Genomic DNA, 55,806 nt, shown 5'->3' with positions numbered 1-55,806 from the left:
ATGCAGACGGACGCCGACGAACTCCGGCAGGCGATCTGCAAGAACGCCGACGGCAAGTTCATCCTGCTGACCTTCGCCACCGACCGCGGCCAGCGCGAGTGGATCAACGGGGCCAAGGACTACGGCGGTCACTACCTGGTCGGCCGCAAGTGGGTGGCCGTGGGCGAGGAGACCAGCACCGTCACGGCGCTGCGGGACACGCTCGGCGGCGACATCGAGGAGGGCACGGACCACTCCGCGCACGAGCCCTCGGAGGGCGCGACGCACTCGGGGCACTGAGTTCCCGGGAGTTCCCGGTCACGGGACGCGGGGCGCGGACAGCGCGAGAGGCCGGCGGTGAGGAATCCTCACCGCCGGCCTCTCTGTGTGCGGTCAGGCCGCCGGCCTCTCAGAAGCCGGCCGGACCGTCGCTCACTTGCACCTCTTGCCGGTGTTGATGCAGTTGACCATCTTGTTCATCGTGTTCTGGGAGAAGAAGTTGATGAAGTCGTTGTGGTCGGTGATCGGCTTGTGCAGGTTCTCCGGGAAGCTGTCCACCGCGTAGGGGTTCACGACCTGCCCGTTCTGGATCTTGGGCGCCGGGACGTTGTAGACCAGCCGGACCTGGAGCTGCGGGATCGCCTTGAAACCGTTCGCGCAGGTGCCGTTGGCCTGCACGAACGCCACGTGCGTGCGGTGGTTGGCGCTGTCGATGTTCTGACCGTCCCAGCAGCTCTGGAAGTTGGTCGTGCGGACGACCTGGCTGCCCTGCGGGCAGATCGGGTACTTGTCCTCCAGCTGCACCTTGTTCTCGAAGCCGGTGCAGCTCCAGTTGACGTTGGCGTTGCCGTTGCCGTTGACGAAGGCCTTGGCGTCACCGGTGATGATGCGCAGCGCCGTCGGCATCGCGACGACCTTGCCCCGCTTGTTGCCGACGAACTTCAGCTGGGCCTGGGCCGGCTGGAGGATCTTGCCGACGTTGCCCTCCTTGCCGCCGCCGTCGTTGTTCTGGTCGAAGTCCTGCGAACCGTCCTGCACGCGCAGCACCGGCCAGAAGTACGACGACTTGTCGCCCTGGTTCTGGCAGCTGGTCTCTGCCGCGGCCAGCTCCTGGTCGCTGGCGAACGCGTCGTTGTTCTGGTTGCCGACGTAGTCGTGCAGGTGGTGCGCGCCGTTGGTGACACCGGGGGCGACGATCACGTTGTCCGTGTTGTGGTTGTCGTTGCCGTTGGTGCCGCAGGAGGTGGTGAAGGTGCCGCGCGATCCGCCGTTGCCGTTCGCGGCCAGACCGTTGGCCCCCACGCCGAGCTGGGCGTTCCGCGGGGCCTTGGTGATGTCGACGAAGTCCGCCGCCGTCGGGCCGTTGCCGCCCTGGCCGCCGTTGCCCTGCTGACCGTTGTTCTGGCCGCCGTTGTTCTGGCCGCCGTTCTGCTGCCCGCCGCCGTTCTGCTGCTGGCCGCCGTTCTGGCCGCCGCCGGCATTGGTCTGCGCGCCCTGCGTGGTGCAGGCGGCGAGCTGGCTCAGGTCCTGGACCTGGCCGCCCGCGCGCTGGATGTTGATGCGGATCCGGTCGATCGTGGCGGCCCGCTTCTCCTTCAGGGGGCCGACGATCGCGTTCTGCACGAAGCTCGCGTCATTGGCCTGCGCCTGGCGCGTGGAGGCGAGCCGGGCGTAGGCCTCGGTGATCTGCTTGTCGAGGTTCGCCAGCTCCCTGTCGACCCCCGAACGCGCCCCGCCGGGCACGTTCGTCAGCTTCTGCCCCACATCGGGGCAGGAGACGGTGGCCACCTGCGCGGCGGCGGCCTTGGTCTGGTTCTGCGACGAGTTCTTCGACTCGTGCGCCGAAGCGTAGAAGTTCGCCCAGATCAGCCCGCCCCCACCGAGCGCTAGGGCCGCCGATGCTGCCACGGCCTTCGTGGCCATCGACGAACGGCGTTTACGTGTGTTGCGTCCCATGGAACTCCTCTGACTTCCTTGCGGGGCAGCATCGAGGCGCCCGACAGGAGTGAAGCGGCGCCTCTCCATACGCACGCCGCCCCGCAGGTGTTCAGCGGTCTCGGAAATCGATGAGAGATCCGCGGGACAATTCCACTTCAACTGTCTTACGAGCAAAGGTGGTTGTGGCATTCACCGATTCCGGTCCGGAGGGGCCGGCACGGCGGGGACCCGGCTGTCGCGGGCAGCGGTGACGCTACCGCGCGCCCGTCGCCAGCACCTTCGCCTCCACCTCCGGGTCCAGACCCTTCCGCGTCCGGTCCGGACGCTGCGGCGCCTCGCCGCCGATCTCCCGCAGCCACCGCCAGGTGTCGGCGACGGTCTCCCCGACCGGCCGGCAGCTCAGGCCGGCGGCGACCGCCCGTGAGACGTCCGCCGCGTGCAGGGCGTCGTGCATGTCGCTGTCCGGCGGCACCCACACGGGCAGTTGGGTCCACGGCTCGATGCCCGCGGCGAGGACGGTCTCCGGCGCGGTCCAGCACAGCTCGGCCGGACCGCCGGTGGTCCGCACGCACTCCTCCAGCAACTCACCCATGGTCGCGTGTCCCTGAGGGCTCATCAGGTTGAACGGCCCGCTCAGTTCCCCCTCCACCGCACCGAGGATCCACTCGGCGAGGTCACGGACGTCGACGTACTGCAGGGGCAGTTCGCGCGGCCCCGGCGCCAGGACCGGGCCGCCGCGGGCGATCCGGGTCAGCCACCAGGGCAGCCGGCCGACGTTCTCGTACGGCCCGAGGATCAGCCCGGCCCGCACCAGCACGGAGTCCGCCGCCCCGAACGCGTCCACGGCCGCCAGCTCGCCGCCCCGCTTGTCGCGGGCGTAGTCGGTCTGCTCGGCGTCGGGCTCGGCACCCTCGACCAGCGGCGCGTCCTCGGCGTACCCGGCGGGCGGGGCCCAGGCGTACACCGAGCAGCTCGACACGTACGCGTACCGGCCGGCGCGGCCCCGCAGCAGCCGCGCCGCCTCGTGCACCGCGCGGGGCGCCGCCGACCAGGTGTCGACGACGGCGTCCCACTCGCCGTCCTCCAGCGCCGCGAGACCGTCGGGCGCGGTCCGGTCACCCACCAGGGTCCGCGCGCCGGGGACGGACGCGTGCCGCCCCCGGTTGAAGGCCGTCACCTCCCAGCCGCGCCCGAGGGCCGCCTCGACGACGGCCCGTCCCGCGAACTCCGTACCACCCAGCACCAGAAGTCTCATGCCGGTGACTGTGCCCGGTCCGCCGCCGGGAGGGAACCGCGCTCTGCCGTCAGCAGAGGATCACGAACCGGTCGGCGGCGTGTACTTGTAGCCCACCCGGCGCACCGTCTGGATCGCCCGGCGGTGCTCCGCGCCCAGTTTGCGGCGCAGCCGGGCGATGTGGACGTCGACGGTACGGCCGTCGCCCACATGCCCGTAGCCCCACACGGTGGTGACGAGCCGGTCGCGGGTGTGCACCCGGTTCGGGTGCGCGACGAGATGCGCGAGCAGCTCGAACTCCAGGTAGGTCAGGTCGAGTTCCCGTCCGCTCACCCACGCGGTGCGCTGCACGGGGTCGATTCGCACGCCCGCCTCACCGGCGGCCGTGGCCCCGTCGGGCACCGGCCGGCCGGGCGCCGCCGCGAGCGGGAACGGCGGCTGCTGGTCGGCCGGGACGAGCACCAGATAGCCGATCATCGGCGGCTGCCCCGGCAGCGTGGGCAGGGTGTGCTCGGGAACGGGCAGCCAGGTGGCACCCGGCGGCAGGAAGTCCGGGACGTCCACGACCTCGTCGCGGTCCACCGCACGGAGGCGGTGCCGGGCGGGGAGGGCCGGGGCGGGGAGGGTGGAGGCGTTGTAGAGGGAACGAGTGGTCGCCATGAGAGGTCAGCTCTTTCGCGCGAGAGGTTCGTCGGAAGGCGACGGCCGCGATGTGTGGTCGGGCCCGTCGGGGGACGTACGTCGTTCGCGCCGGCCGAAGACCGGGGTGTACGGCTTTAGAGGGCCGGCGCGTTCGTCGCGCGGCGACAGACCCGGTCGAAGTCGTGGTGCTGACGGGAAGGCCAGAACGGCTCGAGGTCATGACGACCCGTCGCGGTGTGCTGCTGGAAGCCGGCCATGGGCTCATTGAAGCAGACACCGGCCCCGGACAGGAGACCGCTCTCACTGCTTGGACGCATCCCCGGCCGGAAACCGGACGAGGGGCGCCCGCCGAGTCGGCGGGCGCCCCTTCCGGGTGGACTGCGGAGTCAGATCCGGAGCAGATCCGGGATCCGGTTCCGGCGGGAGTGCGGGATCAGACCTGGCCGGCCTTCTCCAGCGCGGAGCAGCAGGTGTCCACGATCAGGCGGGTGACCAGGTACGGGTCCACGTTGGCGTTCGGGCGGCGGTCCTCGATGTAGCCCTTGCCGTCCTTCTCGACCTGCCACGGGATGCGGACCGAGGCGCCGCGGTTGGAGACGCCGTAGGAGTACTCGTTCCACGGGGCGGTCTCGTGCAGGCCGGTCAGGCGGTCGTCGATGCCGGCGCCGTAGTTCTTGACGTGGTCGAGGGGCTTGGAGCCCTCACCGAGCGACTCGCACGCGGTGATGATCGCCTCGTACGTCTCGCGCATCGCCTTGGTGGAGAAGTTGGTGTGCGCACCGGCGCCGTTCCAGTCGCCCTTGACCGGCTTGGGGTCGAGGGTGGCGGCGATGTCGAAGTCCTCGGCGGTGCGGTAGAGCAGCCAGCGGGCCACCCACAGCTGGTCGGAGACCTCCAGCGGGGAGAGCGGGCCGACCTGGAACTCCCACTGGCCGGGCATGACCTCGGCGTTGATGCCGGAGATGCCCAGGCCCGCCTTCAGGCAGTTGTCCAGGTGCGCCTCGACGACGTCACGGCCGAAGATCTCGTCGGCGCCGACACCGCAGTAGTAGCCGCCCTGCGGGGCCGGGAAGCCGCCCTTGGGGAAGCCGAGCGGGTAGCCGTCCTTGAAGAAGGTGTACTCCTGCTCGATGCCGAAGATCGGCTCCTGCGCGGCGAACTTCTCGGCGACCTCGGCCAGCGCGGCGCGGGTGTTGGACTCGTGCGGCGTCATGTCGATGTTGAGGACCTCGCACAGCACGAGGATGTCGTCACCACCGCGGACCGGGTCGGGGCAGGTGAAGACCGGCTTGAGGACACGGTCCGAGGCGTGGCCCTCGGCCTGGTTCGTGGACGACCCGTCGAAGCCCCAGATCGGCAGCGCGTCCAGACCCGCGGGCTCACCCGTGATGATCTTGGTCTTGGAACGGAGCTTGGCGGTCGGCTGGGTGCCGTCGATCCAGATGTACTCAGCCTTGAAGGTCACGGGCCACTTCCTTCGGGGGTGGGTCAGACGCACTTGCGGGTGCTGCGGCGCTGCGGCACTGGGGCGCCGCTCTCGATGCCGGGCAGCCTGTCAACAGGCGATTTCCCGGTCATTGCTCGCATGTGAACCCCGTGTTACCTGGTGGTTCTGTGGTCCGGCTCACGGTGTGAGGGCGACGGCCCGGCCCGGAGCCGCCGTTCGCGGGTGCGGCCGCGGGTGCGCCGCCGCCCCGGCCGCGGGGCCCGGACGCGCCGGTCCCGCCGTCCGTGGCCGCGGACGGCGGGACCTGTGACACGTACGTTTCTTCCGGACGTCACCCCACCTTCTCGATCAGGGCCCGGCGGATGAGGAACTTGCCGGGCTCGCGGACCTGCTCGAAAGCCGCGTTGTTCAACAGCGCGCAACTGCCGGAGACCGAGGTCACCTCGACGGTCGTGGACTTGTTGTTGTCCAGGTTGGTGACCTTGAGCTTCGTCCCCGGCGGGAACTGGTTGCTGGACGCGGCCGGGGCGCCCGCCTCACCGGAGAGGGTGACGGTCGAGCCGTTGCAGACCTGCCGGCCGGAGGCGGCCCCGGCGTTTCCTGTGTTCCCCGCGTTTCCGGCCGGGGCGCTCTGCGGCGGTTGGGCGGGCCGGGTGGCCTGCCCGTTCTGCCCGCCGCCCTGCGCCGGCTGCGTCGCCTGAGAGTCCTGAGCCGACTCCCCGACGACGCAACCCGACGCCTTCTGCTGCACCTTGATCTGCTCGACGACCGCTTCCCGGTTGGCGATCCGGGCCGCGGACTGCGCGTCCGGGTTCGCCCGCTGGTCGGCGATGAACCGCTGGTTGTTGCCGAGGGCGGTGGCGAGCCCCTGGCAGACGGTCGACTCGGCGGCCGCCTGCGGGCTCTGCGCGGCGTTGGAGGTGGCCGCCATGACGAAGGCGCCACCTCCCGCCACCGTCGCGGCGCCCACCAGCAGCGCGAGCTTCTTCTTCGTGCCGAGAGTTCTCCTGCGCGACATCCGCGCCTCCTGAGAGGTAGGGGAGCGTACGCCGCTATGTACGAGATACCGAACGAGGCTGCTCAGTGGTCACCGGCGTCAGTTGACGTGACGTGCGTCACGCGGGTGTCCCCGCTCGGTGATCCGCTCAGCGGTTCTCCCCGTCCTCGTGATCCACCACCGTCTCGTTGACGTGCCGCAGCAACGCCTCGGTCTGAGCGGTGAGTTCGGCCTCGCCGGTCTCCGAACCGTCGCCCCACTGGCCGTTGGCGAACACCACCGAACGGACCGTCATCACCCGCCGGAACACCCCGGCCGAACCCGGCGGCACCGTCGGCATGCCGGCCTCGGGCGGCGGGTCCAGCGAGACCACCTGGTAGGTGACCGGGTCCATCGACGCCATCATGAACACCCGGGTGGCGTCCTCGACACGGGCGAAGCTCAGCACGCTCACCGTGATCTGCGAGCGCCGGTCCGCGTCCGTGAAGAGCGCCGCCGTCAACCGGGAGCACGGCTCGCCCTGTTCGATCAGCTCGGCCAGCTCCGCCGACATGCCGCGAGCGCAGTCGGTGGTGGTGGCGAGATCGACCCGGGTGTACCGGGAGCCGTCCCCGACGCGGACGTTCTTCGCCGGGAACGCCTGCTCCGGCCGGATGACCGGCCGGGCGAGCAGCGAGGGCAGGGCGCTCGGGGCGTCGGAGGGCAGGGAGGCGTCGACGGACGGGACGGCCGGGCCCGAACCGGTCGCGGTGGCCGTCGGGGGAGCGGCGGCCGGGCCGCCCCCACCGGTCCCACCGTCCCGGTCCGCCGCCATCACGGCACCGGCCGCGACGGCGGCGGCCAGGACGGCACCGGTCCCGGCGGCCGCGAGACGCCGGTTGCGCCGGCGCCGGCGTATCCGGTCCTGCTCGATCCGGTCCTGCTCGATCCGGTCCTGCTCGGCCGCGAACGGGGCGTACGGGTCGGGTGGTCCGTACGGGAATCCTTGATCACCGAAGGTCATGGCGGCGGAGGGTAACAGCGTGGCCGCCCCGACTCCCGCCGCCCGACCAATCGTTCACAGAGGGACTAACGGGACAGAGCGTCCCGTACGGCCTCGTCCGTACGGGCCACCACCGCCGTGCCGTCCTCGGCGGTGATGATCGGGCGCTGGATGAGCCGGGGATGCCCGGCGAGCGCCGCGATCCAGCGCCCGCGCGCGGCGGCGTCCCGCGGCCACTCCCTCAGCCCCAGCTCCCCGGCCTCGGCCTCCCGGGTGCGGGTGATGTCCCACGGCTCCAGCCCGAGACGGTCGAGTACGGCGCTGATCTCGTCCTCGCTCGGTACGTCCTCCAGGTAGCGGCGGACGGTGTAGTCGGCGCCCTCGGCGTCGAGGAGGGTGAGGGCGCTGCGACACTTGGAACAGGCGGGATTGATCCAGATCTCCATGCCGGTCACGGTAGCCGGAAACAGGACCGAAAGCCCTTCTGGCCAGGGGCGTTTGTCAGTGGTGGACAGTAGAATAGAAGCAGTGTTCGAGGGTTTCGCCGGAGGTGCCGGCCGGGGCCCTGACCGCGACAGGAGGATGCCTGTGCCCGCTGCCGCACTCAAGACGAAGCGACCTGTCCCACTCGACCTGCCCTACGTGCCCGTGGAGAAGCGGCCGCTGCCGCCCGGACGGCCCCGCGACTGGTACGTCACGCACAACCGGCGCCTCAAGGCCATGCGCCTCGCGATAGCCCTCCTCGACCTGGGCGTCTACCTGCCCAGCCAGGCCCGCAACGAGAAGATCCGCAGCACGGCCCGGCTCATCGGCGTGCACCCGCCGTCGGACACGACGTGCCACATGGTGCGGGCACTGATGCGCTGCAGCAGGTGAGGGCGGCGCCGGGTGCCGCCCCGCACGGCACCCGGCGCGCCACGCCCCGCTCCGGGGGCTCCGCCCCCAGCGGCAACGGTCCCCGCGTCACCCGTTCGCCGTACCCGGCGTGCGGAGGCCCCATGCCGGGCCTTCACTGCGATCAAGCCCGTACACACGCAGTCGTAGGCACCCGTGCACAGCCGTACGCACGCGTGGGCGGGCACGCGAGCAGGGAGGCCAGTCGTGATGCAGAGGCAGCCCGCATGACCACCCCCGCCGACCGCGCCCGCCGCGGCCGGGACGCCCGCAAGCGCGCCTCCCGCTCCGCGCACGCCTACTGGCTTCCGTCCGTCGACCGCCCCGACCCCGTCGCCGTACTGGAGCGTCAGAACCGCGACCGGCTGACCGAACTGCTGCCGATCCGGTACGGGCGGATGGCCGCCTCGCCGTTCGCCTTCCTGCGCGGCTCGGCCGCCGTGATGGCCGCCGACCTGGCCGCCGGACAGCACACGGGGCTGACCGTGCAACTGTGCGGCGACGCGCATCTGCTCAACTTCGTCCTGTACGCCTCGCCGGAGCGCGCCCTCCTCTTCGACCTCGACGACTTCGACGAGACGTTCCCCGGCCCCTTCGAGTGGGACGTCAAACGCCTCGCCGCCTCCGTCGCCGTCGCCGCGCGGGAGAACGGCCACAGCGAGGCCAAGGCCCGCCGGGCCGCCCTGGAGACCGCCGCCGCCTACCGCACCGCCGTCCGACGGCTGTCCGGCCTCGGTGAACTCGCCGTCTGGTACGAGCGCATCGAGGCCGACCGCCTGCTGCCGCTGATCCGCTCCGCCCGCCGCCGCCGGCGCGCCGGGGCCAGCCTCACCCGCGCCCGCCGCCGCACCGGTCTGCAGGCCCTCGACCGGCTGACCGAGGTGGTCGACGGACGCCGCCGCATCGTGCACGACCCGCCGCTGCTCGAACCGGCCGGCGCCTCCGACTCCGCCGCCCTGCGCAAGATCTTCAGCGACTACCGCTCCACCCTCTCCGAGGAACGCCGCCTGCTCCTCGACCGCTTCCGCTACGTCGACGCCGCCCGCAAGGTGGCCGGCGTCGGCAGCGTCGGCACCCGCTGCTTCGTCGTCCTGCTCACCGGCCGCGACACCGACGACCCGCTGTTCCTCCAGATCAAGGAGGCCCGCCCGTCCGTGCTGGAGGAGCACCTGCCGAGCGGGGCGTACGTCCATCCCGGCCACCGGGTCGTCGCCGGTCAGCGGCTCCTGCAGGCGGCGAGCGACATCTTCCTGGGCTGGACGACCGGGCCGCAGGGGCGCGCCTTCTACTGGCGGCAGCTGCGCGACACGAAGGGCTCCGCCGACGTCGCCGGCATGACCCCGGCCGACCTCGCCACGTACGCCCGGCTGTGCGGCACGGCCCTGGCCCGCGCGCACGCCCGCTCCGGCGACCGCATCGCCATCGCCGGGTACCTCGGGGGTGCCGACACCTTCGAACGCGCCGTGGCCGACTTCGCCCTCGCCTACGCCGACCAGACCGCCGCCGACCACGCGGCCCTGGGCGCGGCGATCGCGGCGGGGGTCGTGCCCGCCGCGCCCGGAGCGTGAACGCCCCTCACGCACAGGCCTCCAGCAGCCCCGCCACGTACGCCTCCAGCCGCCCGCCGAGCACCTCCGCCGTCAGGTCGGTCCGGCCCAGCTCGCGCCACGGCCCCGCCAGCTTCGCCGCGTCGGGGCAGTAGGCCAGGGCGTCGAGCAGCCGCCAGTACAGGTGGTCGGCGCCGTCGGCCAGGCCGTGTCCGCCGTGCGCCTCGTAGCGCTCCCGGAAGCCGAGGCCGTGGGCGGGGCCGTGCAGCAGGGCCAGCGCCGTGGAACAGTGGGCCACGTCCAGGTCGGCGGGGCCCCACGAGGTCTCCACCCAGTCGACGACCCCGCTGACGTGCAGCCCGTCGCCCGCTCCGTCGAACAGCACGTTGCCGGGATGGAAGTCCCGGTGCAGGAAACGCCCCTCGTGGGCCGGGGGCTCGCGGCGGATCACGTCGACCGCCCGCTCCCACATTGCCCCGGCAGGCGTGCGGACCCGCTCCGGGGACGTCCAGGCCTGGTAGGACCGCGGGCGCTCGCCGGGGGTGACGGCGTGGACCCGGACGAGCTGGGCCGCGAGCAGGTCCAGCCGGCGCTCCAGGTCCTCCTCGTCGACCCGCACCCGGCCGGGCAGCGACGACATCAGCAGGCTGGGGTGGTCGCACAGTTCGCCCGTCGCGTCGACGGCGAGCAGTCGCGCCGCCGGGACGCCCTCCTGCCCCGCGAGCAGCGTCAGCACGTCCGCCTCGCGCGCCAGCAGCCCCGGCGCGTGACGGCGGAAGAAGGGCTTCACGAACGTCCGCAGCACCAGGGACGTGCCGTCGTCCAGGGTGAGCCGGCGCATCTGGGAACTCCAACCGCCCTGCAGCGTACGGGAGTCGACGACCGTCCGGCCGTCCGGCAGCCGCCCGGCCAGCCAGGCGCGGGTCGCCGTCCAGCCGTCCTCGCCGAGGCCGGTGAGGACGGCACCGACGAACTCCCGCCGGTCATCGGGGTGATCGCGCAGCCACGCACCCACCTGGTGGTCGGCGCCCGCCAGCTCGAACCGGGTGTACTGGGAACGGGCGGCCAGCGCGTCCTGCACCGCCTCCGTGACCTCCGCCGGGATCACCGTGTCGGTCCCCGGCACGGCGAGCACCGCCCGGCCCTCGTAGGCCCGCAGGACGTCGAACGCCGGCGCCGCCCGCCAACTCCCCGGCGTCCGGATGATCGCGCTGAACCGCCCCGCCCCGCTCCCGGCCGCGTCCGCCCGGGAGGGGCCCCCACCGTCCCCGAACGGCACGTCCCACGCCTCGGCCGCGTACACCGCGGGCGCGCACAGGCCGAGGGCCGCGACCCGGTCCCCGTAGTGGGCGGCGAGGTCGGCCACCGTCTGGCCGCTCATGCTGAACCCCACGAGCACCAGCGGTCCGCCCCGTGGCACGTACGCGTCGATCACCGCCACGGCCTGCTCGAAGCGCCGCAGCAGACTCGACTCCCGCAGCGTGCCGGTGCTTTCGCCGTGGCCGGAGAAGTCGAGGGCGAGGGCGTGGCAGCCCCGCGCCGTGAACTCGCCGAGCAGCGGCAGCAGTCGTTCCTTGCTGCTGCGGCCGGCCCCGTGCAGCACGACGGCGGTGGCCGCCGCCGGGCCTTCGCCGCCGTCGCCGTACACACCGCTGAGCCGTTCACCGTCGTGCTCGTGCCGGAAGGGTCGATGAAGGACGCCGGAGGACTCGCTCATCGACCCATTCACTCACGTCCACCGACGGGCGGTCACGCCGTCGGGGACCCGGCCTCCGCCCGGGGCGCCCGGGCCGCCCTGATCGCCTCCCGCAGATGCTCCTCCTCCGCCTTGCTCAGCGAGGTCTGCACCGACTGCCCGCCGAACGGGGCGATCTGCGGGATCACCTTGTCCTCGGCCGCGTGCTCGGCCAGGACGAAGAGGGCCGCGGCACCGGGCCGCGGGTTCCGGCTGAGGTCCCTCATGAAGTCGTCGTTGCTACCGGTGTCGGTGAAGGAGCCTCCGGCCGCTCCGGCCGCCGCGCCCACCGCCGCCCCGAGCAGCGGGGCCAGGAACAGCAGTCCGATCACCCCGCCCACACGGCGCCCCCGCCGCGCCGACCGCCGTGTGGTTCACCGCCTGGTGCAGGGTGATCCTGCCGTCGTCGCGCCGCTCGACGACCACCGCGTCCTCCAGCTCGGCCAGATGCTGCTCGGACAGCTCGAACAGCTTGTCGCGCACCTGGCCGGCGGTGGCGAGGTCGTCGTGGGCGACGACGAAGAGATTGCTCGTCAGGGCACTCCTTTCGATCTCGCACGCGCTGTTCTGGCCGACTCCAGGCGCCGGGAAAAGGGGATGCACGTCGAGTGACCGCCTCCCTACTCTGAGGAGGCCACCCCACCCCTCACCCCCACCATCCGGCACACCCGTCCCCGCCCGGGAAGGAGGCACACCATGGGCACCGTCGTCCTCTCCGGGACCGTCGTCCTGGTGGTCCTGGGATTCGGCAACCACCTGTACTGGCTCGCCGCGGTCGCCGCCCTCTACCTGTACGCACGCCGGGGCCGCGGCTCGTCGGCGTCGTCGGCGTCCGGCCCGGTCGCCGGCTCCGCGCAGGGCTCCGCTCCCGCGTCCGCGCCGACGTCGTACAAGGCCTACCGGGCACGCCGCGACCAGCAGGCCGAGTGGGAGCGCCGCTACGCCCGCGAGCGCGGCGGCAGGTAGCAAGCGGAGGGCCGCCTCGCGCAGGGGCGCTCCGCACCGGCCGGCGCCACCCCTCACAGGCCGGGCGCGCCCCACAGCGGGTACCAGCGGCCGAGGTCCGGCTCGGTCCGCAGGTCGCTCGCGAGGGCCGCCCTCACCTGGAGCTCCAGCGAGCTGTCGCGCCGCTGCCCCCCGCCGGGCAGCGGCGCGAACGGGTAGAAGGACCCGCGCTTGTACAGGTACACCAACGCCAGCCGTCGCCCGTCCCGGTCCTCGAACCCCGCGAGCGAGCACAGCAACTGGGGGCCGAAGCCGTTGGCCTCCATCGCGCTGTTCACCGCGTGCAGATCGTTGACCAGCTGCGGGAGTTCGCCGGGGGAGCGGAGGGAGACCAGCCAGGAGTAGCCGTAGTCGTCCCGCAGCAGTCGCACCGGGGGCCCGGTGCGCTCGGTGTCCGCGTCCAGCAGGGCCTGGACCTCGCGGTGCGTCTGCTCGAACGCCGACCCCTCGACCGTCGCGAAGCACACCGCGCCCTGCCCGGTCGGCGTGAACCCGGCCGCCGCCTCCAGCGTCACCGCCGCCGACGGCAGCGCGAACAACTGGTCCAGGTCGGGCGCGACCGGCTTCGACCGGCCGAGCAGGATGTCCAGCAGCCCCATGATCAGTCCGCCTTCCCCGGAGTGGCCGCCTCGCCCAGTTCGGCCGAGATCCGCCCCAGCTGTTCCAGCCGCTGCTCCAGGCTGGGGTGGGTGGAGAACAGCCGCGCGACACCCGGCTCGGAGCCCAGCGCCGGGGTGAAGTAGAACGCGTTGAACGCCTGGACCGTCCGCAGGTCCTTCGACGGGATCCGCGCGATGTCCCCGGTGACCTTCGTCAGTGCGGAGGCCAGCGCGGAGGGCCGTCCGGTCAGCAGCGCCGCCGCCCGGTCCGCCGCCAGCTCCCGGTACCGGGACAGGGCCCGGATCAGCAGGAAGCTGAGCGCGTACACGGCCGCGGAGACACCCATGACGGCCGCGAAGACGACCGCGGTGTTCTGGTCCCTGCGCCCGCCGCCGAAGAGCTGGCTGTAGAAGGCGAACCGCACGACCAGCCCCGCGACCACGCCGAGGAACGAGGCGATCGTGATCACGGCGACGTCCTTGTGGGCCACGTGCGACAGCTCGTGCGCGAGGACACCCTCCAGTTCGGCCGGCTCCAGCCGCCGCAGCAGCCCGGTGGTCACGCACACCACCGCGTGATCGGCATCGCGCCCGGTGGCGAACGCGTTCGGCATGTCGATCTCCGACACGGCGACCACCGGCCTGGGCATGTCGGCCAGCGCGCTCAACCGGTCGACCACGGCGTGCAGTTCGGGATACTCCTCCCGCTCCACCACCCGGCCCCGCATCGCGAACAGCGCGATCCGGTCGGAGAACCAGTACTGCGCGCCGAGCATCCCCGCCGCGACCACGACGACCAGCACCCACGACTTCAGCAGCACGATCAGCGCGGCGACGAACGCCACGTACAACAGTCCGAGCAGGAACAGCGTGACCGTCATCCGCACGGTCAGCCCGCGGTCGCTGCGAAACCGACTCCGCATCTGCACCACCACCCACAGTCAGGCACTCGCCCCACTGCCCAGTGTGCATCGGCCCTCCCCCATGAGAAGGCCCCCGACGTCCCCGGTCCGGGCAAAAGGTCCCAGGAACCCCGCCGGCGCCGCCCCGGCCTGGTGGTCAGTAGGGCGCCTGGAACCGCGCGTACCCCAGCAGCAGGATCACCGCGGCGACGCAGCCCAGGACGATCGCCGTCGACGTCCAGGACGACCGGCGGGGGGTTCGCGGGCCGGGAGCGGCCCGGAAGGGCTGGGGCTCGGGCGGGTTCTCCTTCCAGCGGGCGGCCAGCATGCGGGCGCGCGCCGAGGGCTCCTTGTGTTCCGCGCTGTCGGCCCACTTGAGGTCGAACTCCCGCTCGGCGTCGTCCTGTTGGGACATCCCCGTCTCTCCCCGTCACCCTTGTCGAACAGCTGTGCCAGAAACCATACGACGGCGCCCCCGCCCTGAGAAACCGGGAACGGGAGGCGTGGCCCGGCGGGTCGATCGCACGTCCGAGAAGTGCCGGGCCGGGTCCCTGTCGGCCTCGGCGAGCCGGGCGCCGGAGGAGGGGGATCCCGTTACGACCGGCATGACCGAACGGCATCCCCCGGCCCCATGAACGGGATCTCCCGGCCCCCTGCGCACCGACGGTTCCGTGCCGTGTACGGGCTGGGCGGTGATCGCTCGGGTCGGATGCGGTTCAGCCGCCCACGCGGCGCTCTGCGCCGTGGGCGTTGTCGTCATTGAGCCAGAACAGCCGACACGACGGTGATCCTGTGAGTACGCTTGAGGATTTTCGCCATGTTTTCGCACTCCTTTGTGGGATTGCGGGCTTTGTCCATACCGGGAAGGTGTACTGGCGCGAGAAGACCGTGACGTGCCCGGCCTCGTCGAGGTGCGACATGCGAGCAGGGCCCGACTCCGGAACCGGGGTGCCTCTGCTGTCGGGCGAAGGGCGTGCGGCCTGGCCGATCGCTCCGCAGCCGTTCACGGCGCGGGGCCCGAAAAGGCCGTCGGCCGTGCCCTTCCGGCGGAGGAAGAGCACGGCCGACGGCCCACAGCCGGCCCAGGGGAGCGGAAGCCCGCTCCGACCTGGGGCGATATCACACGTCGAAGTACAGCTCGAACTCGTGCGGGTGCGGACGCAGCTGGAGCGGCGCGATCTCGTGCGTGCGCTTGTAGTCGATCCACGTCTCGATCAGGTCGGGCGTGAAGACGTCACCGGCGAGCAGGAACTCGTGGTCGGACTCGAGACGGTCCAGGACGGCCGACAGCGAGGTCGGGACCTGCGCGACGTTCGCGTGCTCCTCGGGAGCCAGCTCGTAGAGGTCCTTGTCGATCGGCTCGGCCGGCTCGATCTTGTTCTTGACGCCGTCCAGACCCGCCATGAGGAGGGCGGAGAACGCCAGGTACGGGTTGCCGGAGGCGTCGGGCGCGCGGAACTCGACGCGCTTGGCCTTCGGGTTCGAGCCCGTGATCGGGATACGCATCGCGGCGGAGCGGTTGCGCTGCGAGTACACCAGGTTGACCGGGGCCTCGAAGCCGGGGACCAGGCGGTGGTACGAGTTCACCGTCGGGTTGGTGAAGGCCAGCAGCGACGGGGCGTGCTTGAGGATGCCGCCGATGTAGTAGCGCGCCATGTCCGACAGGCCCGCGTAACCGGCCTCGTCGTAGAACAGCGGGGAGCCGCCGCTCCACAGCGACTGGTGCACGTGCATGCCCGAGCCGTTGTCGCCGAAGATCGGCTTCGGCATGAAGGTCGCGGTCTTGCCGTTGCGCCAGGCGACGTTCTTCACGATGTACTTGAACAGCTGAAGGTCGTCGGCCGCGGCGAGCAGCGTGTTGAACTTGTAGTTGATCTCGGCCTGGCCGGCGGTGCCCACCTCGTGGTGCTGGCGCTCGACCTGGAGGCCGGACGCGGCCAGCTCCAGGGAGATCTCCGCACGCAGGTCGGCGAAGTGGTCGACCGGCGGGGTCGGGAAGTAGCCGCCCTTGTAGCGGACCTTGTAGCCGCGGTTGTCCTCCAGCGCACCGGTGTTCCAGGCGCCCGCCTCGGAGTCGATGTGGTAGAAGGACTCGTTCTCCGACGTCTTGAAGCGCACGGAGTCGAAGACGTAGAACTCGGCCTCGGGGCCGAAGTAGGCCGTGTCGGCGATACCGGTCGACGCCAGGTACGCCTCGGCCTTCTTCGCGACGTTCCGCGGGTCACGGGAGTACTGCTCGCCAGTGATCGGGTCGTGGATGAAGAAGTTGATGTTCAGCGTCTTGTCGCGGCGGAACGGGTCGAGACGCGCCGTCGACAGGTCGGCGCGCAGCGCCATGTCGGACTCGTGGATGGCCTGGAAGCCGCGGATCGACGAACCGTCGAACGCCAGCTCCTCGTCCGGGTCGAACGCCTCGACGGGCAGCGAGAAGTGCTGCATGACGCCCGGCAGGTCGCAGAACCGGACGTCGATGAACTTGACGTCCTTGTCCGCGATGAACTTCTTGACCTCGTCGGCGTTCTGGAACATCCAGCTCCTCCTACTCCCGGCCGTCGAGCCGGGGTGGTAGTTCGTTCGTGCGGCCAGTGCGGTGGCACACGCTGTCGTCGACCCTAGGGACGGGTGGTTTCTCTGGCGTGACCCGTTTGTTTCGCAGAAGTTAACGGGCCCGGTTCCACCGTAACGCCGCCGCACCCCACCGTCCCGCCCGCGAAAGGGGGCGCAGTACCGTGGACGGGTGGACAACAGGCAAGCAATCGGATCGTGGCTGTCCGGGCCCCGCGCGGCCATGGAGGACGCCGGTGCCGACTTCGGGTACCGGGGCGAACAGCTGGGTCTGCCGGAGGAGGGGCCGGGGTCGATCGCCCGCCCCGGCCGGCGGCTGGGCGCACTGGCCGTGGACTGGGGTCTGTGCGTCCTGATCGCATACAGCCTGATCACGCACGGCTACGGCCCTGCGACCAGCAACTGGGCCCTGCTGATCTTCCTCGTGATGAGCCTCCTCACGGTGGGCACGCTCGGTTTCACGCCCGGCAAGCGGCTGTTCCGCCTGCGCGTGGTGGCCCTCGGCACCGGCGCCGTCAGCCCCCTGCGCGCGGCCGCCCGCACCGTCCTGCTCTGCCTCGCCGTGCCCGCCCTGGTCTGGGACCGCGACGGCCGAGGCCTCCACGACCGCGTGGCCCGCACGGTCGAGGTCCGCTTCTGAGGAGCGGAGAAGCGCGCCCGGGCGGCACGAGCGCAAGCGCGACCGCACGACGACGCGGCGAGGTGCCACGGCACGACGAAGGGGGCGCCCGGATGATTCCGGGCGCCCCCTTCGTGTGGGACGTTCGTGGGGACGGGGATCAGCGGGGCCGCTGTCCGCCCTTCGGGAGGCGCATGCCCTTGGGCATCGGGCCCTTCGGCAGCGGCATGTTGCTCATCAGGTCGCCCATGGCGCGCAGCCGGTCGTTGGTGGTGGTCACCTGGGGCCCGGTCAGCACCCGCGGCAGCTTCAGCATGGTGGTCCGCAGCTTCTTCAGCCCGACCTGGCCCTCGCCCGTGCCGACGAGCAGGTCGTGCACCGGGACGTCCGCGACGATGCGGTTCATCTTCCTCTTCTCGGCGGCCAGCAGGCTCTTCACCCGGTTCGGGTTGCCCTCGGCCACCAGCACGATGCCGGCCTTGCCGACCGCGCGGTGCACCACGTCCTGGCTGCGGTTCATCGCCACCGCGGGGGTCGTCGTCCAGCCTCGGCCGATGTTGTCGAGCACCGCCGCGGCAGCGCCCGGCTGGCCCTCCATCTGCCCGAAGGCCGCCCGCTCGGCCCGGCGCCCGAACACGATCGCCGTCGCGAGGAAGGCGAGCAGGAAGCCCAGGATGCCGAGATAGATGGGGTGACCGATCAGGAAACCGATCGCGAGGAAGACACCGAAGGTGACGATTCCGACAGCCGCGAGTACAAGGCCGATCTTCTTGTCGGCCTTGCGGGTCATCTTGTAGGTCAGGGCGATCTGCTTCAGTCGCCCGGGGTTAGCGGCGTCCGCCGCCGTGTCCTTCCTCGCCATGCCACGCAGTCTACGTGGCCCCGGGAGCGCCGACGACGGCAGTGCCCCGGAGGATCTCCCGGAGGCGGCCCCCAGGAGAGGCCGGGGGCGGTCACAGGTGGACGGAGGTGACCTCTTCGAGGACGCGCTGCGCCTCGAAGCGGTCCTTGGCGCGACGACGGTCCTCCAGGACGGAGGTCCAGGCGTTGCGCCGGGCGGTGCGCTGGCCGCCGCTCATGAGCAGGGACTCGACGGCGCGCAGGGCGTCGGTGATGGACGGGATCGCGGTGGCGCGAACGGGCGCGGCCTGCATGGCGGGGGTCCCCCTCGGGAGCGGCTCGGCACGGATCTGCGGTGGTCTGCTGTGGTCTGCGTTGTTCGACGTCGACCTGTGCTGGTCCACGTGATGTGACACCAGCGTCACTGTTTGGTGTTACCAGGGCATGACCGACCGGTCAAACACCCATGAAGCCTCGGCGCGGGGGCCGAAATGCTGACGCGGCCCTGACGTACGTCCTCATCTGCGAGGACGGTCAGGACCGCGTCGTATCGGACTCTACTGGCGGGTAATCGCTTGTGCGGGAATTCACACACCGGTGCTCCCGGCCCGGCGCGAGGGGCGCTTGACGGAGTGTCAGACGGCCTGGACGGCCACGAAGGAACCGCGCTTCTCGACGGCCATCTGGTACAGGCGTCCGGCGCGGTAGGAGGACCGTACCAGCGGTCCGGACATGACGCCCGAGAAGCCGATCTGCTCGGCCTCCTCCTTCAGCTCCACGAACTCGTGCGGCTTCACCCAGCGCTCCACCGGGTGGTGGCGCACCGAGGGGCGCAGGTACTGCGTGATGGTGACCAGCTCGCAGCCCGCCCCGTGCAGTTGCCGGAGCGCCTCGCTGACCTCTTCGCGGGTCTCACCCATGCCGAGGATCAGGTTGGACTTGGTGACCAGGCCGAAGTCACGGGCCTCGGTGATGACCTTCAGCGAGCGCTCGTACCGGAAGCCCGGACGGATGCGCTTGAAGATCCGCGGGACCGTCTCGACGTTGTGCGCGAAGACCTCGGGACGGGCGGAGAAGACCTCCGCCAGCTGCTCGGGGACGGCGTTGAAGTCGGGTGCCAGCAGCTCGACCTTGGTCCGGCCGCCCTCGCGGCCGGCGGTCTGCGCGTGGATCTGGCGGACCGTCTCCGCGTACAGCCAGGCGCCGCCGTCCTCCAGGTCGTCGCGGGCGACGCCGGTGATGGTGGCGTAGTTCAGGTCCATGGTCACCACGGACTCGCCGACCCGGCGGGGCTCGTCGCGGTCCAGCGCCTCGGGCTTGCCGGTGTCGATCTGGCAGAAGTCGCAGCGCCGCGTGCACTGGTCGCCGCCGATGAGGAAGGTCGCCTCGCGGTCCTCCCAGCACTCGTAGATGTTCGGACAGCCGGCTTCCTGGCAGACCGTGTGCAGGCCCTCGCTCTTCACGAGGTTCTGCATCTTCGTGTACTCGGGACCCATTTTCGCCCGGGTCTTGATCCACTCGGGCTTGCGCTCGATGGGGGTCTGGCTGTTGCGGACCTCCAGGCGCAGCATCTTGCGTCCGTCGGGTGCGACTGCGGACACGACCGGCTCCCTGTAGCTTCGATTCTTCGGCGTACACCAGGGTACGCCCGTGTTTGTTGAGCCCTACCGGTGAGGCCAACCCGGAGACCGCGGGGGCCATTCCCCCGGGGCGGGCACCGTCTCCGGCTAGACGGCCGCCTTCTCGATCTCCCGCGGCTTCAGCTCCGCGTTCTCCAGCACGTCCCGCAGGTGCCGTTCGGCGACCGGCAGCACCTCGTCGATCGTGACGTCCCGGCCCAGCTCGCCGGCCAGGGAGGTGACGCCCGCGTCCCGGATCCCGCACGGGATGATGCGGTCGAACCAGGCGTTGTCCGGGTTCACGTTCAGGGCGAAGCCGTGCATCGTCACACCCTTGGCCACCCGGATGCCGATCGCCGCGAGCTTGCGGTCCTCGCGGCGCTGACCGGCGTTGGAGGGCGCGTACTCCGGGCCGTTCAGCCGCGGGTCGAACTCCTCGTCGTGCAGCCGGGGGTCGAAGTCGAGGGAGAGACCGCCGAGCGAGGGCCGCTGCTCGACCGGGTCGCCCAGCACCCACACCCCGCTGCGGCCCTCGACCCGCGAGGTCGCGACGCCGAACTCCGCGCACACCCGGATCAGGGCCTCCTCCAGCCGCCGCACGTGCGCCACGACGTCCACCGGCCGCGGGAGCTTCTGGATCGGGTAGCCCACCAGCTGGCCGGGTCCGTGCCAGGTGATCTTGCCGCCGCGGTCCACGTCCACCACCGGGGTGCCGTCCAGGGGGCGCTCGCTCTCGGCCGTGCGCCGGCCCGCCGTGTACACCGGCGGGTGTTCCAGCAGCAGCACGGTGTCGGGGACCTCGTCCGCGAACCGCGCCGCGTGCACCCGGCGCTGCTCGTCCCACGCCTCCCGGTACTCCACGGCGTCCGCTCCGAAGCCCATGCGAACGAACCGCAACTCACTCACGGCAAGCGCCTCCCTAGGCGATACGGCGATACGGCGGTACAGCAGCGCGGCGGGGCTCCGTGCCGGTCGTCCGGACCCGCCTGTCGGCGCCCGGATCCGCGGTCGGCCGCCCGGGCCTGTCTGTCAGGCCCCACCGCGCCCCAAGCCACTGTACGTCCGCCCGTCGCGCGTCAGCTCCGCGGGCAATCCTCACGCGATCGGATGAATGAACGTCGAGATGTGCGATGGCTTGCTCACGCTCCGCTACATTCGCGCCGTTCACGAGGCCATCAGGGCTGCTCACCGCAATCAGGGCACTTCATCCGGGCACGTCACAGGCCCGGAAGGCAGGAGACCGCACCGCAGATGACGGAACGACCCGCGCAGCGCATTCCCAACCGTCAGCTCGCCGCGCTCATCGCAGAAGCGGGATTCTCCAACGCGGGTCTGGCCCGACGCGTCGATCAGCTCGGCCTCGAGCACGGCCTGGACCTCAGATACGACAAGACGTCCGTCACCCGGTGGCTGCGCGGCCAGCAGCCCCGCGGCACCACCCCCGCCCTCATCGCCGAGGTCTTCACCCGGCGCCTCGGCCGCCGGCTCACCGCCCAGGACCTCGGCCTGGACGCCTGCGCCCCCGTGTACGCGGGTCTGGAGTTCGCCGGCACCCCCGAGGAGGCCGTCGAGATCGTCAGCGGGCTCTGGCGCAAGGACTCCGGCAGCCACGCCGAGCTGCGCAAGATCGCCTTCACCGCGGCCGGGCTCGTCGTGCCCAGCCGGGACTGGCTGATCGGCCGGGCCGACGAGAAGGTGGCCCACGGCGATCCGGCCGCCCGCGTGCCCGCCCAGGGCCGTCCGGCCTCCCGGCCCGCCCCGCCCAGGACCGCCCCCGCGGCCGGCCCGCCCGGGCTGCCCGCCCTGCCCGCCGTACCCCGGCAGCGCGGCACGGCCGAGCGGGGCCCCGCCCAGCGGGTCACCGGCGGCGACATCGCCGCGCTCCGCTCGGTCGGCGAGCTCTTCCGCACCCTCGACAACATGTACGGCGGCGGTCACGCCCGTCAGGCCCTGGTGCGCTACCTGGAGCACGAGTGCGAGCCGATGCTGCGCGGCACCTACGGCGAGCAGACCGGCCGCCGGCTGTTCGGCGCCGCCGCCGACCTCACCCGCCTCGCGGGCTGGACCTCCTTCGACATCGCCGCGCACGGTCTGGCCCAGCGCTACTTCGTGCAGGCCCTGCGCCTCTCCCAGGCCGCCGCGGACCGGGCGTACGGCTCCTACGTCCTCGTCACCATGAGCCGTCAGGCCGTGTACCTCGGCCACGGACGGGAGGCCGTGCAGCTCGCGCGGGTGGCGCAGCAGGGCGTCGGCACCGGTGCGCCGCCCGCAGTGCAGGCGTTGCTGCACGCGGTCGAGGCCCGCGGGCACGCGGTGCTCGGGGAGGTGCGGGCCTGCACGGCGTCCCTGGTGCGGGCCGAGCGGGCGCTGGAGGCGGCCGGGCCGGGGGAGGAGGTGCCGTTCTGGGCGCGCTTCTTCGACGAGGGGCAGCTGGCCGACGAGTTCGGGCACTGCCACCGCGACCTCCAGCAGTTCCGCGCCGCCGCGCAGCACGCCGAACGCTCCCTGCGGCTGCGGCCCGCCGGGTACGCGCGCAGCCGCCTGTTCTGCCGGATCGTCCTCGCCACCGCCCGCCTCGGCCTCGGTGAACTCGACCATGCCTGCCAGATCGCCGCGGAGGCGGCGGGGCAGGCCGCGGAGATGCGGTCGGTACGGGCGGTGGAGTACGTCCGCGACTTCGAGCGCCGCCTGGAGCCGTACCGCGACGCGGCCCCGGCCAGGGTGTACCGGGACCGGGTGGCGGCGCTGGGGTAGGGACACCGGCCCCTGCTCCTCGTCCCGCCGGTCGGGGGGCGGGGGCAGAGGGTTCTGCCCCCGCCCCCCGCGTGCGCTCATGCCGCCCGCTGCGCCGTCCTGACCGGCTCGGCCGCGTGGAGCGAGCCCGCTCCCAGGTCGGAGACGATCGCCGCGGACGCCCGGTGCGCCGAGTGCAGCGCGCCCTGGACCGTGCTGGTGTCCCGGTGGTCGCCGCAGACGTACAGCCCCGCCAGCAGCCGCACCGGGCGGCGCAGGTCGTGCGGCGGCCGCATGGCCGGGACGGCCTCGGCGGTGTGGTGCACGGCCAGCGTCTCCCAGCGTCCGGTCGAGGTGCCGTACAGCCGCGCGAGGTGCCTGCGGACGGCCGTGTCGACGCCGTCCGGCGGCGGTCCGAGCACCGTGGAGGAGATCAGTGTGCGGCCGGCCGGGGCCCGGCTCGGGTCCACCCCGCTGAGCACCGCCGTGTGGGCGACCGGTCCGCTCCGGTCGGCGTCCAGCAGCAGCGAGGCCCCGGTCGCGAGCGGCTCGTCCGTCGTGTGGTGGAGGACCGTGACGGGATGGAAGCCGGGCACCCGCAGGCCGGGCAGCAGCTCCGCCGCGGTGCGCGCGTCGGTCGCCACCAGCACCGCGCGGCACCGGAACTCGCCGTGCTCGGCGGTGGTCACCGAGGTCGTGGAGACGGCGGTGGCACGTACCCCGGTGTGCACGGTTCCCGGTGGCAGCGTCCGCGCGAGCAGTTCGGGCAGGACGTCGGCCCCGCCCTCCGGCACGTACAGCCGCCCGGCCGCGAAGGCGCGCAGCGCCAGGTCCGCGCACCGGCTGGAGGTGGTCAGGTCCGGGTCGCACAGCAGCGCGGCGAGCAGCGGACGCAGGAAGCCGTCGATCGTGCGGGCGGGCAGACCGCGCGCCGCGAGGGCCTCGGCGGCCGGTGCCTCGGGCCGGCGCAGCAGTCGTTCGGCGGGCGTGGCCGCGAGCCGGGTGAGCGCGGCGCCGAGCCGGGCCTGGTCCACGGCCGAGCCCAGCGGCGCCCCGGTCCGCATCCGTGGCGGTGCGGCGGCCGAGCCGGTGCGCGGCCGTGGCAGCGCCCCGCCCCGGGGAGCGCCGGCGAGGGCGCGCACGGCGTGGAGTGCGCCCCTTGCGCCCCCAGCGCCCGCCTGCGCGCCCGCGCGATGGTGGCGTCCGTCGCTGTGCAGCAGGACCCCCGGGGCGAAGGGACGCAGGGTGAGCGCGTCCAGCCCGGGGGTCAGGGCCAGTTCGGGATACGCCGTGGACAGCAGCTGTCCGATGCGGTCGAGCCGGAAGCCGTCGACCTTCTCGGTCGCCATGCGGCCGCCCACGCACGGGGCGGCCTCCAGGACCGTGGTCGTCACTCCTGCACTGGTCAGCCGATGTGCCGCGGAGAGTCCGGCGACCCCGGCCCCCACGATGACGACGTCCGTCCGGTACGCGGGCTCAAGCACGTGCCCCTCCTCGAGGTTGCGCGGCCGATGGAGACGTCATGCCCCCAACTGGCTTTCTGGATACCCGAGTTCGGATCGAGCGTAGGCCCGTGGCCGGTCGGTGACAGTCGCGCATGGACAGGGCACGGTCGCACGGCGGTCGCATACGGTCCCGACGGGGCGTCAGGCGGCCCGGAGGGCGTCCTCGATCCCGGGGAACGCGAAGGCGAACCCCGACTCCAGCAGCCGCTTCGGCACCACCCGCGCGCTGCCCAGCACGTCCCCGGCCATCTCGCCCAGGACCCCCCGCAGCACCGGTGCCGGCACGGAGAACAGCGTCGGCCGGTGCAGCACCCGCCCCATGGCCGCGGTGACCTCACGGTTCGTCAGCGGCTCCGGCGCGGTCAGGTTGAACGGCCCCGACAGGTCGTCACGGTCCAGCAGATGCCGGATCGCCGCCACCTCGTCGTGCAGCGCGATGTACGACCAGTACTGCCGCCCGTCACCCATCCGCCCCCCGAGGCCCGCCTGGAACAGCGGGAACAGCCGCCCCCAGGCGCCGCCGTCGCGCGACACCACCAGCCCGGTCCGGGGGAACACCGTCCGCACCCCGGCCGCCCGCGCCGGTTCCGCCGCCGCCTCCCACTTCACGCACAGCTCCGGCAGGAAGCCCCGCCCGGCCGGCGCGCCCTCGTCGACGACCCGGTCGCCCGTCTCGCCGTAGTAGCCCATCGCGCTGCCGTTCACGAACACCCGCGGCCGCTCGTCGAGCGAGGCGACGGCCTCGGCGAGGGCGGTCGTCCCGTGCACCCGGCTGTCGTGGATCCGGCGCTTGTACTCGTCCGTCCAGCGGTGGTCGCCGACCCCCGCGCCCGCCAGGTTGACCACGGCGGAGCACCCGGCGAGCCCCGCCGCGTCCACCTGCCCCCGCTCGGGGTCCCAGCGCACCTCGTCCACCCCCCGGGGCGCGTGGCGCACCAGGCGGACCACCTCGTGCCCGTCGGCGGTCAGGGACCGCACCAGGGCGCTGCCGATGAGACCGGACGCGCCGGCCACCGCGATTCGCGTTCGTTCCATGTGCCCATCCTGCCCCGTGACCCCGCGGCACCCTCGCGGTGACGAGCCGCCCGACTCGTAGGATGCCGCCCATGACCGGCCCCCTCATACGCCCCGCCCGGCCCGACGACGACGCGACGCTCGCCCTGATCGACGCCCTGACCTGGTCGCCCCTGCACGCCGTCATGCCGCGGCCGCAGCCGCCGTACGGACCCTTCTTCGACGCGCGGCACCTCCCCGAGGACCACCTGGTCGCCGAGGTGTCCGGCCGGGTCGTCGGCTATGTCCGCCTCGGCCGCCCCACCGAACTCGCCTGCAACGCGCACGTACGCCAGATCCAGGGCCTCGCCGTCTCCGACGAGGCGCGCGGCCACGGCGTCGGACGCGCTCTGGTCCGGGCGGCCGTCGAGGAGACCCGCCGGCGCGGCGCCCGCCGCCTGACCCTGCGCGTGCTCGGCCACAACACCGTGGCCCGCACCCTCTACGAGTCCGAGGGTTTCGTGGTGGAGGGCGTCCTGCCGGAGGAGTTCCTCCTCGACGGGGCGTACGTCGACGACGTGTTCATGGGCCGCTCCGTCCTCTGATCCGCCTGCGGTCCTAGGAACCGACCAGCCCGCCCGTGTCCACGGCCGCCGTCGCCGCCGCCGCCCGCTCGGCGTCCCCGGCCACCTCGGCGGCCGTCAGGACGTACCCCGTCCCGGTGTCGGAGGTGGACCGGGCGAAGACGACCCCGAACACCCGGCCGTCGGTGGTCAGCAGCGGACCGCCGGAGTTGCCGGGGCGGACGGTGGAGCGGATCGAGTAGATCTCCCGGGTGACGGTGCCGTCGTTGTGGATGTTCCGCCCCCTCGCGTCGATCCGGTTCGCCACCGTCGCCGCCCGGAGGTCCAGATCGCCGTCCTGCGGATAGCCCGCGACGACCGCTGCGTCCCCGCGCGAGGCGTCGTCGAACCGCAGCTCCGGCGCCCGCAGCCCCGGCACGTACAGCACGGCGACGTCCCGGTCCGGGTCGAACAGCACCACCCGTGCCTCGTACGACCGCCCCACACCCCCGATCCGCACGGTCGGGTCGTCGATGCCCGCCACCACGTGCGCGTTGGTCATCACCCGTTCGCGCGCGTACACGAACCCGCTGCCCTCCCGGCCCTGGTCGCCCGCGACGCCCTCGATCTTCACCGTGCTCAGCCTGGCGGCGTCCGTCGCGGCCGGGGTGACGCTGTCGCCGGTGGGCTCGGCGACCTCCGCCGTCGACTCGTTCTCGAACGGGTTGAAGACCTGCGGGAAACCCGCCTCGGTGAGCGCGGACGTGGCCCGCGAGAACCAGGCCGGGGTGGTGTCCGGCATCGTGTCCTGCACCGCCCCCAGCAGCCGGGAGTCCCGGATCGCCGACGACACCACCGGCGTCGCGGACACGGCCAGCACGCTCGCCGCCACCCAGGCCACGATCAGCACCGCCACCGAGTTCGCCACCGCCCCGCCGGCCCCGTCGGCCACCCGGAGCGGCCCGCGGTCCAGTTCCCGGCGCAACCGCAGCGCCGGCCGCCCCGCCAGCTCGTGTCCCACCGCCGCCGGGATTAGCACGGTGAGCACCGCGGTGACCGTCGCCGCCGTCGTCCCCGGCGCCACCAGCTCCATCACCCACGGCAGGATCCACACGCCCACCGCCGCGCCGCCCACGAAACCGGCCAGCGAGACACAGCCGGCCACCAGTCCCCGCCGGTAGCCCGATCCGGCGTACGCCAGGACCACCAGCACCAGCAGGATGTCGAGCAGGTCCACGCAGCCGCCCTTCTCTCGGACCCCTCGGTACGTGGGGGACGGGCCCGGTGATCAGCCTCGCGCGCGCGGGGCCCGCCCTCGACCGGCCACGCACGCGTGCACCCGGAGAACGCCGCGGACCGGGAGGATGGTTCCACCGGGTGGCACAGCACACGTCGCGGGCGGAACGGAACCGTCCGACAGTGGGGTCATGCATGCCATCCGACAGGTCCCCCGCCCTGGGCGGAGGCCTGCGCGCAGACCCGGGCGGAGACCCCGGGGGCGGCGCCCGGCGCGGCTGCCGCGGCCGCTCCTCGTGGCCCTGGCCTGCCTGCCGGGGCTGGCCGCCGTGACCGCCCTGGGCCTGTGCGCGGACGGCGTCGAACACGCCGCCACGGCGTCCCTGGCCGCCCGCCCCGTGCGGCGTTCGGCGCAGTTCCCCGCGCACTCCGCCGCCCGGCCGCGCATCGTGCCGCGCTCCGTCTGGGTGGCCGACGCCGCACGCGCCCAGCCGCCGCCGCGCTACGACGACAAGGTCGTCGCCGTCTTCGTCCACCACACCGACTCGCCCAACGGTTACGACTGCGCCGACGCGCCCCGCATCATCCGTCACCTCTACGCGGGCCAGACCGGCGGCCGCGACTGGGACGACATCGGCTACAACTTCCTCGTCGACCGCTGCGGCACCGTCTACGAGGGCCGGGCGGGCGGCGTCGACCGGCCCGTCACCGGCGCGCACACCCAGGGCTTCAACCACCGCACGGCCGGCATCGCCGCCCTCGGCACGTTCACCTCGGGCGTCCCCGTGCCGCAGGCGATGGTGGACTCGATAGCGGCCCTCGCCGCCTGGAAGCTCGGCCTGGCGGACGTCGACCCGCGCGGGAGCGTCCGGCTGACCTCCAGCAACAGCGGCAGCCGGTACGCCGCGGGCGTCACGGCCGCCCTGCCCGCCCTCGCCGGCCACCAGGACGGCTACATGACCAGCTGCCCCGGCGCGGCCCTCAGCGCCCGTCTGCCGGAGATCCGGCAGACGGCCGCCCGCCTCCAGGGCCGGACGTTCACAGGAACGCCCTAGGCGCCGTTCAGGGTTCTCCCATCCCCGCCCCCTACGGTCATGCACAACACAAGCCGACCGAGGTGGGGATCATGAACGGCACGAACGGCACCCTGAAGACCGGCGGCACCGGCACCACGCACCGCGGCCAGGCGGAGGCGGCGGCCGCCGGGCGACGGGCCCTCCGCAGCCCCTGGACGGTCGTCTGCGCCGTCGCCGCGGTCGTCCTCGGCCCCGCGGCGGCCACCGCGTCCGCCCTGGAGCAGGCCAACAAGGCGCCGCTGCACCACGCGGTGCGGGCCGAGCAGCAGGCGTACCTCCCGGCGGACGCCACCCGCCGCCGCACGACGGTCTGACCCCGGCCCCGGCGCCGGCGCCGGCGCCGGCCCGTTCGCGGCCCGGCGGCACGGTCAGCCCCGGAAGCGCTCCCACAGCCGCGGATACCGCTCCGCGAGCGCCCGCTCGCTCTCGAAGTCGACCGGGGCGCCCTCGGGTTCCGCCGGGGCGGGCGCGATGCCCAGGTCCGGGGCGACGGTCCCGGTGAGCTGCTCGTAGGCCTCGTCGGCCGCGTAGCCCAGCTCCTCGCCGTCGCCGTCGATCTCCTCGTCGAACTCGCCCAGCAGCTCCGCGAGCGAGTCCGGGTCGTGCACGGCGCCCTCGTACACCTCCCGGCCCTGACCGATCAGCCAGCACCGGAAGAAGTCGAAGGCGTCGTCGCTCGCCCCGTCCAGCAACACCCAGGCGGCGCCCCACAGGTCCCAGGTGTACGCCCGGTTGTAGCGGGCCTCGAAGTGACGGGCGAAGTCGAGCACCATGTCGGGGTCCAGCAGGAGCAGCCGCTCCACCAGCAGATCGGCCTGGTCCTCCGGGTCGCCCCCGGCGGCCTCGCGGGTGGCGTCGACCAGCTCCCAGAACTCCGTCTCGTCCATCACGCGTTCCAGCATCCTGCCTGGGCGGGTGGGCCGCACCTGGAGTGCGGGCGGTCTCAGGGGCGGTACAGCGCCGCCAGCCGGGCCGCGTCCTCGGCGAGACGGCGGCGCAGCGGCTCCGGGGAGACCACCTCGGCCTCCGGCCCCAGCGCGGTGAGCTGGCCGTGCGCCACCTCCTCGGACTCCACGCCCAGGGTGACCGTCACCCACCCCCGCGCATCCGGCTCCCCGGCCCCTGCCAGGGCGTCCCGCGCGGCCACCGGGTCGACGGCGTACGGCAGCCGGCGCAGCCCCGCCGGCGTGAGCCGTACGACGACCTCGGCCCGCAGGATCGACCGCGCGAACCGCTCCGCCTGCCCGGCCCAGAAGCCGGGCAGATCGAAGTCCTCGTCCCTGCCGAACCGCTCCGCGCCCGGTCGCGCGTCCGTGAACCGGTCGACGCGGTACGTCCGGAAGGCCCCCGCGTCGGTCACCCGCGCGCACAGGTACCAGACGCCCGCCTTCAGCACGAGCCCGTACGGCTCCAGCTCCCGTACGGCCTCCGTCCCGGCCCGCAGGTACCGGGCGGTGAGCGGACGGTCGTCCCACACCGCCTCCGCGACCACGGGCAGCAGCGGGGGCGTCTCCGGCTCCTGGAACCAGGCGGGCGCGTCCAGGTGGAACCGCTGCGCCGCCGTCCTCGGGGCGTCCCTGAGGGACGGCATCAGAGCGGCCGACACCTTCAGGCGGGCCGCCGAGGCCGCGTCCTGCAGGCCCATCTCCCGGAGCGCGCCCGGTACGCCGCTCAGGAACAGCGCCTCCGCCTCGCCGCGGGCCAGGCCGGTGAGGCGGGTGCGGTAGCCGTCGACCAGGCGGTAGCCGCCGGCCCGCCCGCGCTCGGCGTACACCGGGACGCCGGCCTCCGACAGGGCCTGGGCGTCCCTGGTGACCGTGCGCTCCGACACCTCCAGCTCGCGCGCCAGTTCGGCGGCGGTCATGGCGGACCGGCCCTGGAGGAGCAGCACCATCTTGATGAGCCGGGCAGCACGCATACCCGCATGATGCCGGGTGGCACCGACAGGGTGCTCCCCCCCCCGGACGCCCGGAGGGGGCGCGGCGGCCGTGGCCACCGCGCCCCCTCCGGGCGCACCCACCGGGCCTACAGCCCGTACCGCTCCCGTGCTTCCTTCACCGCCGTCGCCCGGACCTCGCCGCGGCGGGCCAGCTGGGCGAGGGCCGCCACCACGATGGACTCCGCGTCGACGCCGAAGTGGCGGCGGGCGGCGTCACGGGTGTCGGACAGGCCGAAGCCGTCGGCGCCCAGCGACGAGTAGTCCTGCTCGACCCACTGCGCGATCTGGTCCGGGACCTGGCGCATGTAGTCGGAGACCGCGAGGACCGGCCCCTCGGCACCCTGGAGCGCCTGGCGGACGTACGGCAGCCGCTCCTCGCCGCGCAGCAGCGCCGCGTCGGCCTCCAGCGCGTCGCGCCGCAGCTCGGTCCAGGAGGTCGCGGACCACACGTCGGCGGCCACGCCCCACTCCTCGGCGAGCATCTTCTGCGCCTTCAGCGTCCAGTGGATCGCCGTGCCGGAGCCCAGGAGCTGGATGCGCGGCGCGTTGGCGACGGGGGACAGACCCGCGGACTCCGCCGTGTTGAAGCGGTACAGGCCCTTGACGATGCCCTCGTCGATGCCGGGACCGGCCGGCTTCGCGGGCTGCGGCATCGGCTCGTTGTAGACGGTCAGGTAGTAGAAGACGTTCGGGTCCTCGTCCGGCGCCGTCTCGCCGTACATCCGGCGCAGACCGTCCTTGACGATGACGCCGATCTCGTACGCGAACGCCGGGTCGTACGTCAGCGCGGCCGGGTTGGTCGCCGCGATCACCGGCGAGTGGCCGTCGGCGTGCTGGAGGCCCTCGCCCGTCAGCGTGGTGCGGCCGGCCGTGGCGCCGACGAGGAAGCCGCGGCCGAGCTGGTCGCCGAGCTGCCACATCTGGTCGGCCGTGCGCTGCCAGCCGAACATCGAGTAGAAGATGTAGAACGGGATCATCGCTTCGCCGTGCGTGGCGTACGCGGTGGACGCGGCGATGAAGTCGGCCATCGAACCGGCCTCGGTGATCCCCTCGTTGAGGATCTGGCCGTTCTTGGCCTCCTTGTAGTACATCAGCTGGTCGCGGTCGACCGGCTCGTACGTCTGGCCCTTGGGGGAGTAGATCCCGAGCGAGGGGAACAGCGACTCCATGCCGAAGGTGCGCGCCTCGTCGGGGACGATCGGCACCCAGCGCTTGCCGGTCTCCTTGTCGCGGACCAGGTCCTTGACCAGCCGGACGAAGGCCATGGTGGTGGCGACGTTCTGGGAGCCGGAGCCCTTGTCGAACGCGGCGAACGCCTTCTCCGCGGGGGCGGGCAGCGGGGCCAGCGCGTGCGTACGGCGGGCCGGGGCCGGGCCGCCGAGGGCGGCGCGGCGCTCCTGGAGGTAGCGGACCTCGGGGGAGTCGGCGCCGGGGTGGCCGTAGGGGACCACGCCGTCGACGAACCGGCTGTCGGAGATCGGCAGCTCCAGCAGGTCGCGCATCGCCTTGAACTCGTCCACCGAGAGCTTCTTCATCTGGTGGTTGGCGTTCTTCGACGCGAAGCCCTCACCGAGGGTGTGGCCCTTGACCGTCTGGGCCAGGATGACCGTCGGGGCGCCCTTGTGCTCGACGGCCGCCTTGTAGGCCGCGTACACCTTGCGCGCCTCGTGGCCGCCGCGGGAGAGGTGGAAGCACTCCAGGATCTTGTCGTCGCTCAGCAGCTTCGCCATCTCGACGAGCGCCGGGTCGGCGCCGAAGAAGTCCCGGCGGATGTAGGCGGCGTCGCGCGTCTGGTACGTCTGCACCTGGGCGTCGGGCACCTGGCGCAGGCGGCGTACGAGCGCGCCCGTGGTGTCGAGCCGGAACAGCTCGTCCCAGGCCGAACCCCACAGCGTCTTGACGACGTTCCAGCCGGCGCCGCGGAACTGGGCCTCCAGCTCCTGCACGATCTTGAAGTTCGCGCGGACCGGGCCGTCGAGGCGCTGGAGGTTGCAGTTGATGACGAACGTGAGGTTGTCCAGCTCCTCGCGGGCGGCGAGCGCGAGGGCCGCCGTCGACTCGGGCTCGTCCATCTCGCCGTCGCCGAGGAACGCCCAGACGTGGGAGGCGGAGACGTCCTTGATGCCGCGGTTGGTCAGGTAGCGGTTGAAGCGCGCCTGGTAGATCGCGGAGAGCGGGCCGAGGCCCATCGACACCGTCGGGAACTCCCACAGCCAGGGCAGGCGCCGCGGGTGCGGGTACGACGGAAGGCCGTTGCCGCCCGCCTCCTGGCGGAAGTTGTCCAGGTGGCCCTCGTTCAGGCGGCCGTCGAGGAAGGCGCGGGCGTAGATGCCGGGGGAGGCGTGGCCCTGGATGTAGAGCTGGTCGCCCGAGCCGTCGGCCTCCTTGCCCTGGAAGAAGTGGTTGAAGCCGGTCTCGTACAGCCAGGCCGCGGAGGCGAAGGTGGCGATGTGGCCGCCGACGCCGTGTTTCGCGCCCCGGGTCACCATGGCCGCCGCGTTCCAGCGGTTCCAGGCGGTGATGCGGGCTTCCATCGCCTCGTCACCCGGCGTGGCGGGCTCGGCGGCGGTGGGGATGGTGTTGACGTAGTCCGTCTCGAGCAGCTTGGGCAGCGCGATGCCGTTGCCCTCGGCCCGCTCCAGCGTGCGCCGCATCAGGTACGCGGCACGGTGCGGCCCGGCCGCCTGGGCGACCGCGTCCAGTGAGGCCTGCCATTCGGCGGTCTCCTCCGGGTCCCGGTCGGGGAGCTGGTCGAGCGCGCTCGGCTGGATGGCGTGGGGGTCGGTCATGTCGCCGCCTTCCTCAGTCGAAGGGGGTTCCCTCATCGGCAAGGGTTCGGGGTTGCCCTTTGTCTTTGGCAGGACAGGGCGGTGGGGCTCTGCCGCGGAGTCGTGGTACGACACCGCTGCGCGGCCCGTCGGCGACTGTAACCCCCTGATCGATGATCGATCAAAGGGTTGAGGGCGAAAACCTCTTGATCACGAGAAAGTCGGCACGGGGTGTCTCGCGCAAAGGCACCCCGTGCCGCATTTTCGAAAGGTTTTCGCAGGTGGGGCCACGTATGAGCGAATGCGCGCTCAGGGGCGTCCAGAACCCTCGGCGCGCACCGCTCAGGCCCGCGGCGCGCAGCCCAGCACGTGCGCCTTCACGATCTCCGCGATGCGCGGGTCCCGCCGCTTGAAGGCCGCCACCAGCTCCTCGTGCTCCTCCGCGTACGACTGCTGCACCGTCCCCAGCCAGCGGATCGACAGCGCCGTGAACACCTCGATGCCCAGCCCCTCCCAGGTGTGCAGCAGCACGGAGTTGCCGGCCGCGCGGACCAGCTCGCGGTGGAAGGCCACCGTGTGCCGCACCTGGCCCGTCCCGTCCGACGCCCGGTCCGCCTCGTACAGCGCGGCCACGTGCGGCTCCAGCGCCGAGCAGTCCTCGGCCAGCCGCTGCGCCGCCAGCTCCGCGGCGATCGCCTCCAGACCGGCCCGGACCGGATAGCTCTCCTCCAGGTCGGCCGCGGTCAGGTTACGCACCCGTACGCCCTTGTTCGGCGCGGACTCGATCAGCCGCAGCGACTCCAGCTCGCGCAGCGCCTCCCGCACCGGCGTCTGGCTGACCTCCAGCTCGCTGGCGATCCGCCGCTCCACGATCCGCTCGCCCGGCTGCCAGCGCCCGCTGACGATCCCCTCCACGATGTGCTCGCGGATCTGTTCGCGCAGCGAGTGGACGACGGGCGCGGTCATGAGGGCTCCTTAGGGAGGGGCCGCCCATCGGCCCCTGGGGCGTTTGACGTTTAGACAATAAGGCCGCGACGGGTTCGGGGAGCGGCTCACGGGGGTGCTTCCGCGCAGGTGAGACGAGACTTACACGCGGCTGGCAGCCGGCCGGCGTTCGAGGACGAGGCCCTGTTCAGGAGCGAAGTGGGGGGCCGGGGCGGCGGCCCCGGGTCGGGGACGGGAAGGGGCGGCGGGGGGAAAGGAGCCCCCGGGACGCCAACGCGCGGTGCCCCCGCCCGAGAGACCCGGGCGGGGGCACCGTACGACACTGCGCGCTGGCTACAGGCCGAGCTCGACCTCGAACTCGCCCGCCTCCAGGATCGCCTTGACCGCCGTCAGGTAACGGGCCGCGTCGGCGCCGTCCACCAGCCGGTGGTCGTAGGACAGCGTCAGGTAGGTCATGTCGCGGACGCCGATGACCGTGCCCTCCTCCGTCTCGATGACGGCCGGACGCTTCACCGTGGCCCCGATGCCCAGGATCGCGACCTGCCCCGGCGGCACGATGATCGTGTCGAAGAGGGCACCGCGCGAACCGGTGTTGGAGATGGTGAAGGTCGCGCCGGACAGCTCGTCCGGAGTGATCTTGTTGCCGCGGACCTTGCCGGCCAGCTCGGCCGTGGCCTTGGCGATACCGGCGAGGTTGAGGTCACCGGCGTTCTTGATGACCGGGGTCATCAGGCCCTTCTCGGAGTCCACCGCGATACCGATGTTCTCGGTGTCGAAGTAGGTGATGGTCCCCTCGGCCTCGTTGATCTTGGCGTTGATCGGCGCGTGGGCCTTCAGCGCCTGGGCCGCGGCCTTGACGAAGAACGGCATCGGCGAGAGCTTGACGCCCTCACGGGCCGCGAAGGAGTCCTTCGCCTTGGCGCGCAGCTTCATCAGCCGCGTGACGTCGACCTCGACGACCGACGACAGCTGGGCCTGCTCGTGCAGCGCCTTGACCATGTTGTCGCCGATGACCTTGCGGATGCGCGGCATCTTGACGGTCTGGCCGCGCAGCGGGGAGGCCTCCAGCGCGGGGGCCTTCTTCGCGGCGGCGGGGCCTCCGGCAGTCGCGGCGGCGGCCGGAGCCGGGGCAGCGGCGGCGGCCTTCGCGGCCTCGGCGGCGGCGACCACGTCCTGCTTGCGGATGCGGCCACCGACGCCGGTGCCCTTGACCGAGCCCAGGTCGACGCCGTTCTCGGCGGCGAGCTTGCGCACCAGCGGGGTGACGTAGGCACCCTCGTCGGTGGCCTGCGCGGCCGCGGGAGCCGGGGCGGCCGGGGCGACCGGAGCCGGAGCGGCCGGAGCCGCGGCGGCCGGAGCCGGGGCCGCGGCGGCCGGAGCGGGAGCGGCCGGAGCCGGAGCGGGCTCCGGGGCGGGCGCGGGAGCCGGAGCGGCGGGCGCGGCCGGAGCCGGGGCGGCGGGGGCGGCCTCGGCGGGCGCCGGGGCGGCCGGAGCCGGGGCCGCTGCCGGAGCCGCACCCGGAGCGCCGATGACGGCCAGCTTGGCGCCGACCTCGGCGGTCTCGTCCTCGCCCACCGTGATCTCGAGCAGCACACCGGAGGTGGGCGCCGGGATCTCGGTGTCGACCTTGTCCGTGGAGACCTCGAGCAGCGGCTCGTCGGCCTCGACGGAGTCGCCGACCGACTTCAGCCAGCGGGTGACGGTGCCCTCGGTGACGGACTCGCCGAGCGCGGGCAGGACGACGTCCGTGCCCTCGGCGGAGCCGCCGCCGGAAGCGGCCTCGGCGGTGGGAGCGGGGGCCGGGGCCGCCTGCTCGGTGGAGGGCTGCGCGGCCGGGGCCGGCTCGGGAGCCGGCGGGGCGACCTGCTCGGCGGCCGGGGCCTGCTCGGCGGCCGGAGCCGGCTCGGTGGCCTCGGCCGCACCGGTGCCGTCGTCGATGACGGCCAGCTCGGCGCCGACCTCGACGGTCTCGTCCTCGGCGACCTTGATGGACGCCAGGATGCCGGCGGCGGGCGAGGGGATCTCGGTGTCGACCTTGTCGGTCGACACCTCGAGCAGGGGCTCGTCGGCCTCGACGCGCTCGCCCTCGGCCTTCAGCCAGCGGGTGACAGTGCCCTCGGTGACGCTCTCACCGAGCGCCGGAAGGGTTACGGAAACCGCCATGGTTTCGGTTGCTCCTTACGAATTGCGGAAGTCTGTGTCGTCGCGGAGTCGCTTCGCCGACCGAGGGTCAGTCGTGCGAGTGGAGCGGCTTGCCGGCCAGGGCCAGGTGGGCCTCGCCGAGCGCCTCGTTCTGCGTCGGGTGGGCGTGGATGAGCTGCGCGACCTCGGCCGGCAGCGCCTCCCAGTTGTAGATCAGCTGGGCTTCGCCGACCTGCTCGCCCATGCGGTCGCCGACCATGTGGACGCCGACCACGGCACCGTCCTTGACCTGGACGAGCTTGATCTCGCCGGCGGTCTGGAGGATCTTGCTCTTGCCGTTGCCCGCCAGGTTGTACTTCAGAGCGACGACCTTGTCCGCGCCGTAGATCTCCTTGGCCTTGGCCTCGGTGATGCCCACGGAGGCGACCTCGGGGTGGCAGTACGTCACCCGCGGGACGCCGTCGTAGTCGATCGGGACGGTCTTCAGACCGGCCAGACGCTCCGCCACCAGGATGCCCTCGGCGAAGCCGACGTGCGCGAGCTGGAGCGTCGGGACGAGGTCGCCGACGGCGGAGACGGTGGGGACGTTCGTGCGCATGTACTCGTCGACCAGGACGTAGCCGCGGTCCATCGCGACGCCCTGCTCCTCGTAGCCCAGGCCCTGCGAGACCGGGCCGCGGCCGATGGCGACGAGCAGGATCTCGGCCTCGAACTCCTTGCCGTCGGCGAGGGTGACCTTGACGCCGTCCTGGGTGTACTCGGCCTTCTGGAAGAAGGTGCCCAGGTTGAACTTGATGCCGCGCTTGCGGAACGCGCGCTCGAGGAGCTTGGAGGAGTTCTCGTCCTCGACCGGGACGAGGTGCTTGAGGCCCTCGACGATGGTGACGTCGGTGCCGAAGGACTTCCACGCGGAGGCGAACTCCACGCCGATGACGCCGCCGCCCAGGATGATCGCGGACTTCGGCACGCGGTCCAGGACGAGCGCGTGGTCGGAGGAGATGATCCGGTTGCCGTCGATCTCCAGGCCCGGCAGCGACTTCGGCACGGAGCCGGTCGCCAGGAGCACGTGGCGGCCCTGGATCCGCTGGCCGTTGACGTCGACGGAGGTCGGGGAGGACAGGCGGCCCTCACCCTCGATGTACGTCACCTTGCGGGAGGCGACAAGCCCCTGCAGGCCCTTGTACAGGCCGGAGATGACACCGTCCTTGTACTTGTGGACCCCGGCGATGTCGATGCCCTCGAAGGTGGCCTTGACGCCGAACTGCTCGCTCTCGCGGGCCTGGTCGGCGATCTCGCCCGCGTGGAGCAGGGCCTTGGTGGGGATGCAACCCCGGTGCAGGCAGGTGCCGCCGACCTTGTCCTTCTCGATCAGGGCGACGTCCAGGCCCAGCTGGGCCCCGCGCAGGGCCGCGGCGTAACCGCCACTACCACCGCCGAGGATCACTAGGTCGAAAACGGTGCTGGCGTCGTTCGCCACGTCACGTCCTCCATGCATGTGCGCCGTGCGCCGGTCGTCGCTGACCGCCGGCGGCTGGTGTCCGGCCGCTCTTTCTTCGGCCCTGTGGTGGGGGCCCTGTCCTGCCGAGCCCCATCTTCGCACCTGTGGGAGGCGAACGAGACGCCGGGCCGGGGTGTGAGACACCCCACGCTCACTTGTGTCCGGGGTGAGCGGCCCCGCCGGGGGCGCGGGGCTGTGCCGGCCCGCGGCCGCGCCGCGTGACCGCGACCTGCCGAGTGACCAGGCGCACAGTCCCCGCCCCCCCCCGAGCGGTCAGCCGAGGTCGCCCTCCGCGGTCAGCTCCGCCAGCCGCACCAGCGTCCGCACGGCCGTGCCCGTACCGCCCTTGGGCGTGTAGCCGAACGGCCCGCCCTCGTTGAACGCCGGTCCCGCGATGTCGAGGTGCGCCCAGGTGATCCCCTCGCCGACGAACTCCCGCAGGAACAGACCGGCGACGAGCCCGCCGCCCATCCGCTCGCCCATGTTCGCGATGTCGGCGACGGGGGAGTCCATGCCCTTGCGCAGGTGGTCGGGCAGCGGCATCGGCCAGGCCGGCTCGCCGACCTCCTCGGCGGCCTCGTGCACCGCGGCGCGGAACGCGTCGTCGTTCGCCATGATGCCGAACGTCCGGCTGCCCAGCGCCAGCATCATCGCGCCGGTCAGGGTCGCGACGTCCACGATGGCGTCCGGCTTCTCCTGGGAGGCGGCCCACAGCGCGTCGGCGAGGACCAGCCGGCCCTCGGCGTCGGTGTTGAGGACCTCGACCGTCTTGCCGCTGAACATGCGCAGCACGTCACCCGGGCGGGTGGCGGAGCCGGACGGCATGTTCTCGGCCAGCGCCAGCCAGCCGGTGACGTTGACGTCCAGGCCGAGACGTGCGACGGCGACCACGGCGGCGAAGACCGCCGCCGCACCGCTCATGTCGCACTTCATCGTCTCGTTGTGCCCGGCCGGCTTGAGCGAGATGCCGCCCGAGTCGTAGGTGATGCCCTTGCCGACGAAGGCGAGGTGCTTCTTCGCCTTGGAGGAGGTGTACGACAGCTTCACCAGGCGCGGGGCCGCGGCCGAACCGGCGCCGACGCCGAGGATGCCGCCGTAGCCGCCCTTGGCGAGGGCCTTCTCGTCGAGGACCTGCACCTTGATGCCGTGTTCCTTGGCCGCGGTCTGGGCGAGGGCGGCGAAGGCCTGGGGGTCCAGGTCGTTCGGCGGGGTGTTGATGAGGTCCCGGGCGCGGTTGAGCTCCTCGGTGACGGCCGCGGCGCGGGCGAGGGCCGCCTTGTGGGCGGCGTCGCGCGGCTTGCCGCCGAGCAGGACGGCCTCGGCGAGCGGGGCCTTGCCGTTCTTCGCCTTGGCGTCCTTGCCCTGCTCCTTGTAGGCGTCGAAGGAGTAGGCGCCGAGCACGACGCCCTCGGCGACCGCGCCGAGGTCGGCGGCGTCCGCCAGGGGCAGGGCGAAGGCGGCCTTCTTGGAACCGGCGAGGGCGCGGGCGGCCACACCGGCGGCGCGGCGCAGCGCCTCGGCGTCGTAGGAGGCGTCCTTCTCGGGCTCCGCGCCCAGCCCCACCGCCAGCACGAGAGGCGTCTTGAAGCCGGCCGGGGCCGGCAGCTTCGTCACCTCGCCCTCGGCGCCGGCGGCACCGAGGGTTTCCAGGACGCCGGCGAGCCGGCCGTCGTAGGCCTTGTCCACGGCCTCGGCGCCCGCTGTGACGACGGGGCCGTTGGCGCCCTTGGCGACACCGATCACGATCGCGTCGGCCCGCAGGCCGGGCGCCGCGGCGGTGCTGAGAGTGAGAGCAGTCACGGTGGTGATTTCTCGCTTCCGATGTGGAGTTGCTGTGGCCGATATGAGTGGGTCGACCGGGCCCGACAGCCGACCCTAGATCCGGGCTGGGGGAGCGGTCGTTACCGGGGTCGGCCTCACCGGCGCGGCGGACCGGCGCGGCGACCCCGCGACGAGCGTACGCGTGCGCGGGCGTTCGCCCGTGCACAGGAGTGTTCACCTGTCGGTGGCGTCGTGGCCACTCCCCGATCCTCGCATCCGACCGACGGGGGCACACCTCTCGGGTGCGGCGGAGGGCGGCGCCTCGCGCCGGGCGGCGGCGGGAGATCATGGCGGCAGCCGCCGTCGCCCACCTTGGAGCCCGTCCGTGAGACGCATGGTCCTGCTGCCCGTCCTGCTGTTGCTGCTCGCGGGCTGTGCGTCCGCGCCGGACGAGGAGCCGACGGAGGGGGACCGCTGGCGGCCCCGCCCCGGCATCGGCTGGCAGTGGCAGCTGAGGGGGCGTCTGGACACCTCCGTCGACGTGCCGGTGTACGACGTCGACGGCTTCGACCAGAGCGCGGCGGCCGTCGCCGGGCTGCACGAGGACGGCCGCAAGGTCATCTGCTACCTGTCCACCGGCGCGTGGGAGGACTGGCGTCCGGACGCGGGGAGGTTCCCGCGGGCGGTCCTGGGCGAGGGCAACGGCTGGGAGGGGGAGCGCTGGCTGGACATCCGCCGTACCGACGTCCTCGAACCGCTGATGGCGGCCCGGCTCGACATGTGCCTCGACAAGGGCTTCGACGCGGTGGAACCGGACAACATGGACGGCTACCGCAACGAGACCGGTTTCCCGCTGACGGCCGCCGACCAACTCCGCTACAACCGCCTGATCGCCCGGCTCGCCCACGACCGGGGCCTGTCCGTCGGTCTGAAGAACGACCTCGACCAGATCCCCGAACTCGTCGACGACTTCGACTTCGCGGTCAACGAACAGTGCGCCCAGTACGGCGAGTGCGCGAGGACGACCCCGTTCGTCGAGGCGGGCAAGGCCGTCTTCCACGTCGAGTACGAGCTCCCCACGAGCCGCTTCTGCGCCGAGTCCCGCCGCTTGAAGCTGAGTTCCCTGCGGAAGGAGTACGAACTCACGGCGTGGCGCGAGGCCTGTTAGCGAGGCCCCGCGGCGTTCAGCCGAGGCAGAGGACCACCAGTGCCGTCGTGGCCGCCGTCTCCGCCAGGCCGCCGAAGACGTCGCCGGTGACCCCGCCGAAGCGGCGTGTGCAGTGGCGCAGGAGCAGTTCGGCGGCGGCGACGGCGAGGACGACCGCGGCGGGCGTGCGGACGGCGTCGAACGGGCCGAGGAGGGTGCCCCCGGCGGCCGCGGCCGCGAGGCAGCCCGCCGCCACGGCCAGCGCGCCGCGCACCGGGACCACCCCGGCGACCGCCGCGCCGAGCCCTTCCGGCCGGGCGGCGGGCACGCCGGTCCGGGCGGCGAGGGTGAGCGCCAGCCGGGCGGCGACCGCCGAGGCGACGGCCGCCAGGGCGCCCCGGCCCCAGGAGGAGCCGTAGAGCTGGGCCAGTGCGGCCACCTGGGCGAGCAGGACGAGGACGAGGGTGAGCACGCCGAAGGGCCCGATGTCCGACTGCTTCATGATCCGCAGCGCGTCGTCCGCGGGCCTGCCGCTGCCCAGCCCGTCCGCGGTGTCCGCCAGCCCGTCGAGGTGCAGGCCGCGGGTGAGGGCGGCGGGTACGGCGGCGGAGGCGACGGCGGCGAGCGGCGGGCCCGCGCCGAGGAGCAGGAGCAGCAGCCCGAGCCCGGCCGCGCAGCCGCCGACGACCAGCCCGGCCAGCGGGGCCGCGAGCATGCCCCCGCGGGCGGCCCCGCGGTCCCAGCGGGTCACCCGGACGGGGAGGACGGTGAGGGTGCCGAAGGCGAAGCGGAGGCCGTCGAGGCCGGAGGCCGGGGACGGCGTGGAGGGCGGGGTCGTGGACACCGGCGCAGGTTACCCGGCGGTCGGACGGGCGCCGCGGGGAGCCCGGGACGAAAATGCGCCTATGGGAGATTGGCTGCAGCGCAACATCGTCGAGCCGGGCAAGCTCCCGCTGCTCGTCGCCCTGGCCTCCTTCGTCCTGACCTTCCTGATCACCCGGGTCGTCACCCGCCTGATCCGCGCGGGCAAGGGCCCGTTCGGCAACGTCAGCGCGGGCGGGGTGCACATCCACCACGTGGTCCCCGGCGTCGTCCTCACCGTCGTCGGCGGCTTCGGTGCGGTGGCCAGCGGCCGGCACGGCTTCGGCTCCTACGCCTGCGCGGCGGTCTTCGGCATCGGCGCGGGCCTGGTCCTGGACGAGTTCGCGCTGGTCCTGCACCTCGACGACGTGTACTGGACGGAGGCCGGCCGCAAGAGCGTGGAGGCCGTCGTCCTGACGGCGGCCCTCGTCGGCCTGGTGCTGGTCGGCTTCGCCCCGTTCGGCGTCAACGACCTCAGCGAGGAGGAACTCCAGGACCGTGGCACCGTGCTCTCGACCGTGGCCGTGAACTTCCTGTTCGCCCTGGCCGTACTGAGCAAGGGCAAGGTGAAGCTGGCGGTCTTCAGCGTGATCGTCCCGTTCATCGCCCTGTTCGGCCTCGTCCGGGTGGCCCGCCCCGACTCCCCGTGGGCCCGCCGCTTCTACCGCAGGCGCCCCCGCGCCCGCGCCAAGGCGGTCCTGCGGGCCTACCACCACGACCGCCGCTGGGCAGGCCCGCGCCGGATGGTCGGCGACTGGCTGGGCGGCAAGACCGACGCCGAGCTGAGCCGGGCCGCCGAGCACCGCTGACGCGCCGCCGCCCCGGCCGCCGGCCCCGGCGGCTACTCCGTGCCGAGCGCCTCGGCGGACTCCTCGGGCCGCTCGGGCTCCTGGGGTGCTCCGGGCTTCTCCGGCAGTTCGGCGGCCAGGGCGGCGGCCGCCTGCACCAGCGGCAGCGCCAGCAGCGCCCCCGCGCCCTCGCCCACCGTCACGCCCTGGTCCAGCAGCGGCTCCAGCGCCATCCGGTCCAGTGCCTTCGCCTGCCCCGGCTCCCCGCTGCGCTGCCCGGCCAGCCACCAGTCCGGAGCCCGGAACGCGATCCGCTGGCCGACGAGCGCGCAGGCCGCCGCCACGACGCCGTCCAGCACCACCGGCATCTTGCGGACGGCGCTCTGGAGCAGGAAGCCCGTCATCGCGGCGAGGTCCGCCCCGCCCACGGTCGCCAGCAGCTGCACCTGGTCCCCGAGCACCGGCCGCGCCCGCCGCAACGCGTCCCGGATCGCGGCGCACTTACGCATCCACGCCAGGTCGTCGATCGCCAGGCCGCCCCGCCCGGTCACCACGGACGCGTCGGTCCCGCACAGCGCGGCCACCAGGACGCCCGCCGCCGTCGTCCCGCCCACGCTGACGTCGCCGAGCACGACCAGGTCCGTCCCGGAGTCGGCCTCCTCGTCGGCCACCGCGACCCCGGCGAGGAAGGCGGCCTCGGCCTCCTCCGCGGTCAGCGCGTCCTCGACGTCGATACGGCCGCTGCCGCGCCGCACCCGGTGCCGTACGACGTCCTCGGGGAACGTCTCCGGCGGGCAGTCCAGCGCCATGTCCACGACGCGCACGGGGACGCCGAGCCGCCGGGCGAGCACCGACACCGGCCGGCCGCCCTCCCGCACCTCCCGCACCAGCTCCGCCGCGCTGCCCGCCGGACGCGCCGAGACGCCCAGTCCGGCGATCCCGTGATCGCCGGCGAACAGCACCACCCGCGGCCGTACGACCGGCCGTACGGGCACCGAACCCTGCGCCGCCGCCAGCCACTCACCCAGGTCGTCGAGGCGGCCCAGCGATCCGGGCGGCACGGCCAGGCGTTCCCGGCGGGCCTCCGCGTCGCGGCGCACCCCGCCGTCGGGGCGCTCGATCAGATCGGTGAAGTCGTCGAGATTCAGCGAGCTCATTCGCCGAACAGTACCGGCACCGACCGAACGGTTCGGCGCCACATCGGCACCACACCCCCGTGACGTCTTTGCACCGGGGATCGGCATCCCATACGTTCCGTTTTGCTGCGGATTGCCGCATCCCTCGACGCCCTCCACGGAGCCGCTCATGCCCCCCAGGCCCATCCACGAGCCGCGCCGCGACACCTGCCCCTGGTGCGGCTCGAAACGCCTGCGCACCCGCCTGCGCGCGCCCGACCTGCTCCATCACCGGCCCGGCACCTTCGCCGTCGACGAATGCCGGGACTGCGCCCACATCTTCCAGAACCCGCGACTGACCGCGGAGGGCCTCGCCCTCTACCAGCGCTCCCCGGCGGGGGGCCCGCCCGGTGGCTCCGCCGAACGCGTCCTCGCCACCCGCACGCGGCGGCGCCGACTGGTGGCCACCGCCCGCGCGATGCTGCCCTTCCCCGAGCCGGAGAGCTGGCTGGACGTGGGCACGGGTGACGCGCTGTTCCCCGAGGCGGCGAAGGAGGTCTTCACCTACACCTCCTTCGACGGGCTCGACCCCACCCCGCGGGTCGTCCGGGCCCAGGAGGCCGGCCGTGTGGAGGAGGCCCACCAGGGGCAGCTCACCCACCCCGCCACCAGCGCACGGCTGCGCGCCCGCTACGACGTCGTCAGCATGCTCGGCCACGTGGAGCACACCCTGGACCCCCGCGCGGAACTGCGTGCCGCGCTCGTCGCGTTGCGGCCCGGCGGGCATCTGCTCCTCGAACTGCCCGAACCGCGCAGCGCGTTCGCGGAGCTGCTCGGCAAGTGGTGGGTGGCCCACGGGCAGCCGCGCCACCTCCACCTCATCCCGCTGCCCAACCTCCGCGCCGAACTCGAGTCGCGGGGCTGCACCGTCGTCACGGCCGACCGCAGCGGCGCCCACGTCCCCCACGACCTCGCGGCGGCCCTCGCGCTGTCCCTGTCCCGCTCGGTCCCGGCCCCCCGTACGGCCCTCCTGCGAGCCGCCGGCCCGTTGGTCACCGCGGCGGGCGCCCTGGACCACGCGCTGGCCCCCCTGCTCCGCCACACCCGCTTCTCCAACACGTACCGGGTGATCGCCCGCAAGAACTGACCCCGGCACCGGCGGCACCCGACCCCGGCCCTCGCGTCCGGACCCCGCCGCGCCCGGTCGCGCTCGCGCGGGGCGGCCCACGGCCCCACGGGGCGGGCCGCGCGGCCCGGAGGAGCCGACCCCGGCCGGCGGCCGCCCGCCGCCGTCCGCGGGCAGGCGCGCCGGCGCGTCAGCCCCGTGGGCCCCGTAGCGCCAGCACCTGCCCCGCCACCACCAGCAGCACCTCCTCGCACTCGCCCGCGACCGCCGCGTTCAGCCGTCCCAGCTCGTCCCGGTACCGCCGTCCCGACGCCGTGGCCGGCACGATCCCGGACCCCACCTCGTTCGACACCAGCACCACCGGCCGCCGGGTCTCCCGCACCGCTCCCGCCAACTCCGCCACCCGGGAGCGCAGTTCGCGCTCACCGCCGTCCGCCCACACCGCGTCGTCCCAGGCGCCGACGGAGTCCATCGCGTCGGTCAGCCACAGCGACAGACAGTCGATCAGCAGGGGCGGCGCCCCGTCCTGCGCGAGCAGCGGCACCAGGTCGCACGTCTCGACCGTCCGCCACGACCCCGGCCGCCGCTCCCGGTGCGTGGCGACCCGGGCCGCCCACTCGCCGTCCCCGCCCCGCGACCCGCCGGTCGCGACGTACAGCACGTCGGGGAAGGACTCCAGCCGCCGTTCGGCCTCCACCGACTTCCCCGACCGCGCGCCGCCCAGCACCAAGGTCCGCCGCGGCACGTCCGGCACCTCCTCGTACACCCCCACCGTCAGCGTCGATCCGTCCGGCACCGCCCGCGCCCCCGCCGCGGCCAGCCGGCGCCGCGACTCCGGCCCCGGGGGCACGTCGTGGTCCAGATGGACGGCGACGACGTCCGTCGTGGGCCCGACCGCGCCCACCGCCCGCAGCTTCGCCAGCGCGTCCGGCCGCCCCACCACGTCGGCGAGGACCATGTCGTACCGCTCGGCCGGCTCCCCGCCCTCCTCCAGCCCGGCCGGCGCGCCGCCCGGCGGCAGATACAGCAGCCGCTGCCCGTCCGGGCCGGTCACGGCGTACCCCGTACCGGGCGCGTCCATCGCCACCGCCCGCACCCGATGCCCCGTCAGCTGTGTCAACTCCCGTCCGTCCGGCACCCGGACGGGTTGCGGCAGCCCGGTCGGCACCTCGACCGCGGGCCCGTCGTGCGGATGCGACAGCAGCACCTGCCGTACGCCGCCCAGGGAGTGCCCGGAGCGCGCCGCGGCGAAGGCCGCGCCCGGCGTGAGGTCGAGCAGCAGCGCCCCGTCCACGAGCACCGCGGTCGCCGCCCGGGCGTCCACCCCGAGGGAGGTCGCGCAGACGGCACAGGGACAGTCGGGGCGGGGGAGTCCCGCGGGGGCACCGGTACCGAGCAGAGTCACTTCCACGGACCTGATTTTCGCGCGTCCGATCAGGTCTTGCGCATCCGGCTAGGCTGCGTGCCAGGAGCCGGACCATGATCCGGCTTCTGCTCTGCATGTGCTCACACGTTGGAGGCGTACATGGCGGCATGGACGTGGCGGTTCGAGAAGGCCGACGGGACGGAGGTCCAGCCCGCGGTGCAGCCGGAGGAGTTCACCACGCAGGGGGACGCCGAGTCCTGGCTCGGGGAGCACTGGAAGGCCCTGCTCGAAGGCGGCGCGGACCAGGTCCGGCTGTTCGAGGACGCCACGGAGATCTACGGCCCGATGAACCTGCACGCCGACGAGTCGTAGGACAGGCAGTCGTAGGACGGACACCGTCCCGGGGTGGCCGGCCGACGGCCACCCCGCTCATCCCGCCCGACGGCCCCGCCGCCGCTCGCGGGCGTCACGCCGGCCGTCTGCCCGCCCGCCGCCGTTCCGGGTGGAAGTCGCCCGGGGAAGTCTCTGCCCCGGGGAGCCTCTCAGCCCCGCACCCCGCACAGGTGCAGCAGTGCCGCCACACCGCGGTACGGGTCCGTCCGGCCCGCCCGCTCCTCCGCCGCCAGCAGCGGCTCCAGGTCCTCGGGGACGTCCGCGCCGTCCACCGCCGTGTCCGTGAAGACCCGCACGCCGTACCAGGCGTGCAGCGGGGCCCCGATGCCCGCGAGGGTCGCGGTCAGGGTCTCCCGGCGGTCCGCGCGGACGTCGAGGCCCAGCCGGTTGCGGTACGCCGTGGTGTCGAAGGCGCCCAGGGCGCCCGCCCAGTCCCCGGCCAGCCCGGGCCGCATGGCCAGCGCGTCGGCGTTGCGGACCAGGAGGGACAGCAGCCCGCCGGGGGCCAGCACGCGCGCGAGGCCGGCGAGCAGGGGATCCGGCTCCTGGACGTACATGAGCACGCCGTGGCAGAGCACCACGTCGAAGCTGCCGGGCGGGAAGTGCACACCGGTGTCCCGGCCGTCGCCCTCCATGATCCGCATCCGCTCCCGGATGCCCTCGGGCTCCCCGCCCAGGGCCTCACGGGCCGCGGCGATCATCGTCGCGTCCTGTTCGAGGCCGGTCACCTGGTGGCCGAGCCGGGCCAGCCGCAGCGCCTGCGTGCCCTGGCCCATCCCCACGTCGAGCACGCGCAACCGCTGCCCGACCGGATACCGCGCGGCTATCTGTTCGTCGAGCTGCCGGGCCACCAGCTCCTGCCGTACGACATCACGCAGTCCGCCGAGCCTGCTCAGCCAGGCCTTCGCCGCGCCCCCGGAGAAAGAAGCAGTGCTCAGGGCCGCTCTCCGCGCTTGACCTGCGGCTTGGGCAGCCGGAGCCGACGCATCTGGAGGGAGCGCATGAGCGCGTAGGCCACCGCGCCCCGCCGGTTCTGGTCGGGGAAGCGCTCGGCGAGCCGCTTCTTCAGACGGAACCCGGTCACGAGCGAGTCCAGCACGATCAGCACGATCACCACGAGCCACAGCAGCAGCGCGATCGTCTGGAGCGAGCCCACCCGGACCATGCTCAGCACCAGGATGACCACGGCCATCGGCAGGAAGAACTCCGCCACGTTGAACCGCGAGTCGATGGTGTCGCGCGCGAACTTGCGCACCGGACCCTTGTCGCGGGCCGGCAGGAACCGCTCGTCACCGCCCGCCAGCGCCTGGCGCTGGCGCTCCAGCTGGGCTCGGCGCTCCTCGCGCTGACGCTTGGCGGCGTCCTTGCGCGACAACGAGGTGTTGGCGACGCTGCGGCGCTGGGACTGGGCCTCACTGCGCTTGGGCGTGGGCCTGCCCTTCGGGGCCTGCGGGTCGCGGGTCTGCTTGGAGTCGGCCGGCGCCTTGTCGGCTACCGAAACCTTCTCTTCCTTGGCACGGCTACGGAACACAAAACCCAAGGGTAAGCGCTCCCCGGGCATGGACCCCAGCCGGGCGGGGAACGATCCGGCAACACCAGACGTCTGAAGTGAGGACGGGCCCGGGACGAACCGGTGGAGAGGGGACGAGCGGTGGCGCGACGGTCACCCTGAGGGTCACCTACTCCTTACGCCGGAGCAAGGTCTTGGTCAGTCGTCCTTGGGGATGAGCGCATCTGTCCTCGAACAGTGCGTCAATGGAAGCAGGGCCCGTACTGTGGGTTCTGTCGCAGAGCTGGAGCTGGACGTCAGAAGGGGGCGCGCGAAGCCCATGAGCGGTGTCATGAAGCGTATGGGGATGATCTTCCGCGCGAAGGCGAACAAGGCCCTTGACCGGGCCGAGGACCCGCGCGAAACCCTCGACTACTCCTACCAGAAGCAGCTGGAGCTCCTCCAGAAGGTCCGCCGCGGCGTCGCGGACGTGGCCACCTCGCGCAAGCGGCTGGAACTCCAGCTGAACCAGTTGCAGTCGCAGTCCTCCAAGCTGGAGGACCAGGGCCGCAAGGCGCTCGCGCTGGGCCGCGAGGACCTGGCCCGCGAGGCGCTCTCCCGCCGCGCCGCCCTCCAGCAGCAGGTCACCGACCTGGAGACGCAGCACTCGACGCTCCAGGGCGAGGAGGAGAAGCTCACTCTCGCGGCCCAGCGCCTCCAGGCCAAGGTGGACGCCTTCCGCACCAAGAAGGAGACCATCAAGGCCACCTACACGGCGGCGCAGGCGCAGACCCGGATCGGGGAGGCCTTCTCCGGCATCTCCGAGGAGATGGGCGACGTCGGGCTGGCGATCCAGCGCGCCGAGGACAAGACGGCCCAGCTCCAGGCCCGGGCCGGCGCCCTCGACGAACTCCTCGCCTCCGGCGCCCTCGACGACCCCACCGGCATCGCCAAGGACGACCTCCAGGCCGAGCTGGACCGGCTCTCCGGTGGTACGGATGTAGAGCTGGAGCTCCAGCGCATGAAGGCGGAGCTGGCCGGTGGCCCCTCGTCCGGGCAGCAGGCCATCGAGGGCGGCGCCGACCAGGCGCAGAACCGGCAGCAGCCGCAGGACACCCCGCGCTTCGACAAGCAGTAGTTTCGGGGCCGGGGCCGGAGCCGAGGAGGTCGACATGATCGTCCGGATCATGGGGGAGGGCCAGTGGACGCTGGCGGACTCCCACTTCGCCGAGCTGAGCAAGCTGGACGACGAACTGCTGGCCGAGATGGAGGGCAGCGACGACGACGGCTTCCACCGCACCCTCGGTGCCCTCCTGGACGCCGTCCGCCGCCTCGGCGAGCCCCTTCCCGACGACGCCCTGGAACCGTCGGAACTGATCCTCCCGGCCCCGGACGCGAGCCTGGAGCAGGTCCGGGAGATGCTGAGCGACGACGGGCTGATCCCCGGGTGAGGCCGGCCCCCGGGTCCCGTCCGACATGATCCGCCGGGCAGCCCCTGGATGACGGCGGGCCGCCCCCGGTGGCGGCGCGCGTGTCCGGCCCGTCGGGCGGCCGAGGACGAGGCCGTTCGTGCCGAGGCCGACGGCCGGGTCCGAGTACGGCGGCCGCCGGCGGCGGTCCCGGCGACGGCCACGAACGCGACGGTACGGAAAGTGACCCCCCTTGACCCCCCTCGCCCGAGCCCGGCGCCGACTGAAGGCCCACCCCCTCGCCCTGGACTCCGTCCTCGCCGCCGCCGTACTGCTGTGCATGCTGGCCGGTTCCTTCATCGACCCGCACGGCGACCGGAGTGTCAGCTGGAGCCTGCGCAGTCCTGACCCGCTCAGCCTGCTGCTGATCACCCTCAGCGGCGTCGCCCTCGTCCTCCGCCGCATCGCACCCCTGCCGGTCCTCGCGGTCACCGGCGCCTGCTCCGTGACCGAGAGCGTCACCGGCGACCCCCGCGCCCCCGTCGCGATGTCCGCCGTCATCGCCCTCTACACCGTCGCCTCCACCACCGACCGTCCCACCACCTGGCGGGTCGGCCTGCTCACCATGACCGTCCTCACCGGCGCCGCCATGCTCGCCGGGCCGTTGCCCTGGTACGCCCAGGAGAACGTGGCGATCCTCGCCTGGACCGGCATCGGCGCCACCGCCGGGGACGCGGTCCGCAGCCGCCGGGCCGTCGTGCGCGCCATCCGGGAGCGGGCCGAACGGGCCGAACGCACCCGCGAGGAGGAGGCCCGCCGCCGGGTCGCCGAGGAGCGCCTGCGCATCGCCCGCGACCTGCACGACGTGGTCGCCCACCACATCGCCCTGGTCAACGTGCAGGCCGGGGTCGCCGCCCACGTCATGGACAAACGCCCCGACCAGGCCAAGGAGGCCCTCGCGCACGTCCGCGAGGCCAGCCGCTCCGCGCTCAACGAACTCCGCGCCACGGTCGGCCTGCTGCGCCAGTCCGGCGACCCGGAGGCGCCCACCGAGCCGGCCCCCGGCCTCTACCGGCTCGACGAACTGGCCGGCACCTTCCGCAACGCGGGCCTCCGGGTCGAGGTGGCCCGCGCCGACCACGGCACCGAACTCCCCGCCGCCGTCGACCTGGCCGCCTACCGCGTCATCCAGGAGGCCCTCACCAACGTGCGCAAACACGCGGGACCGGAAGCCAGGGCCGAGGTCAGCGTCGTCCGCGTCGGCCCCCACATCGAGGTCACCGTCCTCGACGACGGCGCCGGGGACGTACCGGCGTCGGAGGAAGGCGGCGGGCACGGCCTGCTCGGGATGCGCGAGCGCGTCACCGCCCTGCGCGGCGCCCTCACCACCGGTCCCCGCTACGGAGGCGGCTACCGCGTCCATGCGATCCTGCCCGTCAAGACCCGCTCCACCGTCCCCGAGGACTCCGCATGACCATCCGTGTCCTGCTCGCCGACGACCAGGCGCTGCTGCGCAGCGCGTTCCGGGTGCTCGTCGACTCCGAGCCCGACATGGAGGTGGTGGGTGAGGCGTCCGACGGGGCGCAGGCGGTCCGGCTCGCCAAGGAGGAGCGCGCCGACGTCGTCCTGATGGACATCCGCATGCCCGGCACCGACGGCCTCGCCGCCACCCGGCTGATCAGCGCCGACCCGTCCCTCGCGCACGTCCGGGTGGTGATACTGACGACCTTCGAGGTCGACGACTACGTGGTGCGGTCGCTGCGCGCGGGTGCCTCCGGCTTCCTCGGCAAGGGCAGCGAGCCGGAGGAACTGCTCAACGCCATCCGGGTCGCCGCCGGCGGGGACGCCCTGCTCTCACCGACCGCGACCAAGGGGCTGATCGCCCGCTTCCTCGCCCAGGGCGACGCGGGGGACGACGGTGACCCGGACCGGGCGCAGCGGCTGTCGGCACTCACCGGCCGGGAGCGCGAGGTCCTCGTCCAGGTCGCCGGCGGCCACTCCAACGACGAGATCGCCGAGCGCCTGGAGGTCAGCCCGCTGACCGTCAAGACGCACGTCAACAGGGCCATGGCCAAACTGGGCGCCCGCGACCGGGCCCAGCTCGTGGTGATCGCGTACGAGTCCGGGCTGGTCCGCCCGAGGGTGGACTGATCTCCACCCGGCCGTACTGCACCCGGAGTATGCGCCGTATAAGGAAACCGACCTGGGGCTTACGGATCGGGCTCTCTCCATGGCTCAGGGTGTAGGGGACGGCGCTGATGTGTGCTCGCGCCCTCCCTTTCCGTCCCTGCCATGCCGCTTCTGCCGCTTATCAGAAGAGAGACCTGTAACCCATGTCCTGGCTGTCGAAGTTCAGCCTCGCGCAACGGGCCCTGATAGGCCTCGTGTCCATCATCGCGATCGTGTTCGGGGCGATCGCGATCCCGCAGCTCAAACAGCAGCTCCTGCCCACCATCGAACTGCCGGTGGTGTCGGTGCTCGCGCCGTACCAGGGCGCCTCCCCCGACGTCGTCGAGAAGCAGGTGATCCAGCCCATCGAGGACAACCTCGAAGCGGTCGACGGCATCACCGGCGTCACCTCCACGGCCAGCGAGGGCAACGCGGTCATCCTCGCCTCCTTCGACTACGGCAACGACACCAAGCAGCTCGTCGCCGACGTCCAGCAGGCCGTCAACCGGGCCCGCGTCCAGCTCCCGGACTCGGTGGACCCGCAGGTCGTCGCCGGTTCCACGGACGACATCCCGACCGTGGTCCTCGCCGTCGCCTCGGCCGGGGACCAGCAGGCCCTCGCCGACCGCCTGGACACCACGGTCGTGCCCGCGCTGAAGGACATCGACGGCGTCGGGCAGGTCACCGTCGACGGTGTGCGCGACCTCCGGGTCACCGTCACCCCGGCCGACGCGAAGCTGGCCGAGGCCGGGCTGACCACCCAGTCCCTCGCCCAGGCCCTCCAGGCCGGCGGTGTCACCGTCGCCGCGGGCTCCTTCGACGAGGCCGGCGGCAACCGCACCGTCCAGGTCGGCGGCGGCTACACCTCCCTGCGGCAGATCCAGGACCTGGTGATCCCCGCGCGGCCGGGCGGCAAGCCGGTCCGTCTCGCCGACGTCGCCACGGTGAAGCAGGAGGAGGCCCCGGCCGCCTCCATCACCCGCACCGACGGCAAGCTCAGCCTCGCCGTGGCCGTCACCATGGACCACGACGGCAGCGCGGTCGCCATCTCCGACGCGGTCCGGGACAAGCTGCCCGGTCTGCGCGAGGACCTCGGCGCCGGCGCGTCGATCACGGTCGTCAGCGACCAGGGTCCGGCGGTGTCGAAGTCCATCGAGGGCCTGACCACGGAGGGCGCGCTCGGCCTGCTCTTCGCGGTCCTGGTCATCCTGGTCTTCCTGGCGTCGATCCGCTCGACGCTGGTGACGGCGGTGTCCATCCCGCTGTCCGTGGTCCTCGCCCTGATCGTGCTGTGGACCCGTGACCTGTCGCTCAACATGCTGACCCTGGGCGCGCTGACCATCGCCATCGGCCGGGTCGTCGACGACTCGATCGTGGTCCTGGAGAACATCAAGCGCCACCTCGGCTACGGCGAGGAGCGCCAGACCGCGATCCTCACCGCGGTCCGCGAGGTGGCCGGCGCGGTCACCTCCTCCACCCTCACCACGGTCGCCGTGTTCCTGCCGATCGGCCTGGTCGGCGGCATGGTCGGCGCCCTGTTCGGCGCGTTCAGCCTCACCGTCACGGCGGCCCTGCTGGCCTCCCTGCTGGTGTCGCTGACGGTCGTCCCGGTCCTGTCGTACTGGTTCCTGCGGCCCCCGAAGGGCACCCCCGAGGACGCCGAGGAAGCCCGCCGCGCGGCCGAGGAGAAGGAGGCGCGCAGCCGCCTCCAGCGCTTCTACGTCCCCGTCCTGCGGTTCGCGACCCGGCGCCGTCTGACCAGCGTGGCGATCGCGGCCGTCGTCCTGATCGGCACCTTCGGCATGGCGCCGCTGCTGAAGACCAACTTCTTCGACCAGGGCGAACAGCAGGTCCTGACGGTCAAGCAGGAACTGGAGCCGGGCACCAGCCTGGCGGCGACCGACGCCCGGGCCAGGAAGGTCGAGCAACTCCTCGCCGGCACCGAGGGCGTGAAGAACTACCAGGTCACCGTGGGATCCTCCGGGTTCATGGCGGCCTTCGGCGGCGGCACCGACACCAACCAGGCCTCGTACCAGGTGATGCTGGAGGACTCGGCGTCCTTCGAGGACGTCCAGGACCACATCGAGGACGGCCTGAAGAAGCTGTCCGGCATCGGCAGCACCACGGTCGCCGCCGGTGACGGCTTCGGCAGCCAGGACCTGAGCGTCGTCGTGAAGGCGGCCGACGGCGAGGTGCTGCGCACGGCGGCCGAGCAGGTCCGCGCCGCGGTGGCCGGCCTGGACGACGTCACGGACGTCACCAGCGACCTCTCGCAGAGCGTGCCGCGCATCTCGGTCGAGGCGAACGCGAAGGCCGCGGCGGCCGGGTTCGACGAGCAGACGCTGGGCGCGGCGGTCACCCAGGCGGTCCGCGGGACGACGGCGGCGAAGGCGACCCTGGACGACACCGAGCGCGACGTCGTCATCACCTCCGCCCGGCCGGCCACCACGCTGGCGCAGCTCAAGGCCCTGCCCCTGGGCCCGGTGAAGCTCGGCGACATCGCGACCGTGCGGCTCGTCGACGGCCCCGTCGCCATGACCCGCATCGACGGTCAGCGCGCGGCCACCGTCACCGCGCGGCCGACCGGCGACAACACGGGCGCGGTGAGCGCGGACCTGACGTCGAAGCTGGACGCGCTGAAGCTGCCGGCGGGCGCCACGGCCGAGATCGGCGGTGTCTCGCAGGACCAGGACGACGCGTTCAAGAACCTCGCCCTGGCGATGCTCGCGGCGATCGCGATCGTCTTCATGCTGCTGGTGGCGACCTTCCGGTCGCTGGTCCAGCCGCTGATCCTGCTGGTCTCCATCCCGTTCGCGGCGACGGGCGCGATCGGCCTGCTGATCGTCACCGGCACCCCGATGGGCGTCCCGGCCATGATCGGCATGCTGATGCTGATCGGCATCGTGGTGACCAACGCCATCGTGCTGATCGACCTGATCAACCAGTACCGCGGACAGGGGCACGGCGTGGTCGAGGCCGTGATCGAGGGCGGCCGCCACCGGCTGCGGCCCATCCTCATGACGGCGCTGGCGACCATCTTCGCCCTGCTGCCGATGGCCCTGGGCGTCACCGGTGAGGGCGGCTTCATCGCGCAGCCGCTGGCGGTGGTCGTGATCGGCGGTCTGATCACCTCCACGCTGCTCACCCTGCTGCTGGTCCCGACCCTCTACGCGATGGTCGAACTGCGCAAGGAGCGGCGGGCGCAGAAGCGGGCGGCGAAGAAGCGCGCCGCCGAGCCGGAGAAGGCCCCGGAACCGGCCGGCGTCTGACCGCCGGACACACCGAGGCCCCGGCCCGCAGTGCGCGGGCCGGGGCCTCGACGTCTGTCCCGCGGGCGGCCCTACGGCAGCGCCAGCATCCGCTCCAGCGCCAGCTTCGCGAACGCCTCGGTCTCCTTGTCGACCTCGATGCGGTTGACCAGCGTGCCCTCGGCCAGGGACTCCAGGGTCCAGACCAGGTGCGGCAGGTCGATGCGGTTCATGGTCGAGCAGAAGCAGACCGTCTTGTCGAGGAAGACGATCTCCTTGCCCTCGGGCGCGAAACGGTTCGCCAGCCGGCGGACCAGGTTCAGCTCCGTGCCGATGGCCCACTTGGAGCCGGCGGGCGCGGCCTCCAGGGCCTTGATGATGTACTCGGTCGAGCCGACGTGGTCCGCCGCCGCCACGACCTCGTGCCGGCACTCGGGGTGGACGAGCACGTTCACCCCGGGGATGCGGGCGCGCACGTCCTCCACCGACTCCAGGCTGAAGCGGCCGTGCACCGAGCAGTGGCCCCGCCACAGGATCATCTTCGCGTCGCGCAGCTGCTCGGCGGTGAGCCCGCCGTTCGGCTTGTGCGGGTTGTAGACGACGCAGTCCTCCAGGGACATGCCCATGTCGCGGACGGCGGTGTTGCGGCCCAGGTGCTGGTCCGGCAGGAACAGCACCTTCTCGCCCTGCGCGAAGGCCCACTCCAGGGCCTTCCTGGCGTTGGACGAGGTGCAGATCGTGCCGCCGTGCCTGCCGGTGAACGCCTTGATGTCCGCGGAGGAGTTCATGTAGGAGACGGGCACGACCTGCTCGGCTATGCCGGCCTCGGTCAGCACGTCCCAGCACTCGGCGACCTGCTCGGCCGTCGCCATGTCGGCCATCGAGCAGCCGGCCGCCAGGTCGGGCAGGACCACCTTCTGGTCGTCGGACGTCAGGATGTCCGCGGACTCGGCCATGAAGTGCACACCGCAGAACACGATGTACTCGGCCTCCGGGCGGGCGGCCGCGTCCCGCGCCAGCTTGAAGGAGTCGCCCGTGACGTCGGCGAACTGGATGACCTCGTCGCGCTGGTAGTGGTGCCCGAGGACGAAGACCTTGTCACCGAGCTTCTCCTTGGCGGCGCGGGCCCGCTCCACCAGGTCCGGGTCGGACGGGGAGGGCAGGTCGCCGGGACACTCGACGCCCCGCTCACTCTTCGGGTCGGCCTCGCGGCCGAGCAGCAACAGGGCGAGCGGAGTCGGCTGTACGTCGAGCTCCGTGGTCTGGGCGGTGGTCACGACACGCACCCTTTCTACTTTTCGTCGATCTGACGCTATCTATCATAACCCGCTTCACGTCACTTTGACGATGGTCATTGCGTCGATGTGACATGAATCCCGCGCGCCCCGGCGCGGGCTCGTCCGCGGGCGCCGAGGGGCGCTGTTCGCCGCTGCGTGCGTGTGCGAGCATGAAGGAACGGGCGGAAGACCACTCGCCCGGCCCGTGGAATGAATCCGCGGCCCCGCCGGTTGAAACCGCCGGCAAGCAGTCTCCGTACAACCCGGGAGAGATGTAGATGTCCGTATCGGACGAGACCAGCACCGTCACCGACGGCATCATCCTGTCCGACGCCGCCGCGGCGAAGGTCAAGGCCCTGCTCGACCAGGAAGGCCGTGACGACCTGGCCCTGCGTGTCGCCGTCCAGCCCGGCGGCTGCTCCGGCCTGCGCTACCAGCTCTTCTTCGACGAGCGTTCCCTCGACGGCGACGTGGTCAAGGACTTCGACGGCGTCAAGGTCGTCACCGACCGCATGAGCGCCCCCTACCTGGGCGGCGCGTCCATCGACTTCGTGGACACCATCGAGAAGCAGGGCTTCACGATCGACAACCCGAACGCGACCGGCTCCTGCGCCTGCGGCCGGTGGCCCGCATCGCCGGTGAGACCGCCCCCGTCCTCCTCCTCGTCTTCGGCAACCCGTTCATCAACTCGAACCCCTTCGAGGGTGCGCAGGCG

Annotated in this window: 53 protein-coding genes and 1 pseudogene (1 of these 54 only partly in view); 20 read left to right on the top strand and 34 right to left on the bottom strand. The window is 72.8% G+C overall.

Annotated elements, in window-relative coordinates; translation table 11 throughout:
* Positions 1-279, top strand: the 3' portion of a protein-coding gene (locus AB0N31_RS26020; RefSeq protein ID WP_366060841.1) for a hypothetical protein. It extends 159 nt beyond the left edge of the window; only the last 279 of its 438 coding nucleotides appear in the window; the start codon falls outside the window, past its left edge; its stop codon occupies positions 277-279.
* Positions 280-411: 132 nt separating this feature from the next.
* Here the strand turns inward: AB0N31_RS26020 and AB0N31_RS26015 are convergent, their stop codons facing one another.
* From AB0N31_RS26015 to AB0N31_RS25980, 8 genes are all read right to left on the bottom strand, one after another.
* On the bottom strand, positions 412-1,935 hold the full coding sequence (locus tag AB0N31_RS26015) for a DUF1996 domain-containing protein (RefSeq protein WP_366060840.1): 1,524 nt from the start codon (positions 1,933-1,935) through the stop codon (positions 412-414).
* A 235-nt stretch (positions 1,936-2,170) separates the two neighbouring features.
* A complete protein-coding gene (locus AB0N31_RS26010) occupies positions 2,171-3,172 on the bottom strand; it encodes an NAD-dependent epimerase/dehydratase family protein (RefSeq protein WP_366060839.1) in 1,002 nt (333 codons plus the stop codon).
* 60 nt (positions 3,173-3,232) lie between these two features.
* Entirely contained in the window at positions 3,233-3,811 is a 579-nt protein-coding gene (locus AB0N31_RS26005) for a winged helix-turn-helix domain-containing protein (RefSeq protein WP_366060838.1), read from the bottom strand.
* A gap of 116 nt (positions 3,812-3,927) precedes the next feature.
* On the bottom strand, positions 3,928-4,110 hold the full coding sequence (locus AB0N31_RS26000; protein WP_366060837.1) for a hypothetical protein: 183 nt from the start codon (positions 4,108-4,110) through the stop codon (positions 3,928-3,930).
* 116 nt (positions 4,111-4,226) lie between these two features.
* Positions 4,227-5,258, bottom strand: coding sequence for a glutamine synthetase (glnII, locus tag AB0N31_RS25995; RefSeq protein ID WP_363087119.1), 1,032 nt, complete (start codon positions 5,256-5,258; stop codon positions 4,227-4,229).
* A gap of 313 nt (positions 5,259-5,571) precedes the next feature.
* Positions 5,572-6,258: a hypothetical protein gene (locus AB0N31_RS25990; RefSeq protein WP_366060836.1), complete on the bottom strand. Its 687-nt coding sequence runs from the start codon at positions 6,256-6,258 to the stop codon at positions 5,572-5,574.
* 127 nt (positions 6,259-6,385) lie between these two features.
* On the bottom strand, positions 6,386-7,240 hold the full coding sequence (locus tag AB0N31_RS25985; RefSeq protein WP_366060835.1) for a hypothetical protein: 855 nt from the start codon (positions 7,238-7,240) through the stop codon (positions 6,386-6,388).
* 65 nt (positions 7,241-7,305) lie between these two features.
* Entirely contained in the window at positions 7,306-7,665 is a 360-nt protein-coding gene (locus AB0N31_RS25980; RefSeq protein ID WP_366060834.1) for an ArsC/Spx/MgsR family protein, read from the bottom strand.
* A gap of 136 nt (positions 7,666-7,801) precedes the next feature.
* On the opposite strand from AB0N31_RS25980, the gene AB0N31_RS25975 reads away from it, so the two are divergent.
* Entirely contained in the window at positions 7,802-8,095 is a 294-nt protein-coding gene (locus tag AB0N31_RS25975) for a hypothetical protein (RefSeq protein ID WP_366060833.1), read from the top strand.
* Between the two features lie 245 nt (positions 8,096-8,340).
* The gene (locus tag AB0N31_RS25970) at positions 8,341-9,681 is read left to right on the top strand and encodes a DUF2252 domain-containing protein (RefSeq protein WP_366060832.1); all 1,341 of its coding nucleotides are present in this window, start codon (positions 8,341-8,343) and stop codon (positions 9,679-9,681) included.
* 7 nt (positions 9,682-9,688) lie between these two features.
* On the opposite strand, the gene AB0N31_RS25965 is transcribed toward AB0N31_RS25970, so the two are convergent.
* Together AB0N31_RS25965 and AB0N31_RS25960 are read right to left on the bottom strand one after the other, a co-directional pair.
* Positions 9,689-11,377: an alpha/beta fold hydrolase gene (locus tag AB0N31_RS25965; protein WP_366060831.1), complete on the bottom strand. Its 1,689-nt coding sequence runs from the start codon at positions 11,375-11,377 to the stop codon at positions 9,689-9,691.
* A 32-nt stretch (positions 11,378-11,409) separates the two neighbouring features.
* Positions 11,410-11,736 (bottom strand): DUF1269 domain-containing protein, encoded by a 327-nt coding sequence (locus AB0N31_RS25960; protein ID WP_366060830.1) that lies wholly within the window; start codon positions 11,734-11,736, stop codon positions 11,410-11,412.
* Positions 11,737-11,764: 28 nt separating this feature from the next.
* Here AB0N31_RS25960 and AB0N31_RS25955 point away from each other — a divergent pair, with 28 nt between their 5' ends.
* Together AB0N31_RS25955 and AB0N31_RS25950 are read left to right on the top strand one after the other, a co-directional pair.
* Positions 11,765-12,007, top strand: a complete 243-nt coding sequence (locus AB0N31_RS25955) for a hypothetical protein (protein ID WP_366060829.1) — start codon at positions 11,765-11,767, stop codon at positions 12,005-12,007.
* Between the two features lie 84 nt (positions 12,008-12,091).
* Positions 12,092-12,361, top strand: a complete 270-nt coding sequence (locus AB0N31_RS25950) for a hypothetical protein (protein WP_366060828.1) — start codon at positions 12,092-12,094, stop codon at positions 12,359-12,361.
* A gap of 53 nt (positions 12,362-12,414) precedes the next feature.
* On the opposite strand, the gene AB0N31_RS25945 is transcribed toward AB0N31_RS25950, so the two are convergent.
* The 4 genes from AB0N31_RS25945 to glnA form a co-directional block, all read right to left on the bottom strand.
* The gene (locus AB0N31_RS25945; protein ID WP_366060827.1) at positions 12,415-12,999 is read right to left on the bottom strand and encodes a hypothetical protein; all 585 of its coding nucleotides are present in this window, start codon (positions 12,997-12,999) and stop codon (positions 12,415-12,417) included.
* A gap of 2 nt (positions 13,000-13,001) precedes the next feature.
* Positions 13,002-13,922 carry a zinc metalloprotease HtpX gene (gene htpX / locus AB0N31_RS25940; protein ID WP_366060826.1) on the bottom strand — a complete coding sequence of 307 codons (921 nt, stop codon included), beginning with the start codon at positions 13,920-13,922 and terminating at the stop codon, positions 13,002-13,004.
* A 136-nt stretch (positions 13,923-14,058) separates the two neighbouring features.
* Complete coding sequence (locus AB0N31_RS25935; RefSeq protein ID WP_366060825.1) at positions 14,059-14,316, bottom strand: hypothetical protein; 258 nt, start codon at positions 14,314-14,316, stop codon at positions 14,059-14,061.
* Positions 14,317-15,020: 704 nt separating this feature from the next.
* The gene (glnA, locus tag AB0N31_RS25930) at positions 15,021-16,430 is read right to left on the bottom strand and encodes a type I glutamate--ammonia ligase (protein ID WP_363087126.1); all 1,410 of its coding nucleotides are present in this window, start codon (positions 16,428-16,430) and stop codon (positions 15,021-15,023) included.
* Positions 16,431-16,638: 208 nt separating this feature from the next.
* Between glnA and AB0N31_RS25925 the strand changes: the two genes are divergently transcribed.
* Entirely contained in the window at positions 16,639-17,106 is a 468-nt protein-coding gene (locus tag AB0N31_RS25925) for an RDD family protein (protein WP_366060824.1), read from the top strand.
* Between the two features lie 139 nt (positions 17,107-17,245).
* Here the strand turns inward: AB0N31_RS25925 and AB0N31_RS25920 are convergent, their stop codons facing one another.
* From AB0N31_RS25920 to lipB, 4 genes are all read right to left on the bottom strand, one after another.
* Positions 17,246-17,947, bottom strand: a complete 702-nt coding sequence (locus tag AB0N31_RS25920) for a DUF4191 domain-containing protein (protein ID WP_366060823.1) — start codon at positions 17,945-17,947, stop codon at positions 17,246-17,248.
* Positions 17,948-18,038: 91 nt separating this feature from the next.
* A complete protein-coding gene (locus AB0N31_RS25915) occupies positions 18,039-18,239 on the bottom strand; it encodes a hypothetical protein (RefSeq protein ID WP_366060861.1) in 201 nt (66 codons plus the stop codon).
* Between the two features lie 321 nt (positions 18,240-18,560).
* On the bottom strand, positions 18,561-19,526 hold the full coding sequence (lipA, locus tag AB0N31_RS25910) for a lipoyl synthase (RefSeq protein WP_366060822.1): 966 nt from the start codon (positions 19,524-19,526) through the stop codon (positions 18,561-18,563).
* Between the two features lie 126 nt (positions 19,527-19,652).
* Positions 19,653-20,450 carry a lipoyl(octanoyl) transferase LipB gene (gene lipB / locus AB0N31_RS25905; protein WP_366060821.1) on the bottom strand — a complete coding sequence of 266 codons (798 nt, stop codon included), beginning with the start codon at positions 20,448-20,450 and terminating at the stop codon, positions 19,653-19,655.
* A gap of 345 nt (positions 20,451-20,795) precedes the next feature.
* On the opposite strand from lipB, the gene AB0N31_RS25900 reads away from it, so the two are divergent.
* Positions 20,796-22,298, top strand: a complete 1,503-nt coding sequence (locus AB0N31_RS25900; RefSeq protein WP_366060820.1) for a regulator — start codon at positions 20,796-20,798, stop codon at positions 22,296-22,298.
* Between the two features lie 77 nt (positions 22,299-22,375).
* Here AB0N31_RS25900 and AB0N31_RS25895 read toward each other — a convergent pair whose 3' ends face one another.
* Complete coding sequence (locus AB0N31_RS25895; protein ID WP_366060819.1) at positions 22,376-23,761, bottom strand: NAD(P)/FAD-dependent oxidoreductase; 1,386 nt, start codon at positions 23,759-23,761, stop codon at positions 22,376-22,378.
* A 162-nt stretch (positions 23,762-23,923) separates the two neighbouring features.
* Complete coding sequence (locus AB0N31_RS25890) at positions 23,924-24,817, bottom strand: TIGR01777 family oxidoreductase (protein ID WP_366060818.1); 894 nt, start codon at positions 24,815-24,817, stop codon at positions 23,924-23,926.
* 71 nt (positions 24,818-24,888) lie between these two features.
* Here AB0N31_RS25890 and AB0N31_RS25885 point away from each other — a divergent pair, with 71 nt between their 5' ends.
* Entirely contained in the window at positions 24,889-25,380 is a 492-nt protein-coding gene (locus AB0N31_RS25885) for a GNAT family N-acetyltransferase (RefSeq protein ID WP_366060817.1), read from the top strand.
* A 13-nt stretch (positions 25,381-25,393) separates the two neighbouring features.
* Here the strand turns inward: AB0N31_RS25885 and AB0N31_RS25880 are convergent, their stop codons facing one another.
* Positions 25,394-26,575, bottom strand: coding sequence for a MarP family serine protease (locus AB0N31_RS25880; protein ID WP_366060816.1), 1,182 nt, complete (start codon positions 26,573-26,575; stop codon positions 25,394-25,396).
* A 295-nt stretch (positions 26,576-26,870) separates the two neighbouring features.
* Here AB0N31_RS25880 and AB0N31_RS25875 point away from each other — a divergent pair, with 295 nt between their 5' ends.
* Positions 26,871-27,629 (top strand): peptidoglycan recognition protein, encoded by a 759-nt coding sequence (locus tag AB0N31_RS25875; RefSeq protein WP_366060815.1) that lies wholly within the window; start codon positions 26,871-26,873, stop codon positions 27,627-27,629.
* Positions 27,630-27,700: 71 nt separating this feature from the next.
* The gene (locus AB0N31_RS25870; RefSeq protein WP_366060814.1) at positions 27,701-27,964 is read left to right on the top strand and encodes a hypothetical protein; all 264 of its coding nucleotides are present in this window, start codon (positions 27,701-27,703) and stop codon (positions 27,962-27,964) included.
* Positions 27,965-28,018: 54 nt separating this feature from the next.
* Here AB0N31_RS25870 and AB0N31_RS25865 read toward each other — a convergent pair whose 3' ends face one another.
* The 7 genes from AB0N31_RS25865 to AB0N31_RS25835 all read right to left on the bottom strand — a co-directional run bounded on the left by AB0N31_RS25865 (position 28,019) and on the right by AB0N31_RS25835 (position 38,742).
* Positions 28,019-28,537: a DUF4240 domain-containing protein gene (locus AB0N31_RS25865; protein WP_366060860.1), complete on the bottom strand. Its 519-nt coding sequence runs from the start codon at positions 28,535-28,537 to the stop codon at positions 28,019-28,021.
* A 56-nt stretch (positions 28,538-28,593) separates the two neighbouring features.
* Positions 28,594-29,568 carry a YafY family protein gene (locus tag AB0N31_RS25860; RefSeq protein ID WP_366060813.1) on the bottom strand — a complete coding sequence of 325 codons (975 nt, stop codon included), beginning with the start codon at positions 29,566-29,568 and terminating at the stop codon, positions 28,594-28,596.
* A gap of 107 nt (positions 29,569-29,675) precedes the next feature.
* On the bottom strand, positions 29,676-32,378 hold the full coding sequence (gene aceE, locus AB0N31_RS25855; protein ID WP_366060812.1) for a pyruvate dehydrogenase (acetyl-transferring), homodimeric type: 2,703 nt from the start codon (positions 32,376-32,378) through the stop codon (positions 29,676-29,678).
* Positions 32,379-32,699: 321 nt separating this feature from the next.
* Complete coding sequence (locus AB0N31_RS25850) at positions 32,700-33,323, bottom strand: GntR family transcriptional regulator (protein WP_366060811.1); 624 nt, start codon at positions 33,321-33,323, stop codon at positions 32,700-32,702.
* Between the two features lie 312 nt (positions 33,324-33,635).
* Positions 33,636-35,465 (bottom strand): 2-oxoglutarate dehydrogenase, E2 component, dihydrolipoamide succinyltransferase, encoded by a 1,830-nt coding sequence (gene sucB / locus AB0N31_RS25845; protein ID WP_366060810.1) that lies wholly within the window; start codon positions 35,463-35,465, stop codon positions 33,636-33,638.
* Between the two features lie 67 nt (positions 35,466-35,532).
* Positions 35,533-36,921, bottom strand: a complete 1,389-nt coding sequence (gene lpdA, locus AB0N31_RS25840; RefSeq protein WP_366060809.1) for a dihydrolipoyl dehydrogenase — start codon at positions 36,919-36,921, stop codon at positions 35,533-35,535.
* A gap of 294 nt (positions 36,922-37,215) precedes the next feature.
* Positions 37,216-38,742: a leucyl aminopeptidase gene (locus tag AB0N31_RS25835; protein ID WP_366060808.1), complete on the bottom strand. Its 1,527-nt coding sequence runs from the start codon at positions 38,740-38,742 to the stop codon at positions 37,216-37,218.
* A gap of 346 nt (positions 38,743-39,088) precedes the next feature.
* Between AB0N31_RS25835 and AB0N31_RS25830 the strand changes: the two genes are divergently transcribed.
* Positions 39,089-39,871 (top strand): endo alpha-1,4 polygalactosaminidase, encoded by a 783-nt coding sequence (locus AB0N31_RS25830; protein ID WP_366060806.1) that lies wholly within the window; start codon positions 39,089-39,091, stop codon positions 39,869-39,871.
* 16 nt (positions 39,872-39,887) lie between these two features.
* On the opposite strand, the gene AB0N31_RS25825 is transcribed toward AB0N31_RS25830, so the two are convergent.
* Positions 39,888-40,694, bottom strand: a complete 807-nt coding sequence (locus AB0N31_RS25825; RefSeq protein ID WP_366060805.1) for an adenosylcobinamide-GDP ribazoletransferase — start codon at positions 40,692-40,694, stop codon at positions 39,888-39,890.
* Positions 40,695-40,755: 61 nt separating this feature from the next.
* On the opposite strand from AB0N31_RS25825, the gene AB0N31_RS25820 reads away from it, so the two are divergent.
* Positions 40,756-41,520 carry a hypothetical protein gene (locus tag AB0N31_RS25820; protein ID WP_366060804.1) on the top strand — a complete coding sequence of 255 codons (765 nt, stop codon included), beginning with the start codon at positions 40,756-40,758 and terminating at the stop codon, positions 41,518-41,520.
* Positions 41,521-41,552: 32 nt separating this feature from the next.
* Here AB0N31_RS25820 and cobT read toward each other — a convergent pair whose 3' ends face one another.
* A complete protein-coding gene (cobT, locus tag AB0N31_RS25815; protein ID WP_366060803.1) occupies positions 41,553-42,656 on the bottom strand; it encodes a nicotinate-nucleotide--dimethylbenzimidazole phosphoribosyltransferase in 1,104 nt (367 codons plus the stop codon).
* Positions 42,657-42,804: 148 nt separating this feature from the next.
* Between cobT and AB0N31_RS25810 the strand changes: the two genes are divergently transcribed.
* Positions 42,805-43,761 (top strand): class I SAM-dependent methyltransferase, encoded by a 957-nt coding sequence (locus tag AB0N31_RS25810; RefSeq protein ID WP_366060802.1) that lies wholly within the window; start codon positions 42,805-42,807, stop codon positions 43,759-43,761.
* Positions 43,762-43,930: 169 nt separating this feature from the next.
* On the opposite strand, the gene AB0N31_RS25805 is transcribed toward AB0N31_RS25810, so the two are convergent.
* On the bottom strand, positions 43,931-45,151 hold the full coding sequence (locus AB0N31_RS25805) for a bifunctional adenosylcobinamide kinase/adenosylcobinamide-phosphate guanylyltransferase (protein ID WP_366060801.1): 1,221 nt from the start codon (positions 45,149-45,151) through the stop codon (positions 43,931-43,933).
* Positions 45,152-45,265: 114 nt separating this feature from the next.
* Between AB0N31_RS25805 and AB0N31_RS25800 the strand changes: the two genes are divergently transcribed.
* Entirely contained in the window at positions 45,266-45,478 is a 213-nt protein-coding gene (locus AB0N31_RS25800; protein ID WP_073497036.1) for a hypothetical protein, read from the top strand.
* A gap of 170 nt (positions 45,479-45,648) precedes the next feature.
* On the opposite strand, the gene AB0N31_RS25795 is transcribed toward AB0N31_RS25800, so the two are convergent.
* Positions 45,649-46,350, bottom strand: coding sequence for a methyltransferase domain-containing protein (locus AB0N31_RS25795; protein ID WP_366060800.1), 702 nt, complete (start codon positions 46,348-46,350; stop codon positions 45,649-45,651).
* An 83-nt stretch (positions 46,351-46,433) separates the two neighbouring features.
* A complete protein-coding gene (locus tag AB0N31_RS25790; protein ID WP_366060799.1) occupies positions 46,434-47,060 on the bottom strand; it encodes a DUF3043 domain-containing protein in 627 nt (208 codons plus the stop codon).
* Positions 47,061-47,349: 289 nt separating this feature from the next.
* Here AB0N31_RS25790 and AB0N31_RS25785 point away from each other — a divergent pair, with 289 nt between their 5' ends.
* The 5 genes from AB0N31_RS25785 to AB0N31_RS25765 all read left to right on the top strand — a co-directional run bounded on the left by AB0N31_RS25785 (position 47,350) and on the right by AB0N31_RS25765 (position 53,835).
* A complete protein-coding gene (locus tag AB0N31_RS25785) occupies positions 47,350-48,126 on the top strand; it encodes a PspA/IM30 family protein (RefSeq protein WP_366060859.1) in 777 nt (258 codons plus the stop codon).
* A 34-nt stretch (positions 48,127-48,160) separates the two neighbouring features.
* Positions 48,161-48,439 carry a hypothetical protein gene (locus tag AB0N31_RS25780; RefSeq protein WP_366060798.1) on the top strand — a complete coding sequence of 93 codons (279 nt, stop codon included), beginning with the start codon at positions 48,161-48,163 and terminating at the stop codon, positions 48,437-48,439.
* A gap of 211 nt (positions 48,440-48,650) precedes the next feature.
* Positions 48,651-49,871: a histidine kinase gene (locus AB0N31_RS25775; RefSeq protein ID WP_366060797.1), complete on the top strand. Its 1,221-nt coding sequence runs from the start codon at positions 48,651-48,653 to the stop codon at positions 49,869-49,871.
* Entirely contained in the window at positions 49,868-50,548 is a 681-nt protein-coding gene (locus AB0N31_RS25770) for a response regulator transcription factor (protein ID WP_366060796.1), read from the top strand. Before AB0N31_RS25775 ends, AB0N31_RS25770 begins: the two co-directional genes overlap by 4 nt.
* 182 nt (positions 50,549-50,730) lie before the next feature.
* Entirely contained in the window at positions 50,731-53,835 is a 3,105-nt protein-coding gene (locus AB0N31_RS25765) for an efflux RND transporter permease subunit (protein WP_366060795.1), read from the top strand.
* A gap of 71 nt (positions 53,836-53,906) precedes the next feature.
* Here AB0N31_RS25765 and nadA read toward each other — a convergent pair whose 3' ends face one another.
* Entirely contained in the window at positions 53,907-55,091 is a 1,185-nt protein-coding gene (nadA, locus tag AB0N31_RS25760) for a quinolinate synthase NadA (RefSeq protein ID WP_366060794.1), read from the bottom strand.
* Positions 55,092-55,369: 278 nt separating this feature from the next.
* Here nadA and AB0N31_RS25755 point away from each other — a divergent pair.
* A pseudogene (locus tag AB0N31_RS25755) lies at positions 55,370-55,723 on the top strand (iron-sulfur cluster assembly accessory protein); the annotation flags it as partial.
* Positions 55,724-55,806 lie beyond the last annotated feature (83 nt).

This window comes from Streptomyces sp. NPDC051051 (assembly GCF_040682975.1).
Classification (GTDB): Bacteria; Actinomycetota; Actinomycetes; order Streptomycetales; family Streptomycetaceae; genus Streptomyces.
This window is presented reverse-complemented; position numbering and strand designations above follow the sequence as displayed.

Coding starts and splice junctions, on each gene's coding strand:
- AB0N31_RS25920 (WP_366060823.1), bottom strand. CDS start 17,947: ATGGCGAGGAAGGACACGGCGGCGGACGCCGCTAACCCCGGGCGACTG.
- AB0N31_RS25885 (WP_366060817.1), top strand. CDS start 24,889: ATGACCGGCCCCCTCATACGCCCCGCCCGGCCCGACGACGACGCGACG.
- aceE (WP_366060812.1), bottom strand. CDS start 32,378: ATGACCGACCCCCACGCCATCCAGCCGAGCGCGCTCGACCAGCTCCCC.
- AB0N31_RS25770 (WP_366060796.1), top strand. CDS start 49,868: ATGACCATCCGTGTCCTGCTCGCCGACGACCAGGCGCTGCTGCGCAGC.
- AB0N31_RS25870 (WP_366060814.1), top strand. CDS start 27,701: ATGAACGGCACGAACGGCACCCTGAAGACCGGCGGCACCGGCACCACG.
- htpX (WP_366060826.1), bottom strand. CDS start 13,922: ATGCGGAGTCGGTTTCGCAGCGACCGCGGGCTGACCGTGCGGATGACG.
- AB0N31_RS25990 (WP_366060836.1), bottom strand. CDS start 6,258: ATGTCGCGCAGGAGAACTCTCGGCACGAAGAAGAAGCTCGCGCTGCTG.
- AB0N31_RS25865 (WP_366060860.1), bottom strand. CDS start 28,537: ATGGACGAGACGGAGTTCTGGGAGCTGGTCGACGCCACCCGCGAGGCC.
- AB0N31_RS25970 (WP_366060832.1), top strand. CDS start 8,341: ATGACCACCCCCGCCGACCGCGCCCGCCGCGGCCGGGACGCCCGCAAG.
- AB0N31_RS25985 (WP_366060835.1), bottom strand. CDS start 7,240: ATGACCTTCGGTGATCAAGGATTCCCGTACGGACCACCCGACCCGTAC.
- AB0N31_RS26000 (WP_366060837.1), bottom strand. CDS start 4,110: ATGCGTCCAAGCAGTGAGAGCGGTCTCCTGTCCGGGGCCGGTGTCTGC.
- AB0N31_RS25765 (WP_366060795.1), top strand. CDS start 50,731: ATGTCCTGGCTGTCGAAGTTCAGCCTCGCGCAACGGGCCCTGATAGGC.
- AB0N31_RS25945 (WP_366060827.1), bottom strand. CDS start 12,999: ATGGGGCTGCTGGACATCCTGCTCGGCCGGTCGAAGCCGGTCGCGCCC.
- AB0N31_RS25935 (WP_366060825.1), bottom strand. CDS start 14,316: ATGTCCCAACAGGACGACGCCGAGCGGGAGTTCGACCTCAAGTGGGCC.
- AB0N31_RS25965 (WP_366060831.1), bottom strand. CDS start 11,377: ATGAGCGAGTCCTCCGGCGTCCTTCATCGACCCTTCCGGCACGAGCAC.
- AB0N31_RS25850 (WP_366060811.1), bottom strand. CDS start 33,323: ATGACCGCGCCCGTCGTCCACTCGCTGCGCGAACAGATCCGCGAGCAC.
- glnA (WP_363087126.1), bottom strand. CDS start 16,430: ATGTTCCAGAACGCCGACGAGGTCAAGAAGTTCATCGCGGACAAGGAC.
- AB0N31_RS26015 (WP_366060840.1), bottom strand. CDS start 1,935: ATGGGACGCAACACACGTAAACGCCGTTCGTCGATGGCCACGAAGGCC.
- sucB (WP_366060810.1), bottom strand. CDS start 35,465: ATGGCGGTTTCCGTAACCCTTCCGGCGCTCGGTGAGAGCGTCACCGAG.
- AB0N31_RS26005 (WP_366060838.1), bottom strand. CDS start 3,811: ATGGCGACCACTCGTTCCCTCTACAACGCCTCCACCCTCCCCGCCCCG.
- cobT (WP_366060803.1), bottom strand. CDS start 42,656: ATGAGCTCGCTGAATCTCGACGACTTCACCGATCTGATCGAGCGCCCC.
- AB0N31_RS25860 (WP_366060813.1), bottom strand. CDS start 29,568: ATGCGTGCTGCCCGGCTCATCAAGATGGTGCTGCTCCTCCAGGGCCGG.
- AB0N31_RS25810 (WP_366060802.1), top strand. CDS start 42,805: ATGCCCCCCAGGCCCATCCACGAGCCGCGCCGCGACACCTGCCCCTGG.
- AB0N31_RS25820 (WP_366060804.1), top strand. CDS start 40,756: ATGGGAGATTGGCTGCAGCGCAACATCGTCGAGCCGGGCAAGCTCCCG.
- AB0N31_RS25950 (WP_366060828.1), top strand. CDS start 12,092: ATGGGCACCGTCGTCCTCTCCGGGACCGTCGTCCTGGTGGTCCTGGGA.
- AB0N31_RS25975 (WP_366060833.1), top strand. CDS start 7,802: ATGCCTGTGCCCGCTGCCGCACTCAAGACGAAGCGACCTGTCCCACTC.
- AB0N31_RS25780 (WP_366060798.1), top strand. CDS start 48,161: ATGATCGTCCGGATCATGGGGGAGGGCCAGTGGACGCTGGCGGACTCC.
- AB0N31_RS25785 (WP_366060859.1), top strand. CDS start 47,350: ATGGGGATGATCTTCCGCGCGAAGGCGAACAAGGCCCTTGACCGGGCC.
- AB0N31_RS26010 (WP_366060839.1), bottom strand. CDS start 3,172: ATGAGACTTCTGGTGCTGGGTGGTACGGAGTTCGCGGGACGGGCCGTC.
- AB0N31_RS25790 (WP_366060799.1), bottom strand. CDS start 47,060: ATGCCCGGGGAGCGCTTACCCTTGGGTTTTGTGTTCCGTAGCCGTGCC.
- AB0N31_RS25900 (WP_366060820.1), top strand. CDS start 20,796: ATGACGGAACGACCCGCGCAGCGCATTCCCAACCGTCAGCTCGCCGCG.
- AB0N31_RS25915 (WP_366060861.1), bottom strand. CDS start 18,239: ATGCAGGCCGCGCCCGTTCGCGCCACCGCGATCCCGTCCATCACCGAC.
- AB0N31_RS25800 (WP_073497036.1), top strand. CDS start 45,266: ATGGCGGCATGGACGTGGCGGTTCGAGAAGGCCGACGGGACGGAGGTC.
- AB0N31_RS25890 (WP_366060818.1), bottom strand. CDS start 24,817: ATGGAACGAACGCGAATCGCGGTGGCCGGCGCGTCCGGTCTCATCGGC.
- AB0N31_RS25980 (WP_366060834.1), bottom strand. CDS start 7,665: ATGGAGATCTGGATCAATCCCGCCTGTTCCAAGTGTCGCAGCGCCCTC.